This is a genomic window from Streptomyces sp. NPDC097619 (assembly GCF_040302735.1).
GTDB lineage: Bacteria > Actinomycetota > Actinomycetes > Streptomycetales > Streptomycetaceae > Streptomyces.
In genome coordinates this window covers 1-54,727 of sequence record NZ_JBEOSD010000019.1, presented here as the reverse complement: position 1 = coordinate 54,727, position 54,727 = coordinate 1, and the positions used below count along the sequence as shown (strand labels likewise).

Sequence of the window (54,727 nt, the reverse complement as noted above, 5' to 3'; positions counted from 1 at the left end):
GGTGGCCCGGGGCGGCATTCGGCCCGGAGAACGTTCATTTCGTGCACCCCTCTTCGCGTGTTCGGGCCTCGACAGGGGCCTCCGGATACACGTGCCCGCCGAGCGTGTCGATGACCGTCCCTGAAACGAAACGTCACGGGGGCACGGCCCCGTGAGCGAAACGAGGGCGAGGCCGGTCGGTCGGCCGGGCCGACCCGCGGCCCGCTCCCGTCGGAGGGGCGGCCGGCGCAGGGGGGGTGGCCGAGCATCGGGGTCTGCCGGTCGGAGCGGTGGGTGGGTGCGGTCAGGAGGCGTGCTCTCAGAGCGTGCGGGGGACTCTCAGGGGGTGCGGGGGAGGTGGACGAGGTCGAGGATCGTGGCGGCGGGAGAGCCGTCGCGGGCGGTGAGGGTGAGGGTGGTGCCGTTGGCGTGGGCGTCGGCCCGCAGGTGGTACAGGGCCTTCACCCCGCAGCTGGCGAGGTGGACGACGCCGGTCAGGTCGGCGGTCAGGACGGTGGTGGCCCCATGGGAGGCCTTGCGGAGCCGGACGTCGCATTCGTCCACGGTGTCCTTGACCACCACTCCTGTCAGGATGATGCGGGCGGGGTCGTCGGGGTCTTCGTCGATCCGGAGGACGGCGGGGCGGGGCCGGGGTGGGGTGGGTTGAGGTGCGGTCGAGGGCGACGGGGTGGGTCAGGGCGCGTGTGAAGCGGGCGCGGGTGCCGGCGTCGTGGGTGAGGGTGAGCTCGCCGAAGGCTTCGACGAGGGTGAGGCCGTGGCCTCGGTAGGCGTCCGCGCTTCCGGGTTCTCGCCACCGACCCTGGTCGATGACGGTGATGGTCGCCTTCCCGCCCGCGTCGATGTCGGCACGGACTTCCACCGTGGCGTCAGCGGGTGGAGGCGTGGGGTGTGCGCCTTCGGGGGCGGTGTTGTAGGCGTGCTCGATGGCGTTCGTGGCCAGTTCGCCGACGGCGTGCTGGATCTCGATCTCCTGGGCGCCGTCGATGCCGAGGTTGAGCAGCCACAGGCCGAGTTCGAAGCGCAGCTCCGCCAGGCTCCCCGACGCGGCGGGCAACCGCAGTGTCAGGGGCGGGGTCGGGTCGGTGCGGTGGGCGGCCAGGAGGGTGTTGTCGTCACTGTGGCCGGTGTAGCGGGTGAGCAGTTCCAGTGCCTGGGCGCAGAGGCGTTCCGCGGCGCGTTCGGGAGCACCCACGGGCAGGACGGTGTTGCGGAACGCGTCGCGGGCGGTGCGCAGGAGTGCGTCCTGGCCTGTGGTGATGGTGATGCCGGGGCGTTCCAGGATGCCGTCGGAGTACAGCAGGAGCGCGCCTCCCGGGGGGACCTCGGCGGTGACGGCTTCGTGGACGGTATCGGTGGGGGGTGCGGTGGCGAGGGGGGCGGTGGGGGTGGGGGTGAGGTAGGTGGCGGTGCCGTCGGCGGCCAGGAGGATGGGGGCGGGGTGTCCGGCGGTGTTGTAGCGGAGGGTGCCGGTGGCGGGGTCGAGTTCTGCGACGCAGACGGTGGCGGCCCGGGCACCGGTGACGATTCGGGTGAAGGTGTCGAGTTCGGCCACGGCGGTGGCGGGGCCGGTTCCGGTGGCCAGTCGTGCGCGCAGCAGGGCGCGGAGTTGTCCCATGGTGGCGGAGGCGGTCACACCGTGTCCGACGACGTCGCCGACGACGAGGGCGAGCCGGCCGGTGGGGGTGGGGATCACGTCGAACCAGTCACCGCCGGCGGCGGTGTCGTCCTGGGCGGTCAACGCGACGACGCCGGTGCCCGAAGGCGCACCGCGGCGGCTGATGCGCAACCTGGCGTCCATGCGAGCGGGCGGCCCCTGTGCCGGCGCGTCGGCAGATCTCCGGGACGGCACCCTGCCCCCTGGTGGGGCCGGAGCGTCTCCCAGGCGGGCTTGCCGGACCGGGAACACGGGCAGACTCCACAGACGACCCGGGCGAAGCCACTCGCATCGGACCGCGGGCAGCCCCCGGACATTTCCGCGTCCTCTTCAACCCGCCACGCCACCGGCCCACAGCGCCACGCGGCCGGGCCCGCCCTCCTTGGCCGCGGTCAACCCGAACCGTCCCGGGACCGTAACCGTGGGAGGCCCGTAGCCGTTGGGCCGCCGCGCCCGACCCGCGGACGCCCCTCACCCATGGGAGTGCCCGTGGAATTCACCAGCCGGCTCCAGCTCGCAGCCGACACCCTCGTCGTGACCGTCCACGAACCCGTCGCCACCGACCGACGCGCCGGACTCACCCAGGACATCCACGACCTCATCACCGAGCACCGGCCCACCGCCGTGGTCTTCGAACTCACCCCCACGGCGAGCACCACCACCGCCGTCTCCGTGATCCTGCGCTTGGCCCGCCACTGCGACGCCACCGGCACTCGCCTGGCTGTCGCCACCCCCGTTCCCGCCATCCGACACCTGATCAACGCCAACCAGCCCGCACTCCCCGTCCACGCCCACGTCCACGACGCCCTCACCGCGACCCGCCGACACCTCCCCCACTGACGCCGCCCCTCCCGGGGCCTCGCCTCATTCGGCGTGGTCAGGCTCCGGCCCGAGAGCTTCGCGGAGGATCGCGCGATCGCAAGTCGCGGCCGCCGGACCCGTACCCTCCGGGCCCCGCCCCTCCCCCCTGGGTCGGGGCCCGGCCACCTCTCGTCCCGGGCCCGTGATGACGATCGGCCCAGGCGCAGGGGCCCGCGACGCCCTTGCCTGAGTGGGGAGGGCCTGAGGGTGGGAGGTAGCAGGTGAGGCGGCGGATCCCGGGCAGGCGCGGTGTGGACATCGGACCCGGGAAGCAGGCACTGCCGGGCTCGGCGGCCCCTGTCGATGGGCTCGGGTTGACGGCTCGGGCTTTGATGTCACCGCCTGTATCCCCGGCACCGCCTTCCGGAGCGAGGAGACGTGCGAAGCCGTGCTCCAGCTACGACACCGCGACATGCTCGCCCGCCTGGCGTCCGCGGTGGAACGCGGGCCCACACGAGAGCGCACCGGCACCCGCGGCACTTGAGCGAAGCGGCAGGCGGCGGCAGTTCGGCGGCGGGCACCCGCGACCGGCCGGCCCGCCGGGCCTCGTCGAATCCTCGTCCGGGGCCACCGGCTCGACCAGGTCGGCCTGCCGGCCAACGCCAAGCCGAGGATCTCCCCCACGATGTGAGCGGCAGCGCCCGAAGTCGTCGGCCACGTACGCCACCGGCGCCCCGACCCCCGCGCCAACAGCGCCCGGATGCCGGGGAGTGTCCGTCGGACGAAGGGACACAGCAACCCTGATCTTCACTCCCCCGGTCGACGGACGGATACCGGCTTCACAGCGTGGACCAAGGGCACGGAGTGTTACTGCGGCCCGCTACCGCGCCGGGCCGTGGCCGATCGCGAGCACAGGAGCAGGGGCCGAGTCTCGGTGAGGTCCAGGAGCCGCTTCACGGGGCGGGAGGCCCCGGTCACGTGCAGGGCGCGGCCCGCACTCAGGGCCGCGTTGCGGGCGGTGAGGAGGGCGTTGAGGCCGGCGCAGTCGCAGAAGGTCACCCAGGTCAGGTCCACCAGCAGGACCGCGCGGTGGGCCACCAGCGCCGCCAAGAGGTCCTGGAGCAGGAACGGGGCACTGTCGTGGGTGATCTCGCCGCCGACCAGGACGCTGACCGTCCCGGGCCGGGGTCCGGGGACGACGGCGACGTCGAGACCGGACGCCGACCCGCGGCGGGCGCGGTGGCGGGCGGGTTGGCGGCGGGCGGGGACGATGGTGGTCACGGCTGCTCTCCCCACGTGCTCGGGGCCGTTCTTCCTTCCACGCAGCATCGTCAGTCCCCCGTGGATGTACGTCAAGATAAACATGAAAAACAGGACGTATATACAAAGGTAGGTGCAAAATGAAGGCATGGACGGTGACGGGCACACCCACGGATCCTGGACGTTCCTGACCAGCCACGCCCGCGTCCTGCTCGCCCTCGCCCGCGACCCCGCGGTGCGTCTTCGGGACGTCGCCGAGACCTGCGAGCTGACCGAACGCACCGTCCAGGCCATCGTCGCCGACCTCGAACGCGACGGATACCTCACCCGGGTCCGCCAAGGACGACGCAACCACTACCGCATCACCGAAGGGTCCACCTTCCGCCACCCCGCAGAGGCCGGACACGACATCGCAGGCCTCCTCGCCCTCTTCACCCATGACCCGACACCACCGACACCCTGCGCCCCCTCCTGAGAGCCGACACCCGGATCCACGCGACGAGAATCGGCGTATCCGTCGGCACGTGGGTAGACGCACGGTGACCACGGCCCATCACGTCCCATCGGAAAAGGGGTGTCGTCATGCCCAGGGGTTCCAGCCCGAAGCGGGAACGGCAGTACGAGCACATCAAGGAATCCGGGAAGCAGCGCGGAATGTCGGAGAGCCGGGCCGAGGAAATGGCCGCGCGGACCGTCAACAAGGAACGTGCCCGGTCCGGAGAGAGCAAGACGGCGAGCCGTAGCTCCACCCAGGGCAAGTCCCCCTCGCAGCGTGGCGGACAGAAATCCGGCTCGTCCTCCTCCGAGCGAACCAAGGACGAGCTCTACCAGGAAGCGAAGAAGCGCGGCATCGAGGGCCGCTCCACGATGAGCAAGCAGCAGCTCAAGAACGCGCTCGGCCACTGATTCACGACTGCTGTCTTCGCACGGCGGCCACGGCGGCACCGTGCCGCTGCCTCGGCCCCACGGCGATGCCGGCCAGGCGCACTCCGACCTGCCCCGGGCCGAAGGCGCCATCGCGGTGCGGGATCGGAAACCGATGGCGAATTGATCCGGGTTGCATCGGATTGTGTGGGTAGTCGCACGGTCATGGAAGCCACCGAGACCACTCCGCTGCGGGCCGTCGCGCTCGTGTGCACCCTGGCCCCCTCCCCCGCCGCCTCCAGCTCCGAGCTCCTGGCCCGCCAGACCCTGGACGCGCTCGCCGAGCACGGCGTCACCGGCAAGACGATCCGCATCGCGGACCACGACGTCAAAGCAGGAGTCAAGACCGACATGGGCGACGGGGACGCCTGGCCCGACATCCGGGAGACCATCCTCGGCACCGACATCCTGATCCTCGCCACCCCGATCTGGCTCGGGCACCCCTCCAGCGTCGCCCAACGGGTCCTGGAACGCCTGGACGCCGAGATCGGCGAAAGCGACGACCAAGACCGCATGCTCACCTACGGCAAGGTCGCCGCGGTGTGCGTGGTCGGCAACGAGGACGGCGCGCACAAGGTCAGCGCCGACCTCTTCCAGGGCCTCAACGACGTCGGCTTCTCCCTCGCGCCGAACGCCGTCACCTACTGGGTCGGCGAAGCCATGCAGGGCACCGACTACCAGGACCTCGACAAGACCCCCGAGAAGACCGCCACGACCACCAGGACCCTCGCCGCGAACACCGCCCACCTCGCCCGCCGCCTCAAGCGCAACAACTACCCGCCCGCCTGACACCCGGCCCGGCCGGGGCCGCGCCCTGGTCGAGCGACGGCCGAAGGCCGCACCCCTTTCCCTGTCGTCAGAACGGAGCACCCCATGACCAGGAAGCACGACAACGAGCACCCGCGCACCACCCCGTCGCAGGCACCGGGTGAGGCGGGAGACGAGGAAGCACGCAAGGAGGCCGAAGAGGCGATCGTCCCTGGCACCCAGGACGCGGAAGCCGACGACGCGCTCACACCCAGCCCGAAGGCCCAGCCCCCGGCACGCAAGGACAAGAGCGGGAAGCCGGAAGGGGCCTGAGAGTCACAGGCGTCGTCCCGGCACCGGGGCAGCCGGGCGCCGGCCCGCCATCCGCCCTAAGCGGCGGGCGGGCGGACGTGCGCCGCCCTGGTGCCGGGCCCGCACCCGCACCCCACCCGCACCCGCATCGCTTGGAGGCCCGAGGCCATGCCATCGTTCGGCTATTTCCTGTCCTGCGAGGAGTTCACGCCCGCCCAACTCCTCGACCAAGCCGCCAAGGCGCGCGATGCGGGCTTCACCCGCCTCGCCATCTCCGATCACTTCCACCCGTGGAACGACGCCCAAGGCAACAGCCCGTTCGTCTGGTCGATGATCGGTGCCCTATCCCAGGCCGTGGACCTGCCGGTCACCACGCTGGTCACCTGCCCCACCGTCCGGCTCCACCCCGCCGTGACCGCCCAGGCCGCCGCCACCTCGCACCAGCTGCTGGGCGGCCGGTTCACCCTCGGCGTGGGGACCGGTGAAGCCCTCAACGAGCACATCCTCGGCGACCGCTGGCCCTCCTTCGAGGACCGGGCCGACATGCTCGAAGAGGCGATCGAGGTGATGCGCGCGCTGTTCACCGGCAAACAAGTCAGCCACCGCGGCCGGCACTACACCGTCGACAACGCACGCCTCTACACCGCCCCCACCACCGAACTGCCCGTGTACGTCTCAGGTTTCGGCCCCAAGGCGGCCGACCTCGCCGGCCGGATCGGTGACGGCTTCGTCACCATGGGACCCGACCACGACGCCATCGGACGCTTCCGCGACGCGGGCGGGGAGGGCAAGCCGGTCATCGGCGGTCTCAAGGTCTGTTGGGGCGACGACCGGGAGAAGGCCGTCGAGACCGCCCACCGGCTGTGGCCCACCGAGCACCTACCCGGTGAACTGGCCCAGATCCTGCCCACACCCGCCCACTTCGAGCAGGCCGGCCAGCTCGTCACCCGCGAACAGGTCTCGCGGAACGTGCCGTGCGGCGACGACCTCGAAGAACACCTGACCGCCGTACGCGGATACGTGGACGCCGGCTTCGACGAGATCTACATCGGCCAGATCGGCCCCGACCAGGACGCCTTCTTCACCGCCGCCCACGACCGGCTACTGCCCGCCCTCCACTGACGCAGGGCCGCACATGGAGTCCGGACGGCAGCCGACGCGGCCCGACGTCGACACGTCGAGCGAGCGGGGCTGCCTGGCCGGGGGTCCGAGAACATCGTCATCGAAGCGGGGAGACTCCATCGGGAACGGAGGCAAGCACGGTGCGGGAGGGGAACACATGAAGGGGCAGGACATACCGGCCCGAACGAGGGCCCGGATCTCGACGGCCGCCGCGCACGCCGCGCGGGGTGTCCGCGAACCGGGACCCGAACGCGCCGAGCTGCTGCTGGGGGCGAAGTCCGTGATGGCGGCATTCGTCGCGTGGGTACCGGCCCGCCACTTCCTCCCCCTGGCCGTGGCGACCTTCACACGTTCACCGCGCTCATCGCGCTCCGCAGGACCGTGTACCGGTCGGTCCGCGACTGCGCCCAGTACGCGGCCGAGATGGCGGCGGGAGCCTCCCTCGCCGCGGCGCCAGCGGCGGTGGCGGTGGCGGGGATCCACTGGTGGTCCTTCGCCGCGCTGGTCCTCCTCGCGCCGGCGGTCGGACGGCTCCACCACCTCGGTACCCAAGGGGTCCGGGTCGCCGTCGTGGCCCTCTTAACGTCTGCGGGAGCTCCTGGACCGGACGGCCGACCGCGTCACCGGACTCGAACCACTGATGCTGCCCGAGGCCGCACCCGCCGCCCCCACCCTCCAGGGCACCCTGCTCACCGACGCCTCCCGACTCCTGACCGACATCCGGGGCGACCTCCACGCCCTCACCCTCACCCCCACGACAGATGCGGGAGCGCGGCCCCGGATCGAGGTCAGGCCGCGATGAGGCCCTTGCGGAGTGTGCCGAGGATCCGGGCGAGGATCCGGGAGACTTGCATCTGGGAGATGCTCAGGCGCTTGCCGATCTCGGCCTGGGTGACTTCCTCGACGAAGCGCATCTGGAGGATGCGCTTCTCCCGCTCGTCGAGTCGTTCGAGCAGGGGGCGAGGGTGTGGAGGTCCTCGAAGAGCTCCATCGCGGAGTCCTCGGCGCCCATGAGCCGGTGTAATCGGCCGCGCCATCGGCAACGAGCGACGGGTTTCGGCGGCGCGGAACGGGTTAGGAGCCTGCCGTCAGAGCGGGGTTCTCCGGCCCGGTGGGCCGGACCGACTGAGCGGGGTCCTCCGTGAAGAATCATCCCGGCGGCGTGGGGGGTGGGATTCCCGTGCCTGATGGTTTGGACCCGCCCGCGATGAGCGACGGCAGCCTCCCCCGTGACCACACTCAGGCCATCCTGGAGGTCACCAAACGGGTGGCGTCCCTGCTGAAGCAGTCGGGGCGGCCGTTCGCGCTCGCCGGGAGCGTGGCCGCGTTCGCGCACGGGGTCCCGGCCCGCTTCCAACACGATACGGACTTCTGTCTGCGGCGTGAGGACGCCGACGCGGCGATCCAGGCCTTGGAGGACGGTGGCATTTCCATGCGTCGGGCCCCGGAGGACTGGCTGATCAAGGGCACGACAGGCGGGGAGGAGATCGACCTGATCTTCGAACTCGCACGGCGACCCGTCGGCGGCGAATTGCTGCGGCGGGCGAGCGTGAAGTCGGTGGACTCCGTGTGGATGCCGGTCCTGTCCCCCACCGACCTGATGGACAGCAGACTTGCCGCACTGTCGGAACACTACTGCGACTTCGGCGACCTGCTGCCGATGGCCCGGATGCTGCGCGAGCAGATCGACTGGGCGCGGCTGGACGAGGAGCATCGGGCCGACCCCCTTCCCGATTCCTTCCTCCACCTGCTCGACAGGCTGCACGTGATCGACCGGGGGAAGGTGACCTCATGACCTCAGGCGAGAACCTGGACTACCGGGTGGAGCACCTGCGGGACCGACTGGCCCGGGAGGACGTCGCGGAACTGGGCGTACGCGTCGAAGCCCGTGGTGCCTGTGTGATGGTCTGGGGCTGTGTCACGGGCCCGGCGTCCCGGGCCGCCGTGCTGCGCCTCGCCGGGGAGGAACTCGCCGGTGTGCCCTGGCACGAGGACCTGACGGTGAGCCCCCTCGGCCCTCCCGACGGGGCGGAGGTGCTGTCGTGATCCGGATCGCCGCGGTGGGCGACATCCATCTCGGTCCCGATGGTGCGGGAACCCTGCGTCCCGCCTTCGAGACCCTGGAGGGCTGCGCGGACATGCTGTTGTTGGCCGGCGACGTCACCCGTCACGGCACCAGGGAGGAGGCACGGGTGGTGGCCGCCGAGGTCACCGGGCTCGCCGTCCCGGTCGTCGCCGTGCTGGGCAACCACGACTATCAGAGCGATCTGGCGGACGTGGTCACCACCGAACTGACGGCGGGGGGTGTGCACGTACTGGAGGGCGACGGGGTGATGCTCGACGTCCGCGGGGTCACGGTGGGCGTGGCCGGGACGAAGGGTTTCGGCGGTGGGTTCGCGGGGCGTAGTGCGACGGAGTTCGGGGAGCCGGAGATGAAGGCGTTCATCCGGTACACCCGCAGGTGCGCGGAAGGGCTCGGGCAGGCCCTCCGCGAACTGCGTGCCGCGGGCAGCGCTGTGCGTGTGGCGCTCACCCACTTCTCGCCCGTGCCGGACACGCTGGCGGGAGAGCCACCGGAGATCCATCCCTTTCTGGGAAGCTACCTCCTGGCCGAGGCCATCGACGGAGCCGGGGCGGACTTGGCGGTCCACGGGCACGCCCACCTCGGAACCGAGCACGGAATGACGGCCGGTGGGGTGCGGGTGCGCAACGTGGCCATGCCGGTCATCGGCCGCGCCTTCGCCGTGTACCACCTGTCACCGTAAGAGCTCTCGGCGTCCGGGCCCGATCGTGGGCGGGGCGCGCTTGGCGTCACCGCTCGCGATCGAGCGATCCGCCGACGGGTACGGGCACGGGCGTCCGTTTGTCCCCGGCCGATGTGAGCAGGCGCGTGGGCAGGAGCGATCCGATCGCACACGAGGAGGAGGTCCCGTCATGTCGGGTACCGAGAAGGCCAAGGCCAAAGCGGAGAAGGCCAAGGGCAAGACGAAGGAAGCCGTCGGCAGGATGACCGACAACGAGCGGATGACCGCAGAAGGCCGCGCCGAGCAGATCAAGGGCGACACCCGTCACACCAAGGAGAAGGCCAAGGACGCCTTCCGCCGCTGATCACCCGTACGACCCGCACCGACTCCTGCGGCAGCGGGCGGGGTCACAGACGGAGACGGTGCGGGCATGGAGCCGGCCGGGACCTGCGGACCCGATCGACGTGAGTGCCGCCCGTCGCGGCCTTCCTCAGCCGCATCTGACCCCCGATACGACGGAGGGGCCAGTCACCGAAAGTGACTGGCCCCTCCGTCGTATCGGACCGCCTACGACAGGGCGGCCACGATCGTGTCCCGCACGCCGTCGATGAACCCTCCCCCGGCATCCTCCCGCAGCACACAGGCACGCGAGGTGTGGGGGCCGGGCGCCGTCGAGGAGGGAGTGGAAGGAGGAGAAGGGGCGCGGGGTGGTCCGGTCGGGGTCGTCGTGTCAGTCGTCGCGCGCGACGCGTGGGGGCGGCGCACGTTTCGCTTCATCGGCGCAGGTCGGAGAAGCGGCGCAACCTCTTCGCGGGTGATCGCCTCGTGCGCGAGGGAGGCGGCTCTGGCGGGTCGCTTCCGGACACTGCGAGCTTGGTGGGACGAGCACGGCCGCCCCGCCGGTGCGACGGACGGCGTCCCCTCCTGCCCGCCGGACCCCAGGGGGCAGGACCGGGCCCGGCCGTCCGCAGGGCCGGGCGGACCGTTCCCACAGGAGGAGGTGCCATGGTGCGCAGCCAGTTCGACGCCTTGGCGGCGATGTACGAGGAGTTCTCCGAGCTACCGTTCCGAGAACACCTGGAGTTCCCGAGCGTCCTCGCCCTGGCAGAACCGGCCCCGGGCCTTCGCGTCCTGGACCTCGGGTGCGGCAGCGGCGTCTACAGCAGACGGCTCGCCGAACGCGGGGCCCGGGTCACCGGGATCGACGAGTCGGCGGGGATGATCGCCCACGCGGTCGAGCGCGAGGAGAGGGAACGGCTCGGCATCACCTACCACTCCGGCGCTCTGCCCGACGACCTGGCGGGCACCTTCGACCTGGTCCTGGCGGTGTACGTGCTGCCGTACGCCACCGACTTCGACGAACTCGTCCGCCTGTGCCGCCGGGCGGCGACCGCGCTCCGGCCCGGCGGGCGGTTCCTGACCCTACCGATCCACCCCTCCTTCCACCCGGACGCCGACTACTACGCCCCGTACGGTTTCCGGCTCCACGAGGAGGAACCCCGCCGGGACGCCTCCCCCGTCGGCCTCGACCTCCGTTTCGGCACCCACGAAGCCCGGGTCACCGCCCGCTTCTGGACCGCAGTCACCCTGGAGGGGGCTTTGGCCGAGGCCGGGTTCGCCGGCACCCGGTGGCGCGCACACCGGCTCTCGGAGCGGGCGGCCGCGCACCGCCCCTTCTTCCGCCCGTACCTCGACGTCCCGCACGCCGCGATCATCGACACCGTCAAGGAGGTGTCCCGGTGACGCCCACGCCCCCCGTGACCCGCCTGGTCGAGCGGAGCGAGTTCCTCGTCGAGAACGCCCGGTTCGTGACCTTGGCCACCGAGGGAGCCGACGGCCCCTGGGCGTCGACCGTGAACTACGTCCCCCTGCGCGACCCGCTCCGGCTGCTCTGGTACTCCCTGCGGCAAGCGCGTCACTCCCGCAACATCGAAGCCCGCGCCGCCGTCAGCGGCTCGCTCTTCCTGACCGGCCTCGACAGCCCGCTGACCCTGGACGGTGCCCAGTTCACGGCCACCGCGCAGGCGGTCGGTCCCGGCGAGCTGGAGGAGCTGAGCCGGTGGTACTACGAGCGGAACTTTCCCGACGAAGCGGTACGGGCCCGGTGGCGGCTTCCCCTGGAGGAGTTCCGCGGGGACGGGCCGCGCCGCTTCTACCTGCTCACCGTCCGTGAGTGGTGGCTGCTGGACACCGACGGCTGGCTGAGGGACATGAACGACCGGCGCATCGGCGTCCCCCTGCCCGCCCTGGCCCACCGCCCCGCCGCCCGGAGCGGCCCCGAAGGACGGCCCGCATGAGAGCCCTCGCCAAGACATCGGCCGCGCCCGGACTGGAACTCGTCGACGTGCCGCCGCCGCGACCGGGACGGCACGAGGTCCTGATCCGGGTGCTGCGCACCGGTATCTGCGGCACCGACCTCCACCTGATGCGGTGGGACCGTTGGGCGCGGCGCACCCTCGTCCCGCCACGGATCATCGGCCACGAGTTCGTCGGGCAGATCACGGCGGTCGGCGCCGGAGTGGGAACCCTGCGGGCCGGGATGCTCGTCGGCGGCGAAGGCCACCTCACCTGCGGCCGCTGCGCGCGTTGCCGGGCCGACGAGCGGCACCTGTGCCGGGACGCCCAGGGGTTGGGCGTCCACCGGGACGGGGTGTTCGCGGACCAACTGGTCCTGCCCGCCGCCAACGTGTGGGTTCACGGTCCGGGCGTCCCCCTCGACGTGGCGGCCGTCTTCGACCCCTTCGGCAACGCCGTGCACGTCGCCGACACCTTCGACCTGCGCGACCGTACGGTCCTGGTCACCGGGGCGGGTCCGATCGGGGCCATGGCGGCGGCGGTCGCCGTCCACCGAGGAGCCCGGCTCGTCGCCGTCACCGACACCAGTCCGGCCCGCTTGGACCTGATCCGCGCCTCGGGCGTCCACACGGTCGAGGCCCGGCCCGGCGCCGTGCCGGAGGCCGCTGCCCGCCTGGGCCTCGCGGACGGGTTCGACATCGGCTTCGAGATGTCCGGCAGCCGCCATGCTCTGGCCGACCAGCTCACCACCCTCACCCACGGCGGGCGCCTCGCCGTGCTCGGCCTCCCCGAGGACACCGTCCCCACCGACTGGGCGGCCATCGCCCTGCGCATGCTGACCGTCCAGGGCATCAGCGGCCGCCGCGTCTTCGACACCTGGCACAGCATGGCCCGTCTGCTGGAGGAGGGCTTCGACCCCTCCTTCACCGTCACCCACCGCTACCCGGCCGACGAATGGGAGAAGGCCTTCGCCAGGGCGGCCGACGGCACCGCGGGCAAGGTCGTCGTCCACTGGGGGGAACCGGAATGACGGCCCCGAGCCCCGCGCCCCCCGCACGGCCCGCCCGCGGGTTCCACGTCCGGGTGTACTCCGGCATCGATGACGTCGGTCCCGAATGGGACGAGCTGATGACGGCAGCCCGAGCACCCGTCTTCTACCGACGCCCCTTCCTGCGCGCCTTCGAACAGCACCCCCTGCATCCGGTGCTCCGCACCGCCTACATCCTGCTCCGCGACGCAGAAGGCACCCTCCAGGCGGCCCTGCCCGCCCACCTCCAGCAGCACGTCGACCCGATGCGCGTCCTCGCCGACCACTTCCCGCACGCGGCGGACCGGCCGGTGCTCCTGAGCCACGTCTGGCACTGCTACGACTCCGTCCTGCCCGTGCGCCCCGGCAACACCCCCGCCGCCCACGAGCTCCTCACCGCCCTGCACCGCACCGCCCGCGACTGGGGAGCCGGGCTCCACGGCCTGGCCAACATCGACGCCGCCACCGGCCAGGCCGCAGTGCTGGAAGCCCACGGCCTGCGCGGCACGGACATCGACACCGGATGGGGCCTGGACCTGACCTCCCACACCGACTACGAGGCGTACCTGGCCGCCCTGCCGGCAAAGGCCCGCCAGAACCTGCACCGCGAACTGCGCGCCGCCGAACGGGCCGGGGTCACCGCCACCACCCGACGCATCCAGAACGCCGACCTGGACGGGTTCGTCGCGCTGGCCCGCGCCACCGCCGCCAAGTACGGCAACTCCGACTACTACCGCCCGGGCCTCTTCCAGGACTTCGTCCTCGCCCTCGGCGACACCGCCCACACCATCGAACTGCGCATCGGTGACCGGCTCGTCGCCGCCTCACTCGTCCTCACCGACGACACCCGCTACCACTACTGGGCGTGCGGGTACGCCGACCGCCCGGACTTCAGCGGCTTCTACGTCGCCTTCCACCACTTCATGCGGGGGGCGTTCGCCTCCGGACGACAGTGGGTCGAACTCGGGCGCCGCAACCCCGTCTTCAAGCGCCGCTACGGTCTGACCCCCCGGACCCTGCGCGCCTGCCTCACCGCATCGGACCAGCCACTCGTGTGACAGCACCCGGCCCCGGTGTCGGGCCACCGCCCCCGTGGCGGATCTTCAAGGTTTCCTCTGAACCGGCGTGGGCGGGTGTTGGGTGTCGTGCCATTCTGACCTGGTCGGTCCGCAACTCCGGGGACAGGGCGACGACATCGGAGGTCGCCGACCGGGACGGGACGCCGCCACAGTCGTCCCGTCCGCCGCCGGAGTCACGGCCGAGGACGTCACCTCGCGGACCCCGCGGGGCCGGTGGGCCGTCTGCGCCGAGGAGAAGCCGGTGCGTGTGGTGGGGGTCAGTGGTCGGCGGTGAGTTCGCCGCTGAGCTTGTCGTGCAGGTGGGCGCTGGGGGTGTTCAGGCCGGTGATCTCGACGGTCTTGCCGCGCTGGGCGTACTTGGTCTCGACGGCATCCAGGGCGGCTACGGAGGAGGCGTCCCAGATGTGGGCCCCGCTGAGGTCGATGATCACCTTGTCCGGGTCGGTGCCGTAGCGGAACCGGCCGACGAGGTCGTTGGAGGAGGCGAAGAACAGCTCTCCGGTGACCCGGTACACGACGGTGGTGCCATCGGGATCGAGGACGGCGGTGACTTCGGCGAGGTGGGCGACGCGCTTGGCGAAGATGACCATGGCGGTGACGGAGCCCGCCACCACGCCGATGGCGAGGTTGTGGGTGGCGATCACACAGGCGACGGTGATCGACATGACGCCGATCTCCCCGGCGGGCATCCGCTTCAACGTCTTCGGTGCGATGGAGTGCCAGTCGAAGGTCGCGAAGGAAACCATGATCATGACCGCGACGAGTGCGGCCATGGGGATGTCGGAGACGACGGGGCCGAAGACGATGCAGAGGACCATCAGGAACGCCCCCGCCAGGAAGGTCGAGAGTCGGGTCCGGGCGCCGGACACCTTCACGTTGATCATCGTCTGGCCGATCATCGCGCAGCCGCCCATGCCGCCGAAGAAGCCGGTGACGATGTTCGCGATGCCCTGGCCGAACGACTCGCGGGTCTTGTCGGAGTGGGTGTCGGTGATGTCGTCGACGAGCTTGGCGGTCATCAGCGATTCCATCAGGCCGACGAGCGCCATGGCGAAGGCGTACGGGGCGATCGTGGTCAGGGTGTCGAGGGTGAACGGCACGTCGGGCAGGCCCGGAGCGGGAAGGGACGAGGGCAGGGCGCCCTTGTCGCCCACGGTCGGCACGGAGACGGCCGCGCCGATGGTGACGACCGTGAGGATGACGATCGAGACGAGCGGCGCCGGGATCACCGTGGTGACCTTCGGGAAGAAGACCATCAGCAGCAGGCCGAGAGCGATCAACGGGTACACCGGCCACGGCACGTCGGTCATCTCCGGGACCTGCGTCATGAAGATCAGGATGGCGAGGGAGTTGACGAAGCCGACCATGACCGAGCGGGGGATGAACCGCATCAGCTTCGCGACCCCGACCGCGCCCAGGACCACCTGGAAGACGCCGGCGAGGATGACCGCGGCGACCAGATGGTCGAAGCCGTGCTCCCGGTTGAGCGGGGCGATGACCAGGGCGACGGCGCCGGTGGCTGCGGAGATCATCGCCCGGCGACCGCCGACGACCGAGATGACCACGGCCATCGTGAACGAGGCGAACAGGCCGATCGCCGGTTCGACGCCCGCGATGATCGAGAAGGAGATCGCCTCCGGGATCAGCGCGAGCGCGACGACCAGTCCCGCGAGGACTTCGGTGCGCCAGACCTTCGGGTCGGAGAGCCAGTCGGGCTTCGGTCCGCGCAGGCGCGCGGCCGGGGACACAGCAGGGGCAGCGGAAGACAAAGGAGACGGAACCTGTCGTGCTCGGGCACACCCCTCGGCAGGCTGAGGCGTGCGGGAGGACGCGGAGGGGCCGGGCCGGCACCCCGCGGGCGGCCCCGTGGAAGTCGGAGCCGGAAGTCGAGGACGGACGGGTCTCACCTGCGCGAGGGCGCGGTCCCACCTCACGTCCGGGGCGAAGCCTCACGGCGGGCAGGCGGCGGCGCCTGGCGTCATGGGCTCGCGCACGCGTTACTCCTGCAAGAATCGGATCTCCGCCGGGGGCACCATCGGCCCCGACACGGGAACAGCGGGGCAGCGGCACGCCACCCTCACCGCATCGACCCTACCCTAACGTTAGAGTAGAGATCGGCGGCGCCCAGCCGGGCCGTGACGCCGACGAGCAGCGGGGACGGAGGATCACGGGCGTGGACGCCAAGCACATGCAGATCGGCGAGGTCGCCGCGCGCACGGAACTGTCCCTGCGCACCATCCGGCACTACGAGGAGACCGGCCTCGTCATTCCGTCCGCCCGCTCCCAGGGCGGCTTCCGCCTCTACACCGAGAACGACGTCGCCCGGCTCATGGTGATCCGCCGCATGAAGCCCCTCGGCTTCACCCTGGACCAGATGCGCGACCTGCTGGAAGCCACCGACCGGCTCGACACCGACGAAGCGCTTCCCACCGACGAGCGTGAGGCACTGCTGGACCGGGTCCGCACCTACCAGCAGGCCGCCGCCGAACAGGTCGACAAGCTCCGCGTCCAGCTCGCGCGTGCCGAAGACTTCGAGGGCGCCCTCCGCAGGCGCCTGCCGTCACCCACCCCCTCCAGCGGCCTCTGACGGTCGGCCCGCGGAAGGCCCGTCCGCTCAGGTCGCTTCGCCGCCGGTAGGGGCTCCCGGCGCTTCGGACGGCTGCCGTGGGCCTCGTCCACTGACCTCGCCCCGGGTCGTGAGGATCACGGCCCGGGGCGAAATCGTTCGCTTCGACGAATGATGGTTCTCTGCTCGACCGAAAGAGGATCTCCACCCTAGGAAACGGGTGGCGACGGCCTACGGCCTAGAGGTTGCTCTTGACGAGTTTTCCGGACTTGATGATCCACAGCCCGCCGTTCCTCTGGGCCGCCCGGCAAGCGTCTCGAACCTTCGTGTTGGCATTGGCCTGGTTCGTCTTGCTCCTGCCGATGCCGCGACCGATCGAATTGTTTCGCATGTCCATGTCCTTGTCCTTGCCGGACGAATCCGACTCATGGCGCGTAGCGAACTCATACGTGTCGTCGGTGCTCAGGCGCAGCTCCATGCGGGCGTTCCAGTAGCAGTGGCGGAAGGCGTCTCCGGTTCCCTGGAACAGGCTGCGGTCCGGATACCAGGAAATGGCCTGGTCGCGGGCGACAGTGGCGGAACTCTTCACCCAGGTGCAGTCGATGGGGTTCCACAGGCAGAAGCGAAGCTCCGCAGGGGTCATGAACACGGAGGTGTAGTGGGGGTCCAGGAGGACCGGGTACGAGAGCACCTGTCCGGGAGCGGGGTTCAGCGCCACCGTGACCTCGTCGCCGACCAGGCGGAGAGTGACCGGAACGGCCTGGCCCTTCGCATCCCGCGCGACAGGTGCGGTGATGGACGTGACGTCACCCGCGGTGCCGATCACGAGGACGCCGTTGTCTCCCGTTTCGACGGCGCTCTGCCCCGAGCCGAGCTGCAGCTTGTAGGAGTAGCTGGTCGGAGCGTTGGCACTGCGCAGAAGGTGGAACGTCTCGACGGAGCTCACCGAGGTGCGGATCGCGAGCGTGTCCGCGTCGGTCTGAGTGTTGGGGTAGACCACGAGGCCCGCGTCGCTCAGCTGTGCCGGAGCCGGATTCCCCGCCGGCATGTCGATCACGGTCTGGGAATCACCGTTGATACCGGTTCCGACGATCGTCGCGTCGGCATTTCCGGGAAGCTCCACCACGGGAGTATTGAGGGCGGACTCCTCCGTCTCCACGACCTCAGGGTCGACTTCCTCCACGTAACCTGCCGGAGCGTCGTCGACTTCGGGATATTCCTCGCCAGCCGGGGGTTCCACGTATTCGGGATCCTCCTCAGGGTGCAGGATCCGAGAGAAGTGCGTCTCGGCCAGCTCGGCGATGAAGGAGGTGTCGAGGTTCCCGGTGAGGGAACCCACGTAGAAGGTGTGATCCGCAGATTCCGACCATGTTCCGGCCGCGTTCCTGACACGTACGGAGAGAACGTGGACACCCCGCGTGGACGGCGTGAGCGTGACCGTTCCCTTGCCGGCCGCGAGCGCGACGGACTCCTGCGCGCCGCCGTCCAGGGAGTACTCGGCGGCCACGGCCTTGCCCGAGCTGTCGACCACGGCGAATGTCCCTGCCTGGCCGGGGCCTCCGTGCCACAGCCCGTCGGCGGGGAACACGGTGGAGGACACGGACGGCGCGGCAGGCGTCGAGGTGTCGACGGTCAGCGTGCTCCACGCACTCCAGATGCCGGTCCAGTCGGTCCCGTCGTAGGCGGACATCCGCCACTTGTACGTGCCGGGGGCGAGGGCGGTGGAGGTCCAGGAGCCGGTGGCGCCGGGGCCGATGAAGGACGAGTCACCGCCTGCCACCTTGGTGGTACCCGCCTGGTTCCAGACCTCGAAGCGCAGCCTGACGGTGTTCCCGTCGGCGTCCGACGCCTTGCCCTGCAGGGTGAGGGTGGTGTCCGCGGTCGCCGACCCGTTCGCCGGTGCCACCGCCGTGGCAACGCCGGGCTTCGTGTTGTACGTCACGGAAACGTAGGGCGTGTTGGTTGCCGCGTTGCCGGAGTTGAACTTCTTCCACGAGTTCGGGTCGGACTCGTTGGTGGCCCTGATGCCCATGGCGTTCACCGCGTTGCCGTTGGCGGCCCATGCGACGGCGAGGTTCTTGATGTCCTGGGAGACCCAGCCGTCCGCGCACGCGGACGAATAGCCCTTCGTCGCGGTGGTGGACGCCCACTTGTCGGTGAATCCGGGCTGGTTGGTCCAACGGGTGGCCGTCGAGGCGTGCGGGGTGTCCCAGACCTCCCAGCCGCTGGGCGTGCAGGACAGCCCGTGGTAGTTCCAAAGCTTCAGGTTCGCGCTGAGGATCGTCTTGCCACTGATCGAGCCCATGGGGAAGTGCAGGAACGACCGGGCGAGCTGGCTGCCTCCGTCATGGCCGAGCCGGAGTTCGGTCGAAGAGGACTGGTCCGTCGTGTAGCCCTGCTGGACGAACGTGTCGAAGCTTGCCCCGATGTTCACCGACGGGTCGACCGTCACCGGGAACTTCGTCTTCGGATCGGCCAGGAACGCCGCGTCCGGAGTGAGCGTCAGGTCGATCGCGTCGCCGATCTGCGTCACCTTGATACCGACGTTCGCGCGTCGGGTGTGAACCCCGGACTTCTTGTCGAAGGTCGCGTCCCACATCACCGGCGCCGGCAACACGCCGACCTGCTTGCCCGACTTGGTGTCCAGGAAGGTCACCGATCGGTCCGCGTTGTGCCTGGCCTTGACGCCCTTGGCGTCGAGAGTCAGCGTGACGGAACCGTTCGCGTCCACCGCACTGCGGTCCTTGAGCTCCAGGAACTGCTCGAAGCCGGTCCGTGTCGTCTCGATGAGGAGGTCGGTTGCGGTGAGCACGTTCGTGTACCGGGCGATCGTCCCCGAAATCGCCGGCTTCGGCAGGACACCACGCCACGAAAGGCCCAGCGAGCGGCCCGCCCCGGCGTCCAGCGCCACCAGTGGAACGGGCGCGGTCCTGGCCTCTCCGGCCTCTCCCGAGGCCATCACGCGGGCCGCGAGCTCGGGTGGAGTGGCACCACCGAGTTTGAGCCCGAGGGGATGGCTCTTCGCGGCGACGGACCCGTCGCGTCCCTTGACCAGGGTGATGTCGATGTCCCGCCAGGCGCCCGAGGCCTTGTCGCGGAAACGCAGTGGCCCCGACGCGGAGTCCGTCGTGAGCGTGCCGTCCGGATTCGCCCAGGTCGTCGTGGACTCCGTCCGCTCCGACAGCGCCTCCACACGCCTACCCGACAGACGGGCGGCCAGCGTCGCCGCACGCACGTCGGCGGCCTCGGACCGAGCCGGCCGGTCGTTGACCAGAGCGGGCTGCGACGGCAGAGCGACGGCCTGGTCCACCACTCCGAGCAGGACCGCGGCCTCGACGGTCAGCAGCGCAGCCGTTGCGAGAGCAGCCGTCTTCGTACAACGGCCGGTCAACCAGCCACGTCCTGCCGATGTTCTCGGCGATATGTGTTCGGACATGCCTTGAACTACTCCCCCTCGATGAAGATCGCCCACACGATCAGCGCAAGATCGCGTCGAGCCTGGATTGATGCACTGTGGTGGGGTTCGTTCGAACCCTGCCCGGCCCCCCGGCGCCGGCGAGCGGGAGCAGGGCCATGCCCGCTACCCCCCACCCGGACCGTTCACCCCTCCGGGACCAGGCCACCGGATCGCGACGGCCGGTGGCCCCGGGCAGTCCCCGACGCCACCCCGGTGAAATGGCGATGCTCATCCTGGCCCGCCGGCGACGACACCCCAAAGGCCGGGCGCGCCACAGACAGGGCTGCAGGTGCCACCGCGGCGGCCCGCCCGACCGGCAGGAATGCCCGGACGAAGCTCGTGTTCCGGGCGAGCGACGAGGGCTTTCCCACGGGCGGGATCGGGGTGCTCGATGCCCCCGACGCGACGGGCGGATCTCGGGTCAAGGGCTTCGTCGACACCCCCGGGGTCGTGGTTCAGGCGCATGTGGTGAGCCGTGTGAGCGCGGTGTCGTACCGAGCCCGCTGGTGCGGGTCCGGCGATGAACCCAGCAGCGCGGTGAGCGCCCGTATCGCGCCGTCGTGGTAGCCGGCGGACTCCGCTTCGCGTGCCGCGGAGTCGAGTGGGGCGATGCCTTCGGCCGTGCTCCCGAGCCCGAGCAGCGCCTCGCCCTTGAAGATGAGCAGCAGGCCGTGCGGGATGTCGGTGGTGTCGGGGCGGTAGTCGAGGTTCAGGGCGTGGGTCGCGGTGGCCAGGGCCTGCCGCCAGTGGCCGACCCTCGACCCGCCGGGGGGCGGAAGGCGGTGACCTCCCGGCCTCCCGGCCTCCCGGCCTCACGCTCCCCCTCGGTGCGCGGGTGCGGTGGCGCATCACGCCCGGGGGGTTTGTGATCGACAGCAGCGGGCGGCAGACCGGCCCCGCGCCGTCCCCGACCCGTGGGGCGGATTCGAGGAAGGCAGGTGACACGATGCCCGGTGCGCGGACCTCGGCCGAGGAGAGCCCGGCCGGACACGACGCGGAACGTCGGCGGTGGGCGGTACTCGGTATCGTCGCGCTCGCCCAGCTGATGGTCGTCCTGGACGCGACGATCGTGAACATCGCCCTGCCCTCCGCCCAGGAGGACCTCGGTTTCACCGACGGCAACCGCCAGTGGGTCGTCACCGCCTACTCCCTGGCCTTCGGCTCGCTGCTGCTGCTCGGCGGCCGCATCTCGGACCTGGTCGGCCGCAAGCGCACCTTCCTCATCGGCCTCGTCGGCTTCGCCGCCGCCTCGGCTCTCGGCGGCGCTTCCGTCGGCTTCCCCATGCTGGTCGGCGCCCGCGCCCTCCAAGGCGCGTGCGGGGCGCTCCTCGCGCCCTCCGCCCTGTCCCTGCTCACCACGACGTTCACCCGGCCGGCCGAGCGGGCGAAAGCGTTCGGGATCTACGGCGCGGTGGCCGGCGCGGGCGGCGCGGTCGGCCTCCTCCTCGGCGGCCTCCTCACCGAGTACCTCGACTGGCGCTGGTGCCTGTACGTCAACCTGTTCTTCGCCGCGATCGCCTTCACCGCGGGAAGCCGGGTCCTCGACGCGGGCGCCCCGGCGCAGCGGCCCAAGCTGGACGTGCCCGGGACGTTGCTGGTGTGCGCCGGCCTGTTCGGAATCGTCTACGGCTTCTCCAACGCCGAACAGCACGGCTGGGCCGCGCCGGCGACGTGGGGATGTCTTCTGGGCGGCGTCGTCCTCCTGGCCGTCTTCGCCTGGTGGCAGACCCGCACGCCGCACCCGCTGCTGCCGCCGCGCGTGGTCAGGGACCGCAACCGCGGAGCCTCCTACCTGGCGGTGCTGATCGCCGGCGCCGGCATGTTCGGCGTGTTCCTGTTCCTCACCTACTACCTGCAGCAGTCCCTGGGCTACTCCCCGGTGAAGACGGGCCTGGCGTTCCTGCCGATGGTCGCGATGATGGTGGCCACCTCGATGACCGCCCAGAACATCCTCGTCCCGCGCTTCGGACCCCGCCCGATCGTGCCGCTCGGCATGGGGCTCGCGGCGGCCGCGATGGCCTGGCTGACCGCCCTCGACCTGACCAGCACCTACGCCGCGCACGTCCTGCCGCCGCTCCTGGTCAGCGGCGTCGGCCTCGGACTGGTCATGGCCCCCGCGATCGCCGTCGCCACCGCGGGAGTGCGCAGCACGGAGGCGGGCGTGGCCTCAGCGATGGTGAACACCAGCCAGCAGATCGGCGGCTCGATCGGCACCTCCGTCCTCAACACCCTGGCCACCAGCGCCACCACCACCTACCTCCACGGGAAACAGCCGAACGAGTCCACCGTGGCCCAGGCCCAGCTGCACGGATACGACACCGCCTACTGGTGGTCGGTCGCGTTCTTCGCCGCCGGCCTGCTGATCACCGTGATCCTCTACCGCAGCGGACCGCCCACCGGCGGGGTCGCGTCCACCGCGGCCGACCCCGCCGGCCGGCAGGAGGCGACCACCGATGCCTCCCCGGACGGCCCGAAGCACTGAAGCCACGGCACGCTCGCTGGGGGGGGGCGAGGGTGTCGCGAATCGGGGAACGCGCTTCGACAAGAGAGACAAGACGACTTCTTCGAGCTGCCCCTGCGTGGGGCCGGGGGCATCGACCTGCAGATGGACACGGCTCTTCCGGAGGCAGGGGCGGACGGCCGGGTCGGTGCCGAGGAACCCGCAGAGGTCGACGCAGGTCAGGGCAGCATTCGGCGGGCAGAGGTCCAGGCCGAGAGCTGATCGCGGTTGCGTCCAGGCGTCAGGTGGCCGAGCAGGGTCTCCAGATGGGCCGTCAGGTTCTTGTGCCGGCGAAGCAGGCGGATCTGCTCGATGGCCAGGTCGCGCCATCTGCCGGCGAGAGAGGCAGCCTGGGCGGGCGTGATCGTCAGTGCGCCAAGCGTGTCGGCCGCCAGCGCGTCGAGGCTCCAGTCGGGGTTCGTGTCGTCCGGGCCCAGCCGGTCGATCACCCACATCCGGAACATGAAGTCCTGCTGGGCCACCCGCTCCAGGTGTCCATCGTCGTCGGTGTGCATGAGCCGATTCGCGAGCAACGACAGCTTCGCCCACTGGCGTCGGACTTCTTGTGGGTCAGCTGAGTCATAGGCATGGCCCTGCGCCACGACGCGTGCGATCTCAAGCTCCCGACCATGGGCATTCCGGATGAACGTCTGCAACCTGCCGAGTGTCCACGTACTCGGATCGCCCCCGCACTCTTCCCGATCTGCGCTGCGGCTCACGTTCTTCGCTCCTCGTCACAGACATACCGAGGCTGATACCCGCCTCATCTATCCGCCCCCTTCAGATCGGCCCCTCCCGGTGCATCGCCGCCACCGAGGCCGTCTCCACCGAACCTTACCTACGAACTCCTGCGCCAGTCCCGGGAGCGCTTCGGCGGAATGATGGTGGTCCTGAGGAGACCCGTACGAGTAGTCACAGGTCCACAGGGTGAGCACAGCACCGTTGGCGCCGCTCTGATTCTCTTGCGGAGTCAGGCACTTGCCGGTTGCGTCGTTGTGTTCTCCAGGGCGGCGGCTGCGCGGCGCTGGAGCGCGGTGAGCCGGCGGACGAACACGGCAGCGGCGACGGCCGCGGCGATGTCGAGCAGATCGGAGCCGGCGGACGTGAGGAGAATGGTGCGGTAGGTGTCCAGGTCGTCCGTGTCCCAAGCCATCTGGCCCACGAAGCGACCCATCAGGCACGTTCCCACCCACAAGACCCACCAGACGCCGATGCCCAGGTACGGGTATGCCGGGCCTGCCGGGGATTCCGTCCCGTTCCTCGGCCGGAGGGTGCTGGCCCGCCAGATGTCCGTGGCGACCCCGTACGGCATCCACAGGTTGGCGATCGGGACGAACCACACTCCGAGTGCCCACCCTCGGCTCCTCTCCAGACCCTCCTGGCCGAAGCACTCGGCGTTCAGGCGTACCCGTCGGAACCACAGGAGGAAGGCCACAACGGAGCAGAAGAACACCAGCGCGTAGAAGTTGAAGGAGACGGTCTGGAGGTGATCGACCGTCTCGAGCCGCTGCTCGGCGTCGGGATCCCACTCCCGGTCCGGTGCGGTCAGCTGGTATACGGCGAGGGTGGAACCGAGGGAAGCCACGTCTGCCAGGACGACGACTCCGAGGAACGCGGTCGCGACGTACGAGAGGGTGTTGGGCGAGCGCAGCTCGGGGCGCGGCGGCGCCGGCTTGACCGGCAGGCCGACGTCGGCGGGCTTCAGAAACATGACGAGATACCCCCAGAACATCACAGTGAGAAAGGCCCGCAGGTCACCGCAGGCCCTCGGGGACTTTACGTCATCCTTATGCGAGGGCTCCGGGGATTTTCCGAGCTTGTGGAGCGTGGGCGCTTCAGAGAGTCGGCCGCGGGTCAGCAGGCCGAAGCGGCGCCGGATTCCCCGGGCCCCTGGGCCCCAGGTCCGTGGGCCCTGCGCGAACCCTCGGCCCGGCCACGGCCATGGAGCGTGGTTGCCGCAGTCCGACGGGAGCGAGGTGTGTTCCCGTCGGCCCGTTCGGCATGGGGTGGGCGGAAGTGGGCCGGGCCGGGCCCGTCGGTCAGGTCAGGTCTGAGGGACCTCGGCGGCTCCGCCCACGGCGACCGCGGCCAGGACGCGGGCGTGGAGGTCGGCCAGGCCCGTGGCGGGGAAGGGGGTGGGGCTGCCGGTGAGGGTGTACCACTCCTCCGCGCCGGTGTACTGCACCCGCACCCGGGCGTGGCCGTCGTCGGTGGCTTCGGTGCGGACGGTCACATCGCCGGTGATGACGCCTTCCTCTTCGGTCATCACGCCGCCCGGGCCCGCCTGGAGGTCGGTGGTGAGGGCTTCGGCGTCGGGGTTCGGGGCACTCATGAGGTGCGCGCCTTCATCATGGCGGTCAGCTTCGTCCTCTCCGTGGCGGTGGCGGTGACGTTGACACCTGGCGGGACTTCACGTTCGTCCGGGCCGTCGCGTGCGTGTACCGGAGGCCGGTCGCCGGGCCAGGACCGGGTACGCCGTCCAGGTCCCCGCATGACCTGCCGAGGCAATGTTCATCATTCACTCCCCTTCTCCCCCGGCGCGTCCGCCACGCCCCGTATCCGCCTGTCCGGACCCACCCGCGGCCACCTCCGTGGTGGTGGGAACGCGGGCACGCGGGCCCGTGTGGGCGACCCGGGGAGGGCCGCCCACGTGGGGCCGCACGCGGGTTCGGCGCGGTCGGTGCCGTCTTCGCCCCCGCGGACGCGTGGGTGTCAGTCGGTGACCAAGGTCAGTTCGAAGTCGGCGAGCACGCGTCGGATCGCGACGTAGCCGACCTCGCCGAAGCACCGCGTGCTCGGGTTCCGCGTTTCGCCGGGGACGCAGACCACGGGTCCTCCGATGCCGGCGCTGATGATGCCGCGGGCCGCCATCCTGGGGCCGTACGTGCCGTCGGCGGTGGTGACCACGGGTCCGCCGCTGTCGCCCAAGGCGTGGCTGACGTTCGACATGTCCGTGCGCGCGGCCTTGATGACGGGGCTGACGAACTGGCCGTTGTCGAGGTGTACGTAGGAGTTGTCGGCGTAGATCCTGAGGTTGCAGTGGACGCCGGACATGGCGCCCGAGGTGCAGACGTAGTCGCCGTTGTTGTTGTAGTCGGCGCGGACGATCGACTTGGAGTCGCTCGTCGTCCACGGACCGTCGTAGTAGCGACCGGCGACGGTACCGCTGGTGGTGCCGACGTCGATGACGGTGGTGTCCCGGTCGAGTTTCGCGGCCCCCACTCCCCCGACGATCTCCCCCGTGGGGTCGGTGAATCCGCCCCAGTCGCCACAGTGCGCCGCGGTCAGGAGGCCCGGGCGGCCCGTCTTCAGACGGACGGCGAAGGCGGTGCTGCACCCCATGGGCTTGACCGACGAGATGATGGCGGCGCCGCCCCACCAGGGCGAGGTGTCGTTCTGGCGGCCGGTCGCCTGAGGGCGGGGCTCCGTGCTCACGGACACGGACACCCCGGTCACCTGCTCGGCGGAGGTCTCGAGGGCTGCCGAGGTGGCCCGGGTCCGCTGTGTCGAGAGGCCCTGTTCGGGTTCGTAGGCGAGGGGGAGCCCGGAGCCGTCGGGCGCGACGGTCAGCGTGTGCCAGTCCGCGTCACCGGCGAGCACGCGCCGTCCCGCTTTGGTCGCCGTGACGATCTTCTCGCGCCCCGCGACGACCTCGGCGGCCGAGTGACGAGCCGGGAGGAACTCGACCCTCGTCCCCGCGGGGGCGCTCGCGGCGACGGAGCGCACCTTCCGCGGTACGACGCCCTTCCAGTAGAGCCTGAGCACTCCGTCGTCCGGATCCACGACGAGCCCGGCGAAGCCGGGGAGCTCGTGCCGGCGGTCCTCGGCCTTGTTCAGGGTGATGCGGTTCGCCAGCTCGTCCAGAACGTGCTGGCGCTTGAGTACGGCTGCGTCGGGGCCGGCCGCACGGACCTGGGCCTTCGGCGCCGTGTCGGCGGGTCGGGGCTCGGCCGCGGCGGTGAACGACACGGACACGGCCGTGGCCAGCACGAGTGCGACCAGGGCGGAACGGGTTCCTCTTCGGTTCATGGCCATCCTTACGCTGGGGCTTGGAATGACACGTCGTCGGCTGGGCGATGCGCCGACGGCTATGCCGAGCGCATCTCGCACAGGATGAACCGCGGCTTTCGCGTCAGCCCGCGTCCGCCCGAAGGTGACCGGTTCACATCCCGAACTCGACCGCCCAGGGGCTGCCCGCGCAGCTGCCCCCGGAGCGGCCGCGAGGTCGAGAATCCCCACACGTCACGAAGCGGGCGTCCGCTCCGGGCCCGCCCCTCCGGCACGGCGACGGGCCGGCGGCCCGGATCCCCGATCAGGAGCCGCGCGAGAATGTGGCGGTCGGCCGCCTCGACCCGTAGCGCCTGGGGAGCGCCGCGGGCGGGGTGTCCGGGTGGGGGCTCAGAAGTGGTGGGGGCCGAGGTCGTCGACGGTGGCGGCCAGGGCGCGGACGAGGTCGTTCTCGGCTTCGGTGCGCCAGACCAGGGCGAAGGCCATGGGCGGGAGGTCGGGGACGGGGAGCCAGTGGAGGTGGGGCATGTTCCAGTAGCGGGTGACGTGACCGGGGAAGCTCTGGATGATCTCGCCCATGCCGACCATGCCGATCAGGTCGTCGGCGGTGGTCGCGACGGAGACGCGCTCGATGGTGCGGCCCTTCGGGGTGTGGAAGGGCAGGTAGCTGTCCTCCCAGTAGTCCGGCAGGTCGGGGGCCGTGGCGTGCGGGAAGTCCGCGAACAGCTCCACCGGGACGGAGTCCCGGCCCGCCAGCGGGTGGTCGCCGGCCACCGCCAGGACCCGGGAATCGACGCACAAGGTGGGCCCGACGGTGAAGTCGGGCTCGTTGACCGGCAGCCAGACCACCAGCACGTCCGCGGTACCGGAACGGAGCGGGCCGAACACGTCGGTGAGGGGCGCCTGACGGACCTGGAGTCCCCACTGCGGATGGCGGGCCCGGAACGCCTTCCAGTAGGGGTGCAGGTCACCCACGTTGAACGGCATCATGTTGATCCGCAGCTTCGCGCTGATCCCGCGCGCCGCGAGCCGGGCCCGTTCCATGGAGGCCTGCAGGCCCGCGTAGACGGGTCGGAGGTCCTCGCGGAGCTGCCGGCCGACGTCGGTCAGTTGCACGGTCCGGCTGGTGCGGGTGAACAGTTCGGCGCCGATGCGCCGTTCCTGCTGCTTGATGGCCTGACTGACCCGGGGCCGTGAGACGTGCAGCCGCTCCGCGGTCCGGCCGAAGTGCAGTTCCTCGGCCAGCACCAGGAAGATCTCGATGTCACGCAGTTCCACAGGCCCCGGCCCTCGGTCGAAAACCCAGCGGTCGACGAACCGCATGGAAGTCCGATGTGATCATACGTGCGATTCCCGGGACCTCGGGTCTCCGTCGGCGGTAGCCGTTCCGCGACGGTAACCCCGTGGTTAACGGAGCCGAGGGAGATCCGTCTTGATCGCTTCGGTGGTCGCGTCCAGAGTGGTGGTCGCCGCCGGGGACCCGCCGGTGGGAACGGCCTCGGGGGCCCCACCGGCCCGGAACACGAAGAAGGATCTTCAGAAATGCGCCTACGTGCGTTCTCCGTCGCGCTGTTCGCGACGCTGCTGCTGGGCGGTGCCCTCGTCGCGCCGGCCTCGGCGGACGAGCCGTCGCCGAAGTCGGCACCCGTCCTCCGCTTCCTCGACTACAACATCTGCGGCAGCAACGACGAGCCGGAAGCCGACACGCCCTGCGGCCCCGACAGGGACGGCGTGAAGTCCCGGGTCGACGTCCTCAAGGGGCTGGTGGCGGACTGGGACGCGGACATGGTGTTCCTCCAGGAGGTCTGCCGGTCCCAGTACGACGAGCTGATGAAGGTGCTCGGACCCCAGGGGTACGGCGGCAGTTTCGCCGTCATGATCACTCCTCAGCAGGACCCGGACCCCTCCGCCGATCTGTGCAAGGCGCAGGGCGAGCGGCCGTATGACGTGGAAGGCGTGTTCGGCAACGCCGTGATCGCCAAGGGGCCCGTGACCGAGTTGCCCGCCATCGAACTGAACGTGGGCGGGGAGAGTCCGAACCAGACCTGGCGGTCGGCATGTCTCGAGGCGCCGCTCCAGGGCCGCAGGACCCGCGCGTGCTCCGTGCACCTGAACTCGTTCTCGATCGCCATCCAGACGGCGCAGGCCACCAAGTTGGCCGGAGCTGTCGGGCCGTGGATCGACGCTGACGTACCCGTCGTCCTCGGTGGCGACTTCAACGCGCAGCACAAGGTCAACGGAGTGGTCGACCACAGCCGCACCCCTCAGGCGGCATCGCTCGACGCCTTCTACGGCCATTCCGGAGGCTCGGGCCGGTTCATCGAGGCGGACGAGACCGACGCGGCCCACTTCAGCCCCGAGTGCCGCGCTCAGACCCCCGCCCCGCTCCGCTGCCGCTCGGGGGAGTACACGGTCCTCAAGCCGAAGGTGCCCGTCGAGTCCAAGTACGACAGCGTCTTCCTCAGCGAGAAGCACTTCAAGAACGTCGTCGGCGACGCGCTGCCCCGCAAGGCCATGTCGGACCACTATCCCTACCGCGCCGCCGCGACGTGGTCGTACTGCCAGAACGAGCCCGACGGCAAGGCCGACCTGCTGCGCCGCAGCGCGGACGGCAGCCTCTACCGGCACTTCGGCGGCCACTCGATCATGAAGCTCCACGCCCTCTCCTGCAAGGTCGGGGCCGCTTGGAACGCCGACTGGAACGCGATGCGCCGGATCGCGCGTGCGGGCGACGTCGACGGTGACGGCTCCGACGACCTCTACACGATCGACACCACGGGAAGCCTCCGCCTCCACCCGGGCCACTACGGGAGCGAGACGTTCTTCCGTTGGCCGCGCACCCTCACGGCGGCCGGAGCCTGGACCGGCACCGTGAACATGATGACGGTGAGCCCCGACATGAACGGCGACGGGCGCCGCGACCTGGTGGTCCGAACCTCGAACGGGCTGCTGACGCGGCTCCCCGTCCTGGCCGACGGGGACATCGGTCCGGGTGTCCCCCTGCCCGCCCCCGCCGGCGGCGGGGCCTGGTCGGACTACAACAAGATCGTGGCCGCCGGTGACCTCACCGGGAACGGCACGCCCGACTTCCTGGCCCGCACGCCCGCCGGCGAGCTCTACCTGTACGAGACCGCCCCCGGCGACACCTTCACCCCGCGCGTCCGGATCGGCTGGAGCTGGAACCAGTACGACGACTTCATCGCCCCCGGCGACGTGGACGGCGACGGCAAGACCGACGTGCTGGCCCGCCACACCAACGGCGACATGTGGTTCTACGGGGGCCTGGGGTCCCTGAACGGCACCGTCCTGTTCGCCGACAGGATGAAGAGCGGCTACGGCTACCCCGCGGGAGAGACCCTGTTCTGATCGCTTTCCGATCCGTTTCCGATCCCTTTCCGGAGGGCGCCGAGGCCCGGGAGTCGGGTTGGCACGGTGGGCCCTCGTGGTGGCGTCCGCGGCCCTCGGTGACCCGCTGCCGGAACTCCTAGTGTCGTCAGCGTTCCCGGGGGGGCGCGAAGCGTTCTCGCCGAGCCACCGCATCACGAATCAGGAGACCTTGCCCATGAGGACGACCTTGGCGCTGACCGCCGCCACCATCGGAATGATCGGCACGCTCGCCACCGCACCCGGCGCCGCGGCCGCGGAAGGGGGCCCGGCCGCCCCCGCGCCCGTCGCGACGGCCGACCTCGCGCCCCGTCTCGAAGCATCCCGGAACGCCCTGTCGGACGCGGTCGGTGCCGGTGCCACGGGCGCGAGCGCCAGCTACATGGTCTTCGCCAACGGCGCGTCCCGAACCTGTATGGACGACAGCCCCGCGCACGGACTCCGGATGCACGAGTGCAGCGTCGTGAGCATGGACACCGGCTACCAGAGGTTCTCGATCACCGTCTCGGACGGCTACTACCGCTTCCGGAACGTGTACACGAAGGAGTGTCTGGACGGCAGCGCCAACCACGGCGTGCGCACCCACGCGTGCAGCGACGCCAGTTTCGACAACGGCTACCAGAAGTGGGCGGTCCACAACGTGGGCAACGGTTGGGTGAGCTGGAAGAACATGGCCACTCGGGAGTGCATCGACTACAGCGCCAACAACGGTCTGCGTCTGCATCCCTGCAGCGACCAGTCCTTCGTCAACGGCTATCAGGCGTGGGCCTACTGAGGGGAGCACGGGTGCGGTGACGGCCCGGCCGGCGGGGGCGGGGCCGTCGTGGATCCGGCGTCGAACACCGCCGAACACCGTCACGCGCGGCAGCCGAGAAGTGATCGACATGATTCCGCACAATTCTCCTTCCGCGGGCGATCTTGCCGGTGTCATGATCGACGCGGCGTCCGCGCCGCATGTCCGCTTATCGAGCGAAAGTGTGACCGTCAGCAGATGCGCATATCCCTCGGCACGAGACGCCGCACGGCCGGTGTGGCCGTGTTCTCCCTGGCCACCGCCCTGACCGGATTCGCCTTCCCCGCCTCCGCGCAGGCGGCCGTGACCTGCAAGGCGGGTGTGTGGAAGGCCCAGTACTACGCCAACACCACCTACGCCGGCACTCCCGCGGCCACCGTCTGCGATACCGCCATCGCCGAGGACTACGGCCTGAAGGACCCCGCCGGTGTGACCCTGCCGAAGGACGACTTCGGCGTCCGCTGGAGCACGACCCGGGACTTCGGCTCCGGCGGGCCCTTCGACCTGAGCGTCGCCGTCCAGGACGGCGCCCGGGTCTACCTCGACGGCAAGCGCAAGATCAACCTGTGGCGGGACGTCAGCTCCACGCAGAAGCAGACCGTCCGCCTGACCGTCCCGCGCGGAGTGCACACCCTGCGCGTGGACTTCGCCGCCTTCAAGGGCACCGCGAACGTCTCCTTCGGCTACAAGCCCGTCACCGACGCCCGGGTCGACAAGACCGCTCCCCTGGCCCCGACCGGCCTGAAGGCCACCTACGCGGCGACCACCGCCAAGGCGAGCCTCACGTGGTCCCGGAACCAGGAGATGGACCTGGCCGGCCACCACGTCGAGCGGCGCACCGGCGGCACCGGTGCCTGGAGCCGGCTCACCACCGCCCCGCTCACCGGCACCGCCTTCACCGACGCGCCCCCGGCGACCGGCGCCACGTACGAGTACTCCCTGCGCGCCGTCGACCGCGCCGGCAACCTGTCCCCGCGCTCCGCCACGGCGAGCGTCGTGAGCGCCGACAAGACGGCCCCCGGCGCTCCGACCGGACTCGCGGCCGCGTACGACGCGTTCGGCGCCCACCTGTCCTGGTCCGCGGTGAGCGGGGCGAGCTCCTACGAGGTGCAGCGGGCCCTCGCGGCCCAGGGGCCGTTCACGAACGTCGGCCCGCGCACCGGGAGCACCGCCCTCACCGACCCGAGCGCCGTCGCGGGCACGATCTATCACTACCGCGTGCGGGCCCTGGACAGTGCCTCCAACGCCTCGCCGTACTCGGCTCCCGTGCAGCTCGTGGCCGATGTGAAGCCCCTGCCGCCCACGAACGTCTCCGCGTCCGGGCGCCTGGACCGCAACACCGTGGGCTGGAAGTACGAGGGGGGCGCGTCCCACCGGTTCCACGTGTACTCCGCCGCCGCTGCCGGTGGCCCCTGGACCCGGCTGACGGAGACGCCGGTCGCCGGGACCTTCCACGACGACTTCACCGCGCCCGTCGGCGAGGTGCGCCACTACCGGGTCACGACGGTCACGGCGCTCGGCACGGAGTCGGGCCCGTCGGCGACGGCCACGGCCACCCGGACCCGCGACACCACCCCGCCGCGTATGCCGTACGGCCTGGACGCGTGGGACGGCACCGACGGCGTGCACCTCGCCTGGACCGCCAACACCGATGACACCGACCACTACCTCGTCATGCGCAAGGCGATGTTCGGCGGGTGGGAGCAGATCGCCGTGGTGCGGGGCGTCGCCCACCTCGACGCCGCCGTCCCGGCCGACGTGCGGTTCGGCTACACCGTGCGCGCCGTCGACGCGGCCGGCAACGTCTCCCCGCTGCCCGAGCCCGGCTACGGCACCGTCTACGGCAAGCGCCTGCCGGTCCACCCGCAGCCGGCGGCACCCGCCTCGCTGACGGCGACCGTCGAGAACGGCAACGTCACCCTGGAGTGGGCGGCGAGCACGTCGAGCGACGTGTCCGGCTACTACGTGTACCGCACGAGCGTCGCGGACCCCTCGGGGGCCTACTCAGTGTCCCCGCTCGTCACCGGGACGACGTTCACGAACGAGAACGTGCCCGCGGGCCGGACGTGGTACTACGTGGTCCGCGCCGTCAGTACGAAGGCCCAGTGGTCCGGCTACTCCCCGATGGCCGAGGCCACCGTGCCCTGCCCGGTCCTGAACACGCCCCCGACCCCGAGGATCACCGGCGGCGGCAGGGGCGCGGACTCAGTCCGGATCGACTGGGAGGTGGGCGCCTGCGACCAGGGCGTCACCGCCTCGTACAACGTGTACCGGTCCACGTCGGCCGCGGACGTGTTCACCCCCGAGCGCCGCATCGCGTCCGGCGTCACGGAACCGACGTACACGGATCTCGGTCTGGCCCGGGCCTCCTACTACTACGTGATCACCGCCGTGGCCGCCGACGGCACCGAATCGGCGCCACAGGCCCGGCCGTTCGAGATCTCGCTGATGGCCCCCTGACGCCCGGTCCACCGATCCCGCGCCCGACACGCGCCACCCGTCCGGCCCCTGCCGTCCCGAAGCCTTCGCGCTCCGGGACGGCAGGGGCCTTTCGCACGAGGAGACCGGCGGCTCCACGACGACAGGGCCTCCGGCCGGGGTTCAGCGGGCGAGGGAGACGGCGAAGGGTGCGAAGCCGTGTCGGCGCAGGACGTGGGGCACGACCAGGATCATGGCCTCGGTGGCGCGGGCCGTGGTGATGTCTCCCAGGTCCTCGATCCACGCGGGTTGCCAGCCCAGGTCACCGAGCAGACCTGCGACGGCCTTCTTCGCCCGCTCGTCGTCGCCCGACAGGTAGGCGGTGGGTGGGGTGCCCAGGGTCTCGGGAGCGGTCATGACCGTGAAGAGCATGGTGTTGAGGGTCTTGACCACCGCGGTCTCGGGAAGGGCGGCCTGGAGCAGTTCGGCGAGGCTGCCACCGGGGTGGCACAGCTCGCCGGGGAGGCCGTCCGCGGCCTCGCGGGTGGCGTTGGAGACGTCGATGAGGATCTTGCCCGCGAGTTCGGTGCGCAGGCCGGTCAGGCGGTCCAGCGCGCTGTCGCCGGGCGTCGCGTTGATCACGACGTCCGCGGTGCGGGCGGTGGTGCGCTGGTCGGCGAAGGCGAGGCGGGGGCCCGTGTCCTCCGTGGCGGTCAGGGTGTCGTCCTTCGGGTCCCTGCGGCCGAGGGTGACGTGGTGTCCGGCTTCGGAGAGCTTGCGGGCGAGGGCGAGGCCGACGCGGCCGGCGCCCAGGATGCCGATGTTCGTCATGTGCGGGTGCTCCTTGCTGGGGTGACGGGAGGTGCGGGGAGGGCGGGCGGTGACGTCCGGTCAGGCGATCGGCGCGAGGACCTCGAGGGCGGCGGCGTGGAGGCCGGGGGCCGCGGCCAGGAAGTCGCGGCTGCCCGCGTTCCAGGGCGCGCCCGTCAGATCGGTGACGGTGCCTCCGGCCTCGGAGACCAGGAGGGCGCCGGCGACCAGCCCGGAGCGGACGTCGGAGAACTGCCAGAACGCGTCCGTGCATCCGGCGGCGACGTGGACGAGTTGCAGCGTGGCGGGCACGGACACGCGCACGACCAGGCCATTGACGAGCATGGCGGTGACGGAGTCACCGATCCGTCGGAAGGTCCGCTCGTCCTCGCCGGGCCTCGCCTGACCGGTGCCGGTGAGCGCGGCGGCGAGGTCGGTCTTGGCGGACGCCTTCAGGGGCCGGCCGTCGAGGTGGGCTCCGCCGCCGGCCACGGCGGTGTAGGTGGCGCCGGTCAGCGGCAGGTGGACGACGGTGAGCACCGGCCGGTTGTCGCGGACCAGGGTGGCGGTGACGGCCCAGTCGTCCATGCCGTGGACGTGGTTGATGTTGCCCTCGGCCGGGTCGACGACCCACCACTCCCCGGGCGGGAGGGCACCGCCGGCCAGTTCGTCCTCGGCCCACCGCGACCCCGGCCGGGAACGGAGCAACGGTTCCCGCAGCACCTCCAGTACCGCGTCGTCGTTGGCGTGGATCTCGCCGACGATCCCGTCCGTGCTCACGCCGCGGGCGTGCGGGGTGTGGCGGTCGCGCAGGACCGCGCCGGCGGCCCGCACCGCAGCGGTGACGTCGGACAGGAGCGTGGTGCCGGCGGCGAAGGGCATGGCTGTGCTCATGGTGGGCTCCTCGGGATCGGGGGAAGCGGGGCGGCTGCGTCGTCCCCGCGCACTTCGAAACTAGGCGGCCCGACCATTGACGACAAGTGCATGCTTTTCACTTGTAGAGTTACTCGGATGCAATTGGATCTGAACCTGCTCACCGCCTTGGACGCCCTGCTGGAGGAGGGCAGCGTCGCCGGCGCGGCGGCCCGGCTGCACGTGACGGCGCCGGCGATGAGCCGCTCCCTGGGGCGCATCCGCAAGGTCACGGGCGATGAGATCCTGGTCCGCACCGGCCGGAGCATGGTCCCCACTCCCCGCGCGCTGGCCATGCGCGCCCAGGTCCACACCCTCGTGCAGCAGGCCCACCGCGTCCTGTCCGCTCAGCAGGAGCTCGACTTGGCGGCGCTGGACCGGGTGTTCACGGTGCGCTGGCACGACGCGCTCACCGCGGCCTGCGGGACCGCCTTGACCACGGCCGTCCACCAGCGGGCTCCCGGGGTCCGCCTGCGGCTGGCGGCCGAGCCCGGTGCGGACGACGCCGAGCTCCGCCGGGGTGAGGTGGATCTGGAATCGGGCACAGGCCCTTCGGTGTTCTCCGACGTCCGCCACCGTCTGGTGGGCAGCGATCGGCTGGTCGTCGCCGTCCGACCGGGCCACCCGCTCGCCGCGGGCACGCTGGGCCCGGAACGCTACGCGGCCGCCGAGCACGTCACCGTCTCGCGGCGCGGAAGCCTGCGCGATCCGCTCGACGACGCCCTGACCACCCACGGCCTCGCACGGCGCGTCGTCGCCGCGGGCCCCACGGCGGCCTTCGCCCTGCGGCTCGTCCTCGACACCGACCTGGTCGTGACGGTCCCCGACGCCGTCACCCGCGCCGAGCGGGACCGGCTGGGTCTGGTCGCCCTGCCGCCCCCGCTCCCCCTGCCCGAGGTTCCCCTGTACCTGCTGTGGCACCAGCGCCACGACAACGACCTCGCCCACGCCTGGCTCCGCGACCTCGCCGCCGAAACCGTCGGGAGGCTCTTCGCGCCGACGGCCGCCCCTCCCATCCCGTCCGACCCGACCGAGGGGTGAGGGGGCACTCGGGCACGGTCAGCCCACGCGGGGAGGGCGGGTCACCTTGCGGTCCGGGGACACGAAGACCCGCACACGGTCCTGGCGGAAGTCCGCCGTCACCATGTCACCGTCGCGGACCACGACGATGTCGACGCCCGGGCGGTCCCGCCCGATCTGCTCGACCGCGTCCTCGGAGGATCGGCTCACCAGCTCCGGCCACTCTTCCTTGTTCAACGTCGTCATTCCTTTCGTCGTGGTGCACCCGGTCAGCGAGGGCACCGCTGGTGCTCCTGCCCACGGGCGACCGACGGAAGCGTCCGGGAAAACGGGGCGCTCCGCCGTGTTCGAAGAAGGCCGAACGGGGCAGGTGAGGTGAGGGCCTCGAAAGGATCACCGCACTGCCGGTGTGGGCACCCCCGGTCGTGTCGCAGAGCGCGGTTAAGCTGCCGCGCAGCGGGCGGGGAAGGCCGGATCTCGGCGGCGGAATTCAGGCCGTTGCCACGGTCGGGCCCGGGCAGGGGACGAGTATGGACGGCAGTACATCATCGGAGGGCACCTTCCTGGTAGGGGCCGGCATCGGTTGCGGACAGGCCCGCGATCTGACGCGTCGGCTGCTTCGGAGTCTGGACGTGGTGCCGGAGCGGGTCGCGGATGTCGACACGGTGGTCACCGAATTGGTGTCCAACGCGGACCGGCATGCCGGTGGGGTCACGGGTTTCGCCCTCACCCCCGAGCGCGGAGCCCTGCTGATAGCGGTCTCCGACGCCTCCCCGCACTTCCCACAGGATCAGCCGTGGGCTCCGGCCGAACCCGGCGGGTTCGGCTGGTTCCTCATCAACCGTCTCGCCCGTACGCGCATCCAACCCACCGCCACGGGCAAGACCATCATCGCCACCATCGCCCTCACCGACGGGACGGGCACCGACGACGCCGAAGCGGACTGAACGGCCGGCCCGCGGCGAGCGGGCGGGAGCCACATTCACCCCGGGGGCCGGCGCTGCACCGGGTCAGGCCGGCGTGCGGACGTCGAACAGGGCCAAGGTGTCGGTCAGTTCCAGCAGCCGCCGCAGCTGCCCCGGCAGCGGGCCCACCAACACCACCGGGCCCCGACGACGCCACTTCACCAGCTCGTTCAGGAACGACGAGTCCGCGAAGCCCAGCCCGACCACGTCCAAGGTCAGGCCCCGGCCGGGTCTCGCCTGCTCCGCGCAGGCCCGGGACAACGCCGCGAGGCCGTCCACGTCGAACTCCCCCACGCACACCACCACGTCCTCGCCCGTGGCGTCGGTAGCGATCGTGACGCTCGGCATCTCCATGAACCCTGCTCCCACCCTCGGGCGACGACCCGACGGGGCGCCGGGCATATGCCCCGACCGTAACGCCCCATCAGTACCGAGGCACCACCCCCGGCCGCGGACTCAGGAGACGGCGGCGATCACCTCCCGGGCGGCCCGTTCGCCCTCGGTGGCCCCGCCTTCCATGAAGCCCTGGAAGTCGTAGCTGCAGTGTTCCCCGGCGATCCGGACGCGGCCCTGGGCGGTGCCCTCGTACTTCGCGTACCGGTGGAGGTAGCCCACGGGCCAGTACGAGTACGCGCCGAGCGCGTGCGGGTTGCGATGCCAGGCGGACAGCTGGGCGCGACCGTTCCAGACCGCCTTGGTGCCGGGGAAGAAGGCGTCGATGCCGGTGAGCACGCGCGCGGACAGGTCGCGCACGTAGGGGTCGGCTTCGGTGGCGAAGGGGGTGGCCGGGGAGAGGCCCGCGGCGAGGCTGCCACCGGCGTACTGGAGCAGGATGCCGCCGGTGCCGGGCTGGAGCTTGGTGGTGTCCCAGGTCTGCTGCACCTCGGAGTCGGTGAAGCAGTCGCCGGCGGAGACGCCGGGCCAGGGTCCGCTGCCGCGCCAGGGTCGGGCGGTGAACTGCATGTTGAGTTTGGTGCAGTGGCCCATCCGAGCGTCGCGCAGCAGGTTCTTCATCCGCGGGTCGAAGCCGGCGGCGGAGAGGTCGAGGCGCTGGAGCACGGGGAGCGGTACGCACAGGATGGTGTGATCGACGACGGTGGTGCGGGTGGCGCCGGAGTCGTCGAAGGTCAGGGTCTGGGTGCCGTCGGCGTCGGCACGCACGGCGGTCAGCGCGCGGCCCGCCACGAGGGTGCCCGCGGGCAGGGCCCTGGCCATGGCCCGCGGCAGCAGGTCGTTGCCGCCGACGATGTGGTAGCGCTCGTTCGACAGGCCCCAGACGTTGAAATTGCCGGGGTTCGGCTGGTAGCCCATCAGCAGGACCAGGGCCAAGGCGGACTGGAGCTGGGTGTCGGCCCCGTACTCCACGGTGTAGGCGACGTCGATGAAGCGGCCGAGCCCTGAGGAGTGTCCGCCGGGGACGCGGGTCTCGATCCACTCGTACAGCGACATCCGGTCGAGTGCGGTCCCGGCGGGGGTGGTGGAGTTCCAGGAGACCTCGCCCGCTTCCTGGAGGTCGCGGCGCAGGGACTGGTACACCGCCTTGAAGTCCTCGTCGGCCTGGTGGCGGGGGTAGTACGCGCCTCCGAACCATAGGACCTCCTCGGCCCCGTTGGGTCCGCCGCCGAGGAAGTCCTCGGTCGGCAGGTCGAAGCGGCGGCACAGCTCCAGCATCTTCTTGTGACTGGTGTCGATCAGCTCGCCGCCGATCTCGGAGGTCTGGCCGTTGGCCCAATGGGCGCGCTGGGTCCACATGCGGCCGCCGACGCGAGTGGGGTCGGCCTCGTAGAGGGTGCAGGCGTACCCGGCGTCCTTGAGGGTCAGCGCCGCGGTCAGGCCGGCGATGCCGGCGCCGACGACCGCGATCCGCGGGCTGCCGGTGGGCGGCGGCTTGGGGACGGAGTCGAGGGCCGCCGCCGGTGCGGCCGCCGCGGTTCCGGCGACCGCCGTGCCGAGCCCGAGGGCGGCGGCACGCCGCAGGAGGGCGCGGCGGTCCATGCCGCGGACCTCTGCGGCGGGGAGGCGCAGGCGGCGGGCGGCGGCATGCTCCGCGGCGAGGGTGCGGAGGGCGTGCATGAGGGGGGTACGGGCCATGGCGGTGGCTCCCTAGGGGGCGGTGACGGCTGAGGGGGCAGTGCCTTCGGTGCTGTCCGTGCCGGTGGTGTCGGGGTCCGCGGTGGTCGTGGTGCGGTCCGGGTCGAGGGGGTCGGTGCGCTCGGTCGAGTCCTCCAGGACGATCCGGCCGATGAGCGCGTAGCGCGCCGGGTCCTTGGCCTTGAGCCACAGGCCGAGACCGAGCCCACCGAGGAAGACGAGGCCGACGGTCCACGGGATCAGTCGGAAGAAGAGGGAGTCGGCGGCGAGGCCCGCGGCGGTCTCCATGTTGACGACGAGCAGGACCACGACCGCGGTCATGCCGATTCCGCCGAGGAGCGGGGCGGTGAAGGTGCGGAACCAGTGCCGGTCCTCGGGATGGTTCTTCCGGAAGTAGCCGATGACGGCGAAGGAGCACAGGGTCTGGACGATGAGGATCGCCATCGTGCCGAGGATCGCGAGCAGGGTGTACAGGTGGATGTAAGGATCCTGGCCGGTGAGCCGGAACCCTGCCACCAGGGCGACGGCGATGGCGGTCTGCGCGATCGAGGCCACGTACGGGGATCCGTGCCTGGCGTGGGTGCGGCCGAGCCCGGGGTGCAGGAAGCCCTCGCGGCCGATGGCGTAGAGGTAGCGGGCGGCGCACTGGTGGAAGGCCATGCCGCAGGCGAAGGAGCCGGTGAGGAGCAGCCACTGGAAGGCGTCGACGGCCCAGGCTCCGATGAACGTCCCGGTGGGCGCGAAGAAGAGGTCGAGGGGGTTGGCGGAGGCGGACAGCTCCACGGACCTGTCCAGCCCGTTGCCGGCGATGGCCATCCACGAGACGAAGATGTAGAACAGGCCCACGCCGACCACGGAGATCAGGGTGGCCTTGGGGATGACCCGCTTGGGGTCGCGGGACTCCTCCCCGTACATCGCGGTGGACTCGAAGCCGACCCAGGACCAGAAGGCGAAGAAGAGTCCCAGGCCCGCGGAGGCGCCGGTGAAGGCGTTCGCGGGGTTGACGGGTTCCAGCGGGATCCCGTCCGGCCCGCCACCCGCGAGGAGGACGGCGAGGGCCACCGCGAACAGCACGGCGACCTCGGCGACGAGCATGACGCCCAGCGCCTTGGCCGTGAGGTTGATGTCGAAGTGGGCGAGGACCGCGGTGACGGCGAGCATGACCGCCGCGTACAGGATCCAGGGGAGGTCCACGCCGAGCTGGTCGTGGACGGTGGTGCGGGCGAAGTAGGCGAAGACGCCGACGATCGAGGCCTCGAAGACGATGTACGCGAGGACGGCGAGCATGCCGGAGGCCATGCCGACGATCCGGCCGAGACCGTGCGAGATGTAGCCGTAGAAGGCTCCCGCGGCCGTGATCCGCTTGGCCATGGCCACGTAACCGACCGCGAAGACGGTCAGGACGACGGTGGCGAAGAGGTAGCCGGCGGGGGCACCGGTGCCGTTGCCGAAGCCGACGGCGATGGGGAGGTTGCCGGTCATGGCGGTGATGGGGGCGGCGGTGGCGACCGCCATGAAGACGACTCCGACCAGGCCGACGGAATTCGCCTTGAGGCGCTGGACCCCGGCGCCGGTGGGACGGGGTGAACTGGATGGACTCGACGGCATTTTCCGTCCTCTTCCGTTCGTGCGGTGTACCCGACGTGGAGCGGGCCCACTCTGGACCCGCGTGACGCAGGCCACAATCGACACGAGGTCCGGTAATCGCCGTGCGCGGACGACGAGTTGTCGGGGTACGGGGGCGGAGGAGACCGGCCGTCATGCTCGGGTGACGCGCCCGAAACGGGACGCGCGGACCGTCCCGCGGAAGCGAGGACCGGGACAAACGGGCCGTCCGTGCGCGTGGGCGACCCGACGTGCGCGTGGACGGTGCCCGGTGGACGCGCCGGGCCGCGGAGAGGCCGGCACCGGCGAGGCGGCACTGGAGCAACTTGTCCAGGTCCCCGTCGTGCGTGTGGATCATGATCTCCTGGGAGACGATGCGCTCCGAGAAGCTGACCAGGATCACCCCGGCCACACCGGGGGGACGCGACGGGAGGGCCGGCGGGAGGATCGGCGGGAGGGCCGAAGGGGACGGCGCGGGCCGGTCGCCCGCCGACACCACCGAGGCGCGGGCGGCCGCGGGCCCGACCGAGGTGGAGCGCGCGGAGGCCGGACCGGCGGACCGCGACGTTCCCTGGCGGCGGCTCGATCCCCGGGTCATCGCCGCGGTCGGCGGCTGGTGCCTGCTGGCGGTCCTGGCGGCGGCCGCGGTGATGTGGTGGCGCGGCGCCCCGTGGTGGTTGCACGTTTCGGTGCCCGTTCCCGTGCTGGGGGTGGTCGGCCACGAGGCGCTGCGCTGGCGGAAGACGTTCTACCGGTTGACGCCGGAGCGCATCGAGCTGAGGTGACGAGGCACGGTTCGCTCAAGCGCCGGACGATCGCGCCGCGCCGTGACGGGGTGATCGGCTGGCGGATCGGGCAGTGGGCCTGGCACCGGAGGTCGGGGCTGTGTCGGGTCACGGCGACGACGGCGGGCGGACGCGGCGCCTACCACGTGAAGGACGTGCTGCTGCCCGAGGGGCTGCGGTTCGCCGACGAAGCGGTGCCCGGTCTGCTGTCTCCGTTCCTGGTCGGGCGGGACGAGGTGCGGCAGGAGGGTGCGGGGCCGCAGCGGGTCGCGGACCCGGTGGGGGAATCGGCGGGGTAGGACGGTGCGATCGAGGCGTGCGGCCGCACTGGCCGGTTCCCTTGCGTGGAGATCGTGAAGGCCGTAGGCACGGCGTCACAACCTGGTCTATATCTACCTCCACGGGCATGCGCCATCTACCTCCACGGGCATGCGCCCCGAATCGACGGGTACACGCGCTCGTTGTCGGCACCCATCACTGGAGGAGGGCCCATGCCCGTCTGGCAAACCGCCACGATCGTCCTGGTCGTCTGGACCGGCGTCGCCACCCTCTTGGCCTTCTGGCTCGCCCGTCACATCCACCCGGCGTCGCCGACACTGCCGATGAATCGTCGACGCGTGCCCCCGGGCCGCTGAACCCCGCCGCGGGGACGGTACGGGTTCGCCGGCGGAGACCGGTTCTGCACGGAACCCGAGGATTGCGGGGCTTCGGGTGCGGGCAGGCGCTGTCCACTGAACGGCCCGCCGCGGGGCCCTCCCCCGGGGAGGGCACCCGCACCGGCGCCGGAACCGGGCCTTCGGGGCCGAGGCACACCCGCGGGTACCTCCGGTCGGTCGGCAAGGAGACGAACCATGGCCGCGAGACAGACCGTCTACCACGTCTCGCCCTCCGGCCCCGGGGCGGCGGCCGCGGGCGTGAAGTGGCAGGTCGAAGGCAGGGAAGGGCGACGCCTGCTGCACGAGCCGCACCGCACCCAGCAGGAGGCGATCGACGCCGCCCGCCGCCACGCGAAGGAACACCGGCCCGCCCAGGTCATCGTGCACGCCGTCGACGGACACATCCGCTCCGCCTACACCTACCCGGACGCCCACAGCGACCCCGCGGCCCCCGGCCCGCGCGGCCGCACGCCCGGGGCACCCGGCGGACTCTTCTGAGTTCGCCGCGCGGCCCCATGCCCGACGATCAGGTCGTCGTCGCGTCCGGAACGTACGGGTCGGCGCCGGGCGGGCCGTCCAGGACGGTGGGCGCGTACTCCAGCAGCTGGAGCCGACCGTCGAAGGTGCGGCTGCCGACCAGGTCGAGTCGGACGTCCGGGTAGCCGTCGAAGATCCGCTCCCTGCCCGAGGCGCCCGTGATCACCGGGAAGACCACGACTCGGAAACGGTCGACGAGGCCCGCCGTGAGCAGGGAACGGGCCAGGGTGAGGCTGCCGAGGGTGCGCAGCGGTCGGGCCCCGCTCTCCTTCAGGTCACGGACCGCTTCGACGGGGTCACCTGGGATGAGTTCGCTGTTCTGCCAGGTCAGGGGCGTTTTGAGGGTGGTCGAGAAGACCTTCTTGGGCATGGCGCCCAGCACGGCGAAGCCGGGGTCGTCGGGCGTCCGCGCGGCGAAGGAGGACATCAGGCGGTACGTGGTCGCGCCCATCAGGCTGATGTGCTCCTTCTCGCCGTCGCTGTCGAGCCAGGAGAGGTACTCGGGCCCTCCCATGCCCCACAGACCCGGCCAGTCGTCGGCGGCCGCGTATCCGTCGAGCGAGATGATGAAGTCGACCATGAGGCTGCTGCCCATCGGGGTCCTCCTCCGGAGTGGTGGGACGTGGCGACGGGGTGACCGTCGCCGGCGGGGAGCCATCGGGGGCGTGCCGGCCGGCCACGGACGAACGGCGCCCACCGCTCACGGTGGCAGGACCACGGGTGCCGTGGCCCGCGCCGCGCGGGGCCGGTGGACCCCGGAATCAGGGCGCCGGCCGCGTGCCCCCGCGCGGGGCACCGGTGGCGGGGTGGCGTGTGTGCGGGTTCGCTGAGGGGGCAGGTGCGGGGCGCCGCACCGAGAGCGATGGCGAGGAACGATGACGCCTGTGTTTCCGCGGGATCCCGAAACGCTCAAACGTCTGGTCACCCGGGAGGTGGCCGCACTGCGGAACGCCGCCCGCCGGAACGCCGGGGTGCGCCTGGACGACCGGTCGGACTCCGGTTCCCCTTCGGTGGAGGCGGGGGTCGGAACGGGCACGGGCGCTGGGGACCGGGTCGACGCACCGGTGACGGAGTGTTCCCGCGACCGGGACGCCGGTTCGGCCGTCGGGTGCCCGACGTGCGACGCCGAGGGATCGGGGAACGACCCGTGGGCCTGCCTGTGCGCGACCCTGCCCGCGATCCCCGTGTCGGCCGCCCTCCTGGTCCCGGTACGCGACGGGGCCGGCCGGGCCGTCGACTTCACCGTCCGGGCGGGCAACCGGGTCCGGTCCGCCGAATGGCTCGACGCCCCCGACCGGCTGGTCGGCCGACGGCTCCTCGACGTGCAGCCGGGCGCCGCCGCGGGCGGCCTGATCGATGCGCTGGCCGGGGTATTGGAATCCGGTCGGGCCCTGACCGCCTACGCCGTCGACTACACCGAGCAGCGCAGCGACGGTCTCCACCGTGCCCGACTGCTCTACGAGGCCGCCGCCTGCCGGGGCCAGGTCCTGGCGACCTGGAGACCGGCCCGGAACCGGACCGAGACGCTGTCCCTCGACGCCCAGTACATCGCCTCGATGGGCTGGGGCACCTGGGACCTGCTTTCCGGGGAGACCACCTGGTCGGAGGGTCTGCACGCGATCTTCCGCACCGAGCAGGGGCGCCCTCTGTCCCTCGTGGAGCTCTGTGACGCGGTCCTTCTCGACGACGTCCCGCGGTTCGGGAAGCTGCTGGCGGTACTGCTCGACGGCGAGGAGCCACCCGGGGAGGAGATTCGTTTCGGCATCCTCGGGGAGGTCCGTACGTTGCACCTGGTGGCCCATCCCGTCATCGCCCGGGACGGCCTTCCTTGGGCCCTGCGCCTGATCGCCCGGGATCTGACCGCCCAGGTCCGCAGCCGACAGCGGTTGGCGGCGACTCGCCGCCAGTCCGAACGGTTGCGCGATGAGGCGCTGGCGGAACGGGCCGTGGCGACGGCGCTCCGCGAGGCGATCCTGCCCACCCATTCGGTGGAGCTCGCACAGCGGGGTGTCTCCGTGGCCGCCGTCTACCTGCCCGCGGAGGACGCTCCCGTCGGCGGTGACTGGTACAAGTGCCGGGCACTGCCGGACGGCCGGATCCTCCTCGCCATCGGTGACGCCTGCGGACACGGTCTGAGCGCGGTCGCCCGGATGGCCCAGCAGCGGCACGGGCTCGCGGGCCTCGCCCACGCCCCCGGCACCCACGCCGGTCAGCTGACCACGTGGTTGAACGAGCTGGTGTGCGGGGACCCGGCCGCGCAGACGGCGACCGGCGTCATCGGCCACATCGACCGGGAACGTCGCTTCCGCTGGGCCTCCGCCGGCCATCCGGCCCCGCTGCTGCTCCGCGCGGGCGGGGCCGCCAAGCTCGACGCCGACCACAGGGGGCCTCTCTTCGGAGTGCTGCCCGGCCACGAGTACGCGACGGCCACCGTTGCCTTGGAGCCGGGCGATCTGCTCGTGCTGTACACCGACGGCCTGGTCGAGCGGCGGGGTGAGGACATCGTGGAGGGCATCGACGGCCTCCGCCGGGTGCTGGAGGGCTGTGCGGGGCTCGGCGCGCAGGAGGCCATGGACCGCATCGTGGCGGCGTTCACCCCCGAGGACAACGAGGACGACACCTGTCTCGTCGCCGTCCGCCTCGACTGACCGGGGGGCAGCCGGGCCGTGTCGGTTTCGTGGACTCCGGGTGGGGAAGCCGCCGCACAAGAAGGTCGCGCCCGCACGCGCGGGCGCGCGAGACGAGCTGAGGTGACGGCCATGGACGAGCAGGGTGGCGCCGGAGGCGTCCCGGGGCGGCACGGCGAGCACGCGTCGGAGGAGGCACAGCGGCGGGTCGGTGAGGATCGGGACGAGCGGACCGCGGCGGCGGACACCGACGAGGCGAGCCGCCTGGACCGCCCCGCCCCCGCCTCGGGCCGGCACGGCGGGCGGAGGCGCTGGACAGGGCCGGGGGAAGGGTCCGAGGGAGCCGGATCCGAGGGCGGGCGCTCCACTTCGTAGGGGAGCGCCCGTGGTGCCCGTCGTGGCCGGCCGGCGGGCACGCCTCCGTCACATGTGGGGTTGGCCGTAGTAGCGGCCGAACTCCTCCAGGTAGGAGCGGTCGTCGCCGTACTTGCCGGCGTCGTACTCCGGCGCCGCCTTGATCTGCTCCTTCGTCCGGTCGACGTGGACCTTCTCCCCGGTCAGGTCGACCGTCCTGATGGTTCCGGCGGGCAGCAGCACGTGCTTGCCGAAGATCCACGGGCCCGTGTCCACGACGATGTGGGAGGCCCCGACCTCATCCGAGTGCTTGCTGACCTTGCCGATGGACCCGTCCGTGGCCTCGACCTCGAACCCGACGAGATCCACTCCGGGGCGGTGTCCGGCCGTGGGGTGGTAGCCCCAGACGTCGAACTCGCTCATGACCCGACCTCCGTCCTTCCTGTCCCCCGGCCGGTGCCGGCGCCGTTTCGGGCCGGCGCACGACCGGCTCGGCGGTGCCTGGCGCCTTCCCCCCTCCCGGGCGCTCATTCCCCAGGCCGTGTGCGCTGCGCCGGGTGGGCGCCCCGGGATGGTGGGCGGCGTCCGCTCAGCACTCCATGCGGCGGCGGTCACCCTCGCTCCAGGCACGAGTGTCTCGGGGCTCGACGTAGGGTTCCTCGTCCTCGGGCAGGCCCCCGGCGATCGCCCGCTGTCGGGTCAGCTCGGCGTCGAACTCCAGCCCGAGGAGGATCGCCAGGTTCGTGATCCACAGCCAGACCAGGAAGACGACCACGCCGGCGAGCGTGCCGTAGGTCTTGTTGTAGGAGGCGAAGTTCGCGACGTAGAAGGCGAATCCGGCGGAGGCCGCCAGCCAGATCGCGAGGGCCAGGAAACTGCCGGGGGTCACCCACCTGAAGCCGCGGCCCTTCGCGTTCGGGGCGGCCCAGTACAGGATCGCGATCATGGCGGTGACCAGAAGGACCAGCACCGGCCACTTCGCGATCGACCACACGGTCAGGGCCGTGTCCCCGATCCCCAGGACGGTACCGACCTGCCGGGCCACGGAGCCGGAGACGACCACGATGATCGCGCCGGCGCAGGCGAGGAGCATCAGCGTGACCGTGAGGGCCAGGCGCAGCGGGAGGACCTTCCACAGGGGGCGGCCCTCGGGCAGGTCGTAGACGGCGTTCGCGCTGCGGATGAACGCGGCGACGTAGCCGGAGGCCGACCACAGGGCCACGACGAGTCCGACGATCGCCAGGAGGGAGCCGAGGCCGGAGTGTTCCTGGAGCTGTCGTACCGCGTCGCTCAGTACGTCCCGGGCCGAGCCGGGGGCGAGTTTCCGCAGGTTGTCCAACACCCGTTGGGTCACGGATTCGCCGGCGACGCCCAGGAGGGACACCAGGACGAGGAGGGCGGGGAAGAGGGCCAGGACCCCGTAGTAGGTGAGCGCGGCGGCCCGGTCGGCGAGTTCGTCGTCCTTGAACTCGCCGACCGTGCCCCGCAGGACCGCCCACCAGGACCGTTTCGACAGCTGGGCGGGCCGGTCGGGCGCCCGCTCCGCCACGTGCGGATCCGGTCCCGCGGTCGCCTCGGGGCCGGGGCGGTCATCCCGCTCACGATGGCCGTCGGGGTCGTGCGCGGACCGGTCGTGGCCGTCGCGGTCGTGCGCGTCGCGGTCGCCTGCGTACCGGTCGTGTGCGTACCGGTCGTCACGCGTGGGCCCTGGCTTCTTCCATGTACGGGTCATATCGCGCGGGTTTCCCGCATGGCGCCGCTCATGCCCGTGCCGGCGTGCCTACTGCTGCCCGGGGAGCAGTTCCCTGGCCTTGGCCACCGCGTAGCCCCAGCCCTGGGCCAGGGTGGGCTTGGCGGGTACGGCCACCTCCTCGGGGTTGGTGAGGACGTCGAGGAGGACCGGGCCGGGGGTGGCCAGGGCGCGGCGTACGGTCTCGTCCAGGGCGGCGGGGTCGGTGAGTCGGATGCCGGTGATGCCCAGGGCGGTGGCGACGGCCGCGAAGTCGGGGTTGTCGAGGTCGGTGCCGAACTCCGGGAGTCCTGATTGTTCCTGTTCGAGTTTGACCATGCCGAGGCTGCGGTTGTCGAAGACCACGAGCTTCACGGGGAGGCGGTAGGTCTTGATGGTCATGAGGTCGCCGAGGAGCATGCTCAGGCCGCCGTCGCCGCAGAAGGCGACGATCTGGCGGTCGGGTGCCCACAGTTGGGCACCCAGGGCCTGGGGCATGGCGTTGGCCATGGAGCCCAGGTTGTACGAGCCGAGGAGACGGCGGTCGCCGTGCAGGGTCACGAACCGGGAGAGCCAGACGGTGGCCATGCCGGTGTCGGAGGTGAAGACGGCGTCGTCGGCGGCGTGGGCGTCGACGGCGGCGGCCAGGGCCTGCGGGCGGATGTCGTGCCCGCGGTTGTCGAGCGCCGCCCGCACCTTCCGTACCGGGCGCTCTTCCTGGGCGGGGTCGGCGAGGCGGTGCTGTCCTTCCCGCCAGGTGGTGAACCGTTCGACGGTGTCGTCGAGGTGGGCGCGGTCGCGGCCCGTCTTCAGCAGCGGGAGGAGGGCGCGGAGGGTGGCGCCGGTGTCCCCGGCGAGGCCGACGTCCACGGGGGTGCGCCGTCCCAGGTGTTCCTCCCGGGTGTCGATCTGGACGACCCGGGCGCCTTCCGGGTACCAGTCGCGGTAGGGGAAGTCGGTGCCGAGCATCAGGAGGGCGTCGGCCTCGTCGAAGGCGTGGGCCGCGGCCGGGTTGCCGATGAGGCCGGTCTGGCCGACCTGGTAGGGGTTGTCGCCCTCGAAGCCCTCCTTCGCCTTGAGGGTGAGGACCATGGGGGCGGCGAGGGCTTCGGCGGTGCTCAGGACCTCGGCACGGGCGCCGCGGGCGCCCTGTCCGACGAGGAGGGTCACGCGGGAGGCCGCGTTGAGCAGGTCGGCGGCCCGGGTCAGGGCGGGGTCGTCGGGGCGGGTGACGGCCCGGTCCAGGGCGAACCGCAGGGGCCGGTCTCCGGTCACCTCCTGGTCGCCGAGGTCTCCGGGCACGGTGAGGACCGCGACCCCGCCTCGGGTGACGGCGGCCCGGACCGCCGCCTCCAGGGCGCGCGGCATCTGCTCGGGGGAGGTGACGGTGGCGCGGTGGATCGCGACGTCCCGGAAGAGCAGGTCGTTGTCGACTTCCTGGAAGTAGTCGCTGCCGATCTCGGCGAGGGGCACCTGGCCGCAGATCGCGAGGACGGGTGCGCGGCTCTTGGCGGCGTCGTACAGGCCGTTGAGGAGGTGTACGGAGCCCGGTCCGACCGTGCCGGCGCAGACGCCGAGGGTGCCGGAGAGCTGGGCCCGGGCACCGGCCGCGAAGGCGGCGGCCTCCTCGTGGCGGCAGCCGACCCACTGCACGCCGTCGGTGGTGCGGATGGCTTCGGTGAGGGGGTTGAGGGCGTCGCCGACGACGCCGAAGACGTGTCCGACGCCGAGTTCCTGGAGCGCGTCGGCGATGATGCGGGCGACGGTACGTGCCATGGGTGCCTCCGGGGGTGGTGCGGGTGTGTGCGGGTGGGGGGCTGAAGTGGTCGGGTTCGGCCGTCTCCCCCGGCCGGCTGCCCGCGAAGCGGGCGGGGATGCGAGGAACCGTGCCGGTGTGAGTCGTTCGTGGAGTGCGGCGTGGGAGCGGACGGTGTGCGGGCCGGTGCGGACCCTCCGCCCATGGGCCGCCCACCGCACCGGCGCGTGCCCGGCTGGTGCGGCGGGCGGCCCACGGCGGGCTCAGACCTGGCCGCGCCATTCGCCGGTGGCGGATCCGCGGTCCTCGATGAAGTGCTTGAAGCGCTTGAGGTCGCCCTTGACCTGCCGGTCGACGAATCCGAGCTTGTCGCCGATGTTCTCGGCCATGCCCTCGGGGTCGAAGTCCATCATCAGGGTGATCTCGGTGTGGGTCGCGTCGACGGGGACGAAGGTCACGAGGCCCGACTGCTCCGTCTCGCCTCCGACGGACACCCAGGCCACCTTGCTGTCCGGGATCTGGGCCGTGATCTCCGCGTCGAACTCGCGTTCCACACCGGCGATCTTCGTGACCCAGTGGGTGAGGGTGTCGGTGCGCTGTTCGACGCGTTCCACGCCGTCCATGAAGTGGGGGAACGATTCGAACTGGGTCCACTGGTCGTAGGCGGTGCGGACGGGAACGTTGACCTCGATGGATTCCTTGACCTGGGACATCACGGCCTCCTGGCAGGGTGTCGGTGGCGGATCCCGGCGCGACGACCCGTCACGCGCGGTCGTCGGGGAACGGGCACCCGGGTGGTGCCCCCGCATCGGCGCGCCTGCCCGGCGACACCTCCCGCACGCACCCGATTCGGGACGAGTCGGGTGAAGGCGTCAGGAGCGGCCGGAATCGAGGAGGTGGAGGACGGCCCGTTCCACGGGCCCCTGGGTGGCCGGGCGACCGAAGGCACCGTCCTCGCCCAGCTCACCGAGGGCCCGGGCGATCGTCCGGCCCTGGGCGTAGCGCTCGATGACCCGGGGATGGATGTAGGAGGAGCGGCAGACGGCAGGCGTGTTGCCCAGGTACTCGCTGACCTCGCGCACCGCGCGGGCGACCGCCTTGTCCCGGGCCCGGTCGGTGTCGCCGGTGCGCGTGGACACGGCCAGGGCGACGGCGGCGAGGACCGTGGCGTACCAGGTCCGGAAGTCCTTGGCGGTCACGTCCTGCCCGGAGCGGTCGCGGAGGTAGGCGTTGAGGGCGTCGGCCCGCACCTCGTGCCAGGCCCGGTGTTCCCAGTACGCGAAGAGCCTCGGCCCGTCGTCGCGGCGCCGCAGGAGGGCCCGGACGACGGCGTACGCCTCCGCGTCGACGAAGGACCGCTCGACTTCCTTGCCGGATTTGGCGGGGTAGTGGAGGCGGATCTCGCCGCGCCGGCAGGTGACGTGCTCCCTGAGCAGGGTGGTGAGTCCGAAGCTGCCGTTGTCGCGGGCGTAGCTCTCGCCGCCGATGCGCAGGAAACCGAGGTCGAGGAGGCGGGTCAGGCAGGCGAGGACACGGGGGCGGGTCAGGCCGCGGCCGGTGAGGTCGCGGGCCACGGCCTCGCGCAGCCGGGGCAGGGAGCGGGCCACCCGGCGGACGTGCTCGTGTTTCGCGGCGTCCTGTCGGGCGCGGAACTCGGGGTGGTAGAGGTACTGGCGCCGCCCGGCGGCGTCGGTGCCGACGGCCTGGACGTGGCCGTTGGGCCAGGGGCAGATCCACACGTCCTGCCAGGCCGGGGGGATGACCAGGGCGCGGATCCGTTCACGGTCGGCTTCGGGCAGGCGTCTGCCCTCGGCGTCGAGGTAACGGAATCCACGGCCGTGTCGGACCCGGCGCCATCCGGGCCGGGCGGGGTCACTGGTCCGCAGACGCGCCGTCACCGTAGGCCTTCAGCCTTCACCGGGGTGGGAGCGGGTGCGCAGGGTCCAGGTCCGGCCCCGGCAGCCGTAGGGCAGGGGTGGGAAGCGGTGCCCGCTGACGTCGGTACTGCGGCTCCACTGGTGTTCCTCACCGCAGTCGCAGGCGTAGATGCCGCTCTGCGGGACGATCTCTCCCGGCTTCCACCCGGCCGGCTGCTGCTCGTGGTCCATGCCGGGCGCCTTCCCCGTCCCCGTGCGAAAAGTCCCCGCGTCACCCCTTTGGGCGCGCGAGCTCGGGTGCGCGAGCCCCCGTGGGGACACGACGCGCGCTCGGAATGACGAGATGAAAGGGGGCGTTTCGGGGCGCCCCCGAACGGCAAGGCGCACGGCATGGTGCGCATCGGCTACACGATGATGAGCGAGCAGGCGGGTCCCCGTGAACTGGTGGGCCACGTCGCGGCCGCCGAACGGGCCGGGTTCGACTTCTCCGTCGTCTCCGACCACTCCTTCCCCTGGCTGGACGCCCAGGGCCACTCCCCGTACGCGTGGAGCGTCCTGGGCGCCGCGGCGCAGGCCACCTCTCGGATCCCCCTGATGACCTACGTGACCTGCCCCAGCTTCCGCTACCACCCGGCGGTGGTCGCCCAGAAGGCGGCGACGGTGCAGTTGCTGTCCGAGGGCCGGTTCCGACTGGGCCTGGGATCCGGCGAGAACCTCAACGAGCACGTGATCGGAGGGGGTTGGCCCTCGGCACGGGTCCGGCTGGAGCGTCTGGAGGAAGCCGTGGAGATCATCCGTTCGCTGTTCGGCGGCGGCTACGTCAGCTACCACGGCGTCCACTTCCAGGTGGAGAACGCCAAGCTGTGGGACCTCCCCGCCGAACCGCCGCCGATCGGTGTCGCCGTGTCCGGGGAAAGGTCCTGCGCCCTCGCGGGCACACACGGCGACCTCCTCATCGCCACCGAGCCGAAGCGGGAGCTGCTGTCCGCCTTCGACGCACACGGTGGCGCGGGCAAGCCCCGGGTGGGTCAGCTCCCCGTCTGCTACGACACCGACCGGGAGGCGGCCGTCGCCCGTGCCCACGAGCAGTTCCGTTGGTCCCTCGGCGGGTGGAAGGTCAACGCGGAACTGCCGGGCCCGGCGGGATTCGCCCAGGCGTCCGCACACGTCCGGCCCGAGGACCTGGCCGCCGCCGTTCCCTGCGGCGATGACGTCGAGGCGTTCGTGGACGCCGTCCGCCCCTACGTCGAGGCCGGCTTCGACGAGATCGCCCTCGTCCAGATCGGCGGCGACCGCCAGGATCCCTTCCTCGACTGGTCCGAGCGGACGCTGTTGCCGGCGCTGGCCGACCTGTGAGTTTGAGGGTGCGTCAGGCCGAGGGTCCCGGGCGCGGACCCAAGGGCACGCGCAGCGCGCTGCGCCCCTCGGACCAGGAGGAACGGAGGTGCCGGCCGAGTCGGTCCTCCACCAGGACCGCCGCCGCGCAGCCGAAGGCCACGTCGGGCTCCAGGTCCGGTTCGTCGGCGAGCAGCCCGCCGATCACCTCGTGGCGAACGACCTGTTCGTGGACGGCGTCGGCCTCGACGTGCTCGGCGTAGAAGTGCTCCGCGGCGGCTCCGGCCCCGCAGCGGCGCATGGCGCGGGCCAGCCGGCGGGAGCCCGGCGAGGAGGTGACCTCCACGCAGGCGAAGTGCCCGACGAGAGCACCGCGCCGGGAGCGGTGCAGGCCGAACAGGGACATCAGGTTGACGGTGGCGAGGAGTTCGGCGGGCGCGTGGTCCGGATACCGATCGAAGGCGGGGTCGAGGTCGAGGTCGGCCATGAGGTCGGCGAACAGGCGGGCGTGGACCCGGTCGGCGTGCCCCGCGCCGAACTCGTCGTACTCGATCGCGACCATGGCGGCCTTCGCGCGGCCGGTGAGGCGGGGGACGACCCACAGGTGAGGGTCGGCCTCCTTGAGGTGGTACAGGGAGCGCAGGGCCGCGTACTCCCCCAACTGCCACAGCTCGCCGTCGGTTTCGAGCAGGTGGCCGAGGCTGTCGGAGAGGTCGACGGGCTCCTCCAGGAGGGGCCCGAAGGCTCCGTCGACGGTGCGGGGCGCCGCGGCCGTCCCCTCGCGCAGGGCGTCGAGGAAGCGGCTCTCCAGTGCGCGGCGCAGCCGGAGCAGGTCCGGATCCCACTCCCGGTCCTCGTCCACGCCCTCGAAGCCTCGGTGGTGCAGGGCGTAGAGGAGGTACAGGGCGAGTTGGAGGTCTTCGCCCCACGGGTCCGCGGCGGCCTCGGAGTCGCGGGGGTGGTGCGGGGTGTCGCCCGAGCACAGTGCGGCGACGACGGCGCGGGAGATCTCTCCGCGCCCCTCCACCAGCCGGGGGCGGGGGCCGCCGGACGCCTCCGGGGCGCGAGGCGCGGTGGCCACGGTGGTCTCGGGCATGTCAGCTGCTCCTGTCCCGGCGGGGCGGGTTCCGGTCGGCGGCCGAATCCCCGGAGGTGTCGGGGTCCGCGGAGGTATCGGGGTCCGCGGAGGTGTCGGGGTCCGGACGTCGGCGGCGACGGTGGCTGGTGTCGCACCATGGCGGGGTGCGGGTCCGACGGCAGGTGCACAGGGCCACGACGAAGCGGTCCGAGCGGACGGTGCCGCCGTCCTCGGCGACCATCTCCACAGGCCCTTCGACGAGGACGGGGCCCTGGGGGTCCACGTACACCCGCCGGGGTGCGCGGGCGTCTCCTGGCACGGGCTCGGGGTCAGAGGCGGGCACGGACGACCACCAGTTCCTCGGAGTCCTCGGCCTCCGCCGCCAGACCCTGTCGCCGGAGCCAGGCCCGTCGCGACCTCAGTACCGGTCCCCAGGGGACGGTGGCCCGCGCGGTGATCTCGGCGGACAGCCCGGCCGCGGTGAGGCGGTCGAGGGTGGTGGCGGGGTCGCACATCGCGGAGTGCACCATCAACAGGCTGCCGTCGGGGCGCAACAGGTACGGGGCGCGCGCGCGGATCCGGTCGATGAGCAGTCGTCCGTCGCGTCCCGCGTCCCAGGCCCTGCGGGCGCCACGCACGGGCGCGGTGGGGGCGGGGGCGGGGACGTACGGGGGGTTGGTCAGGACGAGGTCGTAGCGGCGGTGCGCGGTTCGGGTCTCGAAGTCGCCGTGCAGGACGCTCAGGGGGAGCCGTCGGACGAGGGCGTTGGCGCGGGCCGTCAGCACGGCGGGCCAGGACACGTCGACGGCGGTGACGGCGGCACCCCTGCGGGCGGCCTGGAGGGCCAGGGCACCGGTTCCGGTACCGATCTCCAGGACCGTACGGCCGGGGCCCAGTTCCTCGCGCGCGAGGGCGTCGGCGAGCAGGTGGGTGTCGTACTGGGGGCGGTAGACGCTCGGCAGGACGAGGAGACCGCCCGGCAGCGCGCCCGGCAGCGAGGCCGTGTGGGCCATGGGCACCTCCTGGCGCGGTGGGTGGGGTGAGGGAGGTGGGTGAGTGGGCCGGGGCCCCGGGGTCATGTGGTGCGGCTGCCCCGTCCGGGGTCGCGCATGCCGCCGGCACCGGGTGGGAATCCGTGGGGCGAGGGGGCCCGGGCGGAATCTCCGCTGCTCCGGGCCTGCGGGGCGCCGACCGTCGACGCCCTTGGACGTCGCGGTCCTCGACCTCCCGGAAAAGAAGAACGTGTCAACGGCATCGCTCGGGGCATCAGCGTTTTCGGAGGTTGATAAACATGGTTCCCCTGCTTCTCGTTCTTCTTCTGGTTCTCATTCTCGCCGGTGCGGGTTTCGCGGTGAAGGTGCTGTGGTGGGTGGCCATCGCGGTATTGATCGTGTGGCTCCTGGGCTTCGTCGCCCGCCCGAAGACCGGTAGCGGTCGCTGGTACCGCTGGTAGCCGTATCCGCAGGTCACATCGGACAGGGTGGTGGCCGGACCCGTAT

55 protein-coding genes and 1 pseudogene (1 of these 56 cut by a window edge) are annotated in these 54,727 nt (G+C 71.6%); 29 read left to right on the top strand and 27 right to left on the bottom strand.

Annotated features, from left to right (window positions below):
- Positions 1 to 38: the 5' portion of an STAS domain-containing protein gene (locus ABTZ17_RS08200; protein ID WP_352194710.1), read on the bottom strand. The gene continues 310 nt to the left of window position 1, outside the view; the window shows 38 of its 348 coding nt (coding positions 1–38); its start codon is at positions 36 to 38; its stop codon lies beyond the left edge, outside the window.
- A 260-nt stretch (positions 39 to 298) separates the two neighbouring features.
- A complete protein-coding gene (locus tag ABTZ17_RS08195; RefSeq protein WP_352194709.1) occupies positions 299 to 1,798 on the bottom strand; it encodes a SpoIIE family protein phosphatase in 1,500 nt (499 codons plus the stop codon).
- 345 nt (positions 1,799 to 2,143) lie between these two features.
- Between ABTZ17_RS08195 and ABTZ17_RS08190 the strand changes: the two genes are divergently transcribed.
- A complete protein-coding gene (locus ABTZ17_RS08190) occupies positions 2,144 to 2,494 on the top strand; it encodes an STAS domain-containing protein (RefSeq protein WP_352194708.1) in 351 nt (116 codons plus the stop codon).
- Positions 2,495 to 3,322: 828 nt separating this feature from the next.
- Here the strand turns inward: ABTZ17_RS08190 and ABTZ17_RS08185 are convergent.
- Positions 3,323 to 3,811, bottom strand: a complete 489-nt coding sequence (locus ABTZ17_RS08185) for an STAS domain-containing protein (protein WP_352194707.1) — start codon at positions 3,809 to 3,811, stop codon at positions 3,323 to 3,325.
- A 52-nt stretch (positions 3,812 to 3,863) separates the two neighbouring features.
- Here ABTZ17_RS08185 and ABTZ17_RS08180 point away from each other — a divergent pair, with 52 nt between their 5' ends.
- The 6 genes from ABTZ17_RS08180 (at position 3,864) to ABTZ17_RS08155 (ending at position 7,622) form a co-directional block, all read left to right on the top strand.
- Positions 3,864 to 4,190, top strand: coding sequence for a helix-turn-helix transcriptional regulator (locus tag ABTZ17_RS08180; protein ID WP_352194706.1), 327 nt, complete (start codon positions 3,864 to 3,866; stop codon positions 4,188 to 4,190).
- Positions 4,191 to 4,297: 107 nt separating this feature from the next.
- Complete coding sequence (locus ABTZ17_RS08175; protein WP_352194705.1) at positions 4,298 to 4,621, top strand: plasmid stabilization protein; 324 nt, start codon at positions 4,298 to 4,300, stop codon at positions 4,619 to 4,621.
- Between the two features lie 183 nt (positions 4,622 to 4,804).
- Complete coding sequence (locus tag ABTZ17_RS08170; protein ID WP_352194704.1) at positions 4,805 to 5,428, top strand: flavodoxin family protein; 624 nt, start codon at positions 4,805 to 4,807, stop codon at positions 5,426 to 5,428.
- An 84-nt stretch (positions 5,429 to 5,512) separates the two neighbouring features.
- Positions 5,513 to 5,719: a hypothetical protein gene (locus ABTZ17_RS08165; RefSeq protein WP_352194703.1), complete on the top strand. Its 207-nt coding sequence runs from the start codon at positions 5,513 to 5,515 to the stop codon at positions 5,717 to 5,719.
- Positions 5,720 to 5,866: 147 nt separating this feature from the next.
- Entirely contained in the window at positions 5,867 to 6,820 is a 954-nt protein-coding gene (locus ABTZ17_RS08160; RefSeq protein WP_352194702.1) for a TIGR03557 family F420-dependent LLM class oxidoreductase, read from the top strand.
- 640 nt (positions 6,821 to 7,460) lie between these two features.
- Complete coding sequence (locus tag ABTZ17_RS08155; RefSeq protein WP_352194701.1) at positions 7,461 to 7,622, top strand: hypothetical protein; 162 nt, start codon at positions 7,461 to 7,463, stop codon at positions 7,620 to 7,622.
- Here ABTZ17_RS08155 and ABTZ17_RS08150 read toward each other — a convergent pair.
- Positions 7,609 to 7,734 carry a sigma factor-like helix-turn-helix DNA-binding protein gene (locus ABTZ17_RS08150; protein ID WP_352194700.1) on the bottom strand — a complete coding sequence of 42 codons (126 nt, stop codon included), beginning with the start codon at positions 7,732 to 7,734 and terminating at the stop codon, positions 7,609 to 7,611. The two genes, ABTZ17_RS08155 and ABTZ17_RS08150, sit on opposite strands and share 14 nt — an antisense overlap.
- Positions 7,735 to 8,027: 293 nt before the next feature.
- On the opposite strand from ABTZ17_RS08150, the gene ABTZ17_RS08145 reads away from it, so the two are divergent.
- The 8 genes from ABTZ17_RS08145 to ABTZ17_RS08110 all read left to right on the top strand — a co-directional run bounded on the left by ABTZ17_RS08145 (position 8,028) and on the right by ABTZ17_RS08110 (position 13,944).
- A complete protein-coding gene (locus ABTZ17_RS08145; protein WP_352194699.1) occupies positions 8,028 to 8,615 on the top strand; it encodes an ACT domain-containing protein in 588 nt (195 codons plus the stop codon).
- The gene (locus tag ABTZ17_RS08140) at positions 8,612 to 8,866 is read left to right on the top strand and encodes a hypothetical protein (protein ID WP_352194698.1); all 255 of its coding nucleotides are present in this window, start codon (positions 8,612 to 8,614) and stop codon (positions 8,864 to 8,866) included. The genes ABTZ17_RS08145 and ABTZ17_RS08140 overlap by 4 nt, the downstream gene beginning before the upstream one ends.
- Complete coding sequence (locus ABTZ17_RS08135; protein WP_352194697.1) at positions 8,863 to 9,585, top strand: metallophosphoesterase family protein; 723 nt, start codon at positions 8,863 to 8,865, stop codon at positions 9,583 to 9,585. Before ABTZ17_RS08140 ends, ABTZ17_RS08135 begins: the two co-directional genes overlap by 4 nt.
- Before the next feature lie 169 nt (positions 9,586 to 9,754).
- Positions 9,755 to 9,928, top strand: coding sequence for a CsbD family protein (locus tag ABTZ17_RS08130; protein ID WP_352194696.1), 174 nt, complete (start codon positions 9,755 to 9,757; stop codon positions 9,926 to 9,928).
- 641 nt (positions 9,929 to 10,569) lie between these two features.
- Complete coding sequence (locus ABTZ17_RS08125; RefSeq protein ID WP_352194695.1) at positions 10,570 to 11,307, top strand: class I SAM-dependent methyltransferase; 738 nt, start codon at positions 10,570 to 10,572, stop codon at positions 11,305 to 11,307.
- The gene (locus tag ABTZ17_RS08120; RefSeq protein ID WP_352194694.1) at positions 11,304 to 11,861 is read left to right on the top strand and encodes a pyridoxamine 5'-phosphate oxidase family protein; all 558 of its coding nucleotides are present in this window, start codon (positions 11,304 to 11,306) and stop codon (positions 11,859 to 11,861) included. The genes ABTZ17_RS08125 and ABTZ17_RS08120 overlap by 4 nt, the downstream gene beginning before the upstream one ends.
- On the top strand, positions 11,858 to 12,889 hold the full coding sequence (tdh, locus tag ABTZ17_RS08115) for an L-threonine 3-dehydrogenase (protein ID WP_352194693.1): 1,032 nt from the start codon (positions 11,858 to 11,860) through the stop codon (positions 12,887 to 12,889). The genes ABTZ17_RS08120 and tdh overlap by 4 nt, the downstream gene beginning before the upstream one ends.
- Positions 12,886 to 13,944, top strand: a complete 1,059-nt coding sequence (locus ABTZ17_RS08110) for a GNAT family N-acetyltransferase (protein WP_352194692.1) — start codon at positions 12,886 to 12,888, stop codon at positions 13,942 to 13,944. Before tdh ends, ABTZ17_RS08110 begins: the two co-directional genes overlap by 4 nt.
- A gap of 278 nt (positions 13,945 to 14,222) precedes the next feature.
- Here the strand turns inward: ABTZ17_RS08110 and ABTZ17_RS08105 are convergent, their stop codons facing one another.
- Positions 14,223 to 15,713 (bottom strand): SulP family inorganic anion transporter, encoded by a 1,491-nt coding sequence (locus tag ABTZ17_RS08105; RefSeq protein WP_352194691.1) that lies wholly within the window; start codon positions 15,711 to 15,713, stop codon positions 14,223 to 14,225.
- A 425-nt stretch (positions 15,714 to 16,138) separates the two neighbouring features.
- Between ABTZ17_RS08105 and ABTZ17_RS08100 the strand changes: the two genes are divergently transcribed.
- Positions 16,139 to 16,552 (top strand): MerR family transcriptional regulator, encoded by a 414-nt coding sequence (locus ABTZ17_RS08100; RefSeq protein WP_352194690.1) that lies wholly within the window; start codon positions 16,139 to 16,141, stop codon positions 16,550 to 16,552.
- A gap of 217 nt (positions 16,553 to 16,769) precedes the next feature.
- On the opposite strand, the gene ABTZ17_RS08095 is transcribed toward ABTZ17_RS08100, so the two are convergent.
- Entirely contained in the window at positions 16,770 to 19,967 is a 3,198-nt protein-coding gene (locus ABTZ17_RS08095) for a DNRLRE domain-containing protein (RefSeq protein ID WP_352194689.1), read from the bottom strand.
- A 967-nt stretch (positions 19,968 to 20,934) separates the two neighbouring features.
- Here ABTZ17_RS08095 and ABTZ17_RS08090 point away from each other — a divergent pair.
- Positions 20,935 to 22,470, top strand: coding sequence for an MFS transporter (locus ABTZ17_RS08090; protein WP_352194688.1), 1,536 nt, complete (start codon positions 20,935 to 20,937; stop codon positions 22,468 to 22,470).
- Between the two features lie 197 nt (positions 22,471 to 22,667).
- Here ABTZ17_RS08090 and ABTZ17_RS08085 read toward each other — a convergent pair whose 3' ends face one another.
- The 5 genes from ABTZ17_RS08085 to ABTZ17_RS08065 form a co-directional block, all read right to left on the bottom strand.
- Positions 22,668 to 23,144, bottom strand: coding sequence for a hypothetical protein (locus ABTZ17_RS08085; RefSeq protein WP_352194687.1), 477 nt, complete (start codon positions 23,142 to 23,144; stop codon positions 22,668 to 22,670).
- A gap of 314 nt (positions 23,145 to 23,458) precedes the next feature.
- Positions 23,459 to 24,199 (bottom strand): DUF4328 domain-containing protein, encoded by a 741-nt coding sequence (locus tag ABTZ17_RS08080; protein ID WP_352194686.1) that lies wholly within the window; start codon positions 24,197 to 24,199, stop codon positions 23,459 to 23,461.
- A gap of 333 nt (positions 24,200 to 24,532) precedes the next feature.
- Positions 24,533 to 24,820: a hypothetical protein gene (locus ABTZ17_RS08075; protein WP_352194685.1), complete on the bottom strand. Its 288-nt coding sequence runs from the start codon at positions 24,818 to 24,820 to the stop codon at positions 24,533 to 24,535.
- Positions 24,821 to 25,200: 380 nt separating this feature from the next.
- On the bottom strand, positions 25,201 to 26,517 hold the full coding sequence (locus ABTZ17_RS08070; protein ID WP_352194684.1) for a chymotrypsin family serine protease: 1,317 nt from the start codon (positions 26,515 to 26,517) through the stop codon (positions 25,201 to 25,203).
- A 369-nt stretch (positions 26,518 to 26,886) separates the two neighbouring features.
- Entirely contained in the window at positions 26,887 to 27,774 is an 888-nt protein-coding gene (locus tag ABTZ17_RS08065; protein WP_352194683.1) for a LysR family transcriptional regulator, read from the bottom strand.
- A gap of 264 nt (positions 27,775 to 28,038) precedes the next feature.
- Between ABTZ17_RS08065 and ABTZ17_RS08060 the strand changes: the two genes are divergently transcribed.
- From ABTZ17_RS08060 to ABTZ17_RS08050, 3 genes are all read left to right on the top strand, one after another.
- Complete coding sequence (locus ABTZ17_RS08060) at positions 28,039 to 29,862, top strand: FG-GAP-like repeat-containing protein (RefSeq protein ID WP_352194682.1); 1,824 nt, start codon at positions 28,039 to 28,041, stop codon at positions 29,860 to 29,862.
- A gap of 196 nt (positions 29,863 to 30,058) precedes the next feature.
- On the top strand, positions 30,059 to 30,655 hold the full coding sequence (locus ABTZ17_RS08055; RefSeq protein ID WP_352194681.1) for an RICIN domain-containing protein: 597 nt from the start codon (positions 30,059 to 30,061) through the stop codon (positions 30,653 to 30,655).
- Between the two features lie 216 nt (positions 30,656 to 30,871).
- Entirely contained in the window at positions 30,872 to 33,133 is a 2,262-nt protein-coding gene (locus ABTZ17_RS08050) for a fibronectin type III domain-containing protein (RefSeq protein ID WP_352194680.1), read from the top strand.
- Positions 33,134 to 33,274: 141 nt separating this feature from the next.
- Here ABTZ17_RS08050 and ABTZ17_RS08045 read toward each other — a convergent pair.
- Together ABTZ17_RS08045 and ABTZ17_RS08040 are read right to left on the bottom strand one after the other, a co-directional pair.
- Positions 33,275 to 33,925: pseudogene (locus ABTZ17_RS08045) on the bottom strand (NADPH-dependent F420 reductase); the annotation flags it as partial.
- Positions 33,926 to 33,982: 57 nt separating this feature from the next.
- Positions 33,983 to 34,795, bottom strand: a complete 813-nt coding sequence (locus ABTZ17_RS08040) for an inositol monophosphatase family protein (protein ID WP_352194678.1) — start codon at positions 34,793 to 34,795, stop codon at positions 33,983 to 33,985.
- Between the two features lie 117 nt (positions 34,796 to 34,912).
- Here ABTZ17_RS08040 and ABTZ17_RS08035 point away from each other — a divergent pair, with 117 nt between their 5' ends.
- Entirely contained in the window at positions 34,913 to 35,854 is a 942-nt protein-coding gene (locus ABTZ17_RS08035; RefSeq protein ID WP_352194677.1) for a LysR family transcriptional regulator, read from the top strand.
- A gap of 18 nt (positions 35,855 to 35,872) precedes the next feature.
- Here the strand turns inward: ABTZ17_RS08035 and ABTZ17_RS08030 are convergent, their stop codons facing one another.
- Positions 35,873 to 36,070, bottom strand: coding sequence for a serine protease inhibitor (locus ABTZ17_RS08030; protein ID WP_352194676.1), 198 nt, complete (start codon positions 36,068 to 36,070; stop codon positions 35,873 to 35,875).
- A 293-nt stretch (positions 36,071 to 36,363) separates the two neighbouring features.
- Between ABTZ17_RS08030 and ABTZ17_RS08025 the strand changes: the two genes are divergently transcribed.
- Positions 36,364 to 36,780 (top strand): ATP-binding protein, encoded by a 417-nt coding sequence (locus tag ABTZ17_RS08025; protein ID WP_352194675.1) that lies wholly within the window; start codon positions 36,364 to 36,366, stop codon positions 36,778 to 36,780.
- A gap of 63 nt (positions 36,781 to 36,843) precedes the next feature.
- On the opposite strand, the gene ABTZ17_RS08020 is transcribed toward ABTZ17_RS08025, so the two are convergent.
- From ABTZ17_RS08020 to ABTZ17_RS08010, 3 genes are all read right to left on the bottom strand, one after another.
- The gene (locus ABTZ17_RS08020) at positions 36,844 to 37,152 is read right to left on the bottom strand and encodes an STAS domain-containing protein (protein ID WP_352194674.1); all 309 of its coding nucleotides are present in this window, start codon (positions 37,150 to 37,152) and stop codon (positions 36,844 to 36,846) included.
- A gap of 102 nt (positions 37,153 to 37,254) precedes the next feature.
- A complete protein-coding gene (locus ABTZ17_RS08015; protein WP_352194673.1) occupies positions 37,255 to 38,889 on the bottom strand; it encodes a flavin monoamine oxidase family protein in 1,635 nt (544 codons plus the stop codon).
- Positions 38,890 to 38,901: 12 nt separating this feature from the next.
- Positions 38,902 to 40,497 (bottom strand): APC family permease, encoded by a 1,596-nt coding sequence (locus ABTZ17_RS08010; RefSeq protein ID WP_352194672.1) that lies wholly within the window; start codon positions 40,495 to 40,497, stop codon positions 38,902 to 38,904.
- Between the two features lie 344 nt (positions 40,498 to 40,841).
- Here ABTZ17_RS08010 and ABTZ17_RS08005 point away from each other — a divergent pair, with 344 nt between their 5' ends.
- From ABTZ17_RS08005 to ABTZ17_RS07990, 4 genes are all read left to right on the top strand, one after another.
- On the top strand, positions 40,842 to 41,279 hold the full coding sequence (locus ABTZ17_RS08005; RefSeq protein WP_352194671.1) for a hypothetical protein: 438 nt from the start codon (positions 40,842 to 40,844) through the stop codon (positions 41,277 to 41,279).
- Positions 41,276 to 41,578: a PH domain-containing protein gene (locus ABTZ17_RS08000; protein ID WP_352194670.1), complete on the top strand. Its 303-nt coding sequence runs from the start codon at positions 41,276 to 41,278 to the stop codon at positions 41,576 to 41,578. Before ABTZ17_RS08005 ends, ABTZ17_RS08000 begins: the two co-directional genes overlap by 4 nt.
- Before the next feature lie 192 nt (positions 41,579 to 41,770).
- Positions 41,771 to 41,914: a hypothetical protein gene (locus tag ABTZ17_RS07995; RefSeq protein WP_352194669.1), complete on the top strand. Its 144-nt coding sequence runs from the start codon at positions 41,771 to 41,773 to the stop codon at positions 41,912 to 41,914.
- Between the two features lie 216 nt (positions 41,915 to 42,130).
- Positions 42,131 to 42,433, top strand: coding sequence for a DUF2188 domain-containing protein (locus ABTZ17_RS07990; protein ID WP_352194668.1), 303 nt, complete (start codon positions 42,131 to 42,133; stop codon positions 42,431 to 42,433).
- A 28-nt stretch (positions 42,434 to 42,461) separates the two neighbouring features.
- Here the strand turns inward: ABTZ17_RS07990 and ABTZ17_RS07985 are convergent, their stop codons facing one another.
- Positions 42,462 to 43,067, bottom strand: coding sequence for a dihydrofolate reductase family protein (locus tag ABTZ17_RS07985; RefSeq protein ID WP_352194667.1), 606 nt, complete (start codon positions 43,065 to 43,067; stop codon positions 42,462 to 42,464).
- Positions 43,068 to 43,347: 280 nt separating this feature from the next.
- Between ABTZ17_RS07985 and ABTZ17_RS07980 the strand changes: the two genes are divergently transcribed.
- The gene (locus tag ABTZ17_RS07980; RefSeq protein ID WP_352194666.1) at positions 43,348 to 45,120 is read left to right on the top strand and encodes a PP2C family protein-serine/threonine phosphatase; all 1,773 of its coding nucleotides are present in this window, start codon (positions 43,348 to 43,350) and stop codon (positions 45,118 to 45,120) included.
- Between the two features lie 402 nt (positions 45,121 to 45,522).
- Here ABTZ17_RS07980 and ABTZ17_RS07975 read toward each other — a convergent pair whose 3' ends face one another.
- From ABTZ17_RS07975 to ABTZ17_RS07950, 6 genes are all read right to left on the bottom strand, one after another.
- A complete protein-coding gene (locus ABTZ17_RS07975; protein WP_352194665.1) occupies positions 45,523 to 45,876 on the bottom strand; it encodes a PRC-barrel domain-containing protein in 354 nt (117 codons plus the stop codon).
- A 166-nt stretch (positions 45,877 to 46,042) separates the two neighbouring features.
- Positions 46,043 to 47,185 (bottom strand): YihY/virulence factor BrkB family protein, encoded by a 1,143-nt coding sequence (locus ABTZ17_RS07970; RefSeq protein ID WP_352194664.1) that lies wholly within the window; start codon positions 47,183 to 47,185, stop codon positions 46,043 to 46,045.
- Between the two features lie 48 nt (positions 47,186 to 47,233).
- Positions 47,234 to 48,958 carry a thiamine pyrophosphate-dependent enzyme gene (locus ABTZ17_RS07965; protein ID WP_352194663.1) on the bottom strand — a complete coding sequence of 575 codons (1,725 nt, stop codon included), beginning with the start codon at positions 48,956 to 48,958 and terminating at the stop codon, positions 47,234 to 47,236.
- Positions 48,959 to 49,201: 243 nt separating this feature from the next.
- Positions 49,202 to 49,651, bottom strand: a complete 450-nt coding sequence (locus tag ABTZ17_RS07960; RefSeq protein ID WP_352194662.1) for an SRPBCC family protein — start codon at positions 49,649 to 49,651, stop codon at positions 49,202 to 49,204.
- Positions 49,652 to 49,810: 159 nt separating this feature from the next.
- A complete protein-coding gene (locus ABTZ17_RS07955; RefSeq protein ID WP_352194661.1) occupies positions 49,811 to 50,836 on the bottom strand; it encodes a DNA topoisomerase IB in 1,026 nt (341 codons plus the stop codon).
- 9 nt (positions 50,837 to 50,845) lie between these two features.
- Entirely contained in the window at positions 50,846 to 51,046 is a 201-nt protein-coding gene (locus ABTZ17_RS07950; RefSeq protein WP_352194660.1) for a hypothetical protein, read from the bottom strand.
- A 159-nt stretch (positions 51,047 to 51,205) separates the two neighbouring features.
- Between ABTZ17_RS07950 and ABTZ17_RS07945 the strand changes: the two genes are divergently transcribed.
- Complete coding sequence (locus ABTZ17_RS07945) at positions 51,206 to 52,171, top strand: LLM class F420-dependent oxidoreductase (RefSeq protein WP_352194659.1); 966 nt, start codon at positions 51,206 to 51,208, stop codon at positions 52,169 to 52,171.
- A gap of 13 nt (positions 52,172 to 52,184) precedes the next feature.
- Here ABTZ17_RS07945 and ABTZ17_RS07940 read toward each other — a convergent pair whose 3' ends face one another.
- From ABTZ17_RS07940 to ABTZ17_RS07930, 3 genes are read right to left on the bottom strand one after another with little or no spacing between them, the layout of a single operon-like run.
- Positions 52,185 to 53,246 carry an iron-containing redox enzyme family protein gene (locus ABTZ17_RS07940; RefSeq protein WP_352194658.1) on the bottom strand — a complete coding sequence of 354 codons (1,062 nt, stop codon included), beginning with the start codon at positions 53,244 to 53,246 and terminating at the stop codon, positions 52,185 to 52,187.
- A 1-nt stretch (position 53,247) separates the two neighbouring features.
- On the bottom strand, positions 53,248 to 53,547 hold the full coding sequence (locus ABTZ17_RS07935; RefSeq protein WP_352194657.1) for a CDGSH iron-sulfur domain-containing protein: 300 nt from the start codon (positions 53,545 to 53,547) through the stop codon (positions 53,248 to 53,250).
- Between the two features lie 10 nt (positions 53,548 to 53,557).
- Positions 53,558 to 54,241 (bottom strand): HemK2/MTQ2 family protein methyltransferase, encoded by a 684-nt coding sequence (locus ABTZ17_RS07930; protein WP_352194656.1) that lies wholly within the window; start codon positions 54,239 to 54,241, stop codon positions 53,558 to 53,560.
- A 278-nt stretch (positions 54,242 to 54,519) separates the two neighbouring features.
- Between ABTZ17_RS07930 and ABTZ17_RS07925 the strand changes: the two genes are divergently transcribed.
- A complete protein-coding gene (locus ABTZ17_RS07925) occupies positions 54,520 to 54,681 on the top strand; it encodes a hydrophobic protein (RefSeq protein WP_352194655.1) in 162 nt (53 codons plus the stop codon).
- The last annotated feature ends 46 nt before the right edge of the window (positions 54,682 to 54,727 follow it).

Coding starts and splice junctions, on each gene's coding strand:
- ABTZ17_RS08195 (WP_352194709.1), bottom strand. CDS start 1,798: ATGGACGCCAGGTTGCGCATCAGCCGCCGCGGTGCGCCTTCGGGCACC.
- ABTZ17_RS08180 (WP_352194706.1), top strand. CDS start 3,864: ATGGACGGTGACGGGCACACCCACGGATCCTGGACGTTCCTGACCAGC.
- ABTZ17_RS08175 (WP_352194705.1), top strand. CDS start 4,298: ATGCCCAGGGGTTCCAGCCCGAAGCGGGAACGGCAGTACGAGCACATC.
- ABTZ17_RS08170 (WP_352194704.1), top strand. CDS start 4,805: ATGGAAGCCACCGAGACCACTCCGCTGCGGGCCGTCGCGCTCGTGTGC.
- ABTZ17_RS08165 (WP_352194703.1), top strand. CDS start 5,513: ATGACCAGGAAGCACGACAACGAGCACCCGCGCACCACCCCGTCGCAG.
- ABTZ17_RS08160 (WP_352194702.1), top strand. CDS start 5,867: ATGCCATCGTTCGGCTATTTCCTGTCCTGCGAGGAGTTCACGCCCGCC.
- ABTZ17_RS08155 (WP_352194701.1), top strand. CDS start 7,461: ATGCTGCCCGAGGCCGCACCCGCCGCCCCCACCCTCCAGGGCACCCTG.
- ABTZ17_RS08150 (WP_352194700.1), bottom strand. CDS start 7,734: ATGCGCTTCGTCGAGGAAGTCACCCAGGCCGAGATCGGCAAGCGCCTG.
- ABTZ17_RS08145 (WP_352194699.1), top strand. CDS start 8,028: ATGAGCGACGGCAGCCTCCCCCGTGACCACACTCAGGCCATCCTGGAG.
- ABTZ17_RS08140 (WP_352194698.1), top strand. CDS start 8,612: ATGACCTCAGGCGAGAACCTGGACTACCGGGTGGAGCACCTGCGGGAC.
- ABTZ17_RS08130 (WP_352194696.1), top strand. CDS start 9,755: ATGTCGGGTACCGAGAAGGCCAAGGCCAAAGCGGAGAAGGCCAAGGGC.
- ABTZ17_RS08125 (WP_352194695.1), top strand. CDS start 10,570: ATGGTGCGCAGCCAGTTCGACGCCTTGGCGGCGATGTACGAGGAGTTC.
- tdh (WP_352194693.1), top strand. CDS start 11,858: ATGAGAGCCCTCGCCAAGACATCGGCCGCGCCCGGACTGGAACTCGTC.
- ABTZ17_RS08110 (WP_352194692.1), top strand. CDS start 12,886: ATGACGGCCCCGAGCCCCGCGCCCCCCGCACGGCCCGCCCGCGGGTTC.
- ABTZ17_RS08095 (WP_352194689.1), bottom strand. CDS start 19,967: ATGTCCGAACACATATCGCCGAGAACATCGGCAGGACGTGGCTGGTTG.
- ABTZ17_RS08090 (WP_352194688.1), top strand. CDS start 20,935: ATGCCCGGTGCGCGGACCTCGGCCGAGGAGAGCCCGGCCGGACACGAC.
- ABTZ17_RS08080 (WP_352194686.1), bottom strand. CDS start 24,199: ATGTTTCTGAAGCCCGCCGACGTCGGCCTGCCGGTCAAGCCGGCGCCG.
- ABTZ17_RS08075 (WP_352194685.1), bottom strand. CDS start 24,820: ATGAGTGCCCCGAACCCCGACGCCGAAGCCCTCACCACCGACCTCCAG.
- ABTZ17_RS08070 (WP_352194684.1), bottom strand. CDS start 26,517: ATGAACCGAAGAGGAACCCGTTCCGCCCTGGTCGCACTCGTGCTGGCC.
- ABTZ17_RS08060 (WP_352194682.1), top strand. CDS start 28,039: ATGCGCCTACGTGCGTTCTCCGTCGCGCTGTTCGCGACGCTGCTGCTG.
- ABTZ17_RS08055 (WP_352194681.1), top strand. CDS start 30,059: ATGAGGACGACCTTGGCGCTGACCGCCGCCACCATCGGAATGATCGGC.
- ABTZ17_RS08050 (WP_352194680.1), top strand. CDS start 30,872: ATGCGCATATCCCTCGGCACGAGACGCCGCACGGCCGGTGTGGCCGTG.
- ABTZ17_RS08040 (WP_352194678.1), bottom strand. CDS start 34,795: ATGAGCACAGCCATGCCCTTCGCCGCCGGCACCACGCTCCTGTCCGAC.
- ABTZ17_RS08035 (WP_352194677.1), top strand. CDS start 34,913: ATGCAATTGGATCTGAACCTGCTCACCGCCTTGGACGCCCTGCTGGAG.
- ABTZ17_RS08025 (WP_352194675.1), top strand. CDS start 36,364: ATGGACGGCAGTACATCATCGGAGGGCACCTTCCTGGTAGGGGCCGGC.
- ABTZ17_RS08020 (WP_352194674.1), bottom strand. CDS start 37,152: ATGGAGATGCCGAGCGTCACGATCGCTACCGACGCCACGGGCGAGGAC.
- ABTZ17_RS08015 (WP_352194673.1), bottom strand. CDS start 38,889: ATGGCCCGTACCCCCCTCATGCACGCCCTCCGCACCCTCGCCGCGGAG.
- ABTZ17_RS08010 (WP_352194672.1), bottom strand. CDS start 40,497: ATGCCGTCGAGTCCATCCAGTTCACCCCGTCCCACCGGCGCCGGGGTC.
- ABTZ17_RS07995 (WP_352194669.1), top strand. CDS start 41,771: ATGCCCGTCTGGCAAACCGCCACGATCGTCCTGGTCGTCTGGACCGGC.
- ABTZ17_RS07990 (WP_352194668.1), top strand. CDS start 42,131: ATGGCCGCGAGACAGACCGTCTACCACGTCTCGCCCTCCGGCCCCGGG.
- ABTZ17_RS07985 (WP_352194667.1), bottom strand. CDS start 43,067: ATGGGCAGCAGCCTCATGGTCGACTTCATCATCTCGCTCGACGGATAC.
- ABTZ17_RS07980 (WP_352194666.1), top strand. CDS start 43,348: ATGACGCCTGTGTTTCCGCGGGATCCCGAAACGCTCAAACGTCTGGTC.
- ABTZ17_RS07975 (WP_352194665.1), bottom strand. CDS start 45,876: ATGAGCGAGTTCGACGTCTGGGGCTACCACCCCACGGCCGGACACCGC.
- ABTZ17_RS07970 (WP_352194664.1), bottom strand. CDS start 47,185: ATGACCCGTACATGGAAGAAGCCAGGGCCCACGCGTGACGACCGGTAC.
- ABTZ17_RS07965 (WP_352194663.1), bottom strand. CDS start 48,958: ATGGCACGTACCGTCGCCCGCATCATCGCCGACGCGCTCCAGGAACTC.
- ABTZ17_RS07960 (WP_352194662.1), bottom strand. CDS start 49,651: ATGTCCCAGGTCAAGGAATCCATCGAGGTCAACGTTCCCGTCCGCACC.
- ABTZ17_RS07950 (WP_352194660.1), bottom strand. CDS start 51,046: ATGGACCACGAGCAGCAGCCGGCCGGGTGGAAGCCGGGAGAGATCGTC.
- ABTZ17_RS07945 (WP_352194659.1), top strand. CDS start 51,206: ATGGTGCGCATCGGCTACACGATGATGAGCGAGCAGGCGGGTCCCCGT.
- ABTZ17_RS07940 (WP_352194658.1), bottom strand. CDS start 53,246: ATGCCCGAGACCACCGTGGCCACCGCGCCTCGCGCCCCGGAGGCGTCC.
- ABTZ17_RS07930 (WP_352194656.1), bottom strand. CDS start 54,241: ATGGCCCACACGGCCTCGCTGCCGGGCGCGCTGCCGGGCGGTCTCCTC.
- ABTZ17_RS07925 (WP_352194655.1), top strand. CDS start 54,520: ATGGTTCCCCTGCTTCTCGTTCTTCTTCTGGTTCTCATTCTCGCCGGT.